This window comes from Quyinboa ferrireducens (genome assembly GCF_042436675.1).
GTDB lineage: Bacteria > Bacteroidota > Bacteroidia > Bacteroidales > UBA5342 > JBHJHP01.
On record NZ_JBHMVA010000013.1, the window covers coordinates 115,343 to 158,695 of the forward strand.

30 protein-coding genes and 1 tRNA gene are annotated in these 43,353 nt (G+C 37.7%); 18 read left to right on the forward strand and 13 right to left on the reverse strand.

Annotated features, from left to right (window positions below; all coding sequences use genetic code 11):
* Window positions 1-28: 28 nt before the first annotated feature.
* Entirely contained in the window at window positions 29-478 is a 450-nt protein-coding gene (locus ACE01N_RS16495; RefSeq protein ID WP_380591439.1) for a hypothetical protein, read from the forward strand.
* Between the two features lie 139 nt (window positions 479-617).
* Window positions 618-1,124, forward strand: a complete 507-nt coding sequence (locus ACE01N_RS16500) for a DUF4494 domain-containing protein (RefSeq protein WP_380591442.1) — start codon at window positions 618-620, stop codon at window positions 1,122-1,124.
* 6 nt (window positions 1,125-1,130) lie between these two features.
* Here ACE01N_RS16500 and ACE01N_RS16505 read toward each other — a convergent pair whose 3' ends face one another.
* From ACE01N_RS16505 to prmA, 7 genes are read right to left on the reverse strand one after another with little or no spacing between them, the layout of a single operon-like run.
* Window positions 1,131-2,117, reverse strand: a complete 987-nt coding sequence (locus ACE01N_RS16505) for a hypothetical protein (protein ID WP_380591445.1) — start codon at window positions 2,115-2,117, stop codon at window positions 1,131-1,133.
* Window positions 2,118-2,177: 60 nt separating this feature from the next.
* Complete coding sequence (locus ACE01N_RS16510; protein WP_380591447.1) at window positions 2,178-3,044, reverse strand: nucleoside phosphorylase; 867 nt, start codon at window positions 3,042-3,044, stop codon at window positions 2,178-2,180.
* Window positions 3,045-3,046: 2 nt separating this feature from the next.
* Window positions 3,047-3,610 carry a nicotinate (nicotinamide) nucleotide adenylyltransferase gene (gene nadD, locus ACE01N_RS16515; protein ID WP_380591449.1) on the reverse strand — a complete coding sequence of 188 codons (564 nt, stop codon included), beginning with the start codon at window positions 3,608-3,610 and terminating at the stop codon, window positions 3,047-3,049.
* A gap of 11 nt (window positions 3,611-3,621) precedes the next feature.
* Window positions 3,622-4,188 (reverse strand): guanylate kinase, encoded by a 567-nt coding sequence (gene gmk, locus ACE01N_RS16520; protein ID WP_380591451.1) that lies wholly within the window; start codon window positions 4,186-4,188, stop codon window positions 3,622-3,624.
* 1 nt (window position 4,189) lies between these two features.
* Complete coding sequence (locus ACE01N_RS16525; RefSeq protein ID WP_380591452.1) at window positions 4,190-5,065, reverse strand: YicC/YloC family endoribonuclease; 876 nt, start codon at window positions 5,063-5,065, stop codon at window positions 4,190-4,192.
* 53 nt (window positions 5,066-5,118) lie between these two features.
* A complete protein-coding gene (locus ACE01N_RS16530; protein ID WP_380591454.1) occupies window positions 5,119-5,505 on the reverse strand; it encodes a (deoxy)nucleoside triphosphate pyrophosphohydrolase in 387 nt (128 codons plus the stop codon).
* A gap of 5 nt (window positions 5,506-5,510) precedes the next feature.
* On the reverse strand, window positions 5,511-6,350 hold the full coding sequence (gene prmA / locus ACE01N_RS16535) for a 50S ribosomal protein L11 methyltransferase (protein WP_380591456.1): 840 nt from the start codon (window positions 6,348-6,350) through the stop codon (window positions 5,511-5,513).
* A 59-nt stretch (window positions 6,351-6,409) separates the two neighbouring features.
* Here prmA and ACE01N_RS16540 point away from each other — a divergent pair, with 59 nt between their 5' ends.
* The 3 genes from ACE01N_RS16540 to mgrA are packed head-to-tail and all read left to right on the forward strand — an operon-like array spanning window position 6,410 to window position 11,231.
* The gene (locus tag ACE01N_RS16540; protein ID WP_380591458.1) at window positions 6,410-9,400 is read left to right on the forward strand and encodes a serine hydrolase domain-containing protein; all 2,991 of its coding nucleotides are present in this window, start codon (window positions 6,410-6,412) and stop codon (window positions 9,398-9,400) included.
* Window positions 9,397-10,203 carry a peptidoglycan editing factor PgeF gene (gene pgeF / locus ACE01N_RS16545; RefSeq protein ID WP_380591460.1) on the forward strand — a complete coding sequence of 269 codons (807 nt, stop codon included), beginning with the start codon at window positions 9,397-9,399 and terminating at the stop codon, window positions 10,201-10,203. The genes ACE01N_RS16540 and pgeF overlap by 4 nt, the downstream gene beginning before the upstream one ends.
* A gap of 11 nt (window positions 10,204-10,214) precedes the next feature.
* Window positions 10,215-11,231, forward strand: a complete 1,017-nt coding sequence (mgrA, locus tag ACE01N_RS16550; protein WP_380591461.1) for an L-glyceraldehyde 3-phosphate reductase — start codon at window positions 10,215-10,217, stop codon at window positions 11,229-11,231.
* Between the two features lie 124 nt (window positions 11,232-11,355).
* Here mgrA and ACE01N_RS16555 read toward each other — a convergent pair whose 3' ends face one another.
* The 5 genes from ACE01N_RS16555 to ACE01N_RS16575 form a co-directional block, all read right to left on the reverse strand.
* Window positions 11,356-14,010, reverse strand: coding sequence for a cytochrome ubiquinol oxidase subunit I (locus tag ACE01N_RS16555; protein WP_380591463.1), 2,655 nt, complete (start codon window positions 14,008-14,010; stop codon window positions 11,356-11,358).
* The gene (locus ACE01N_RS16560; RefSeq protein ID WP_380591465.1) at window positions 14,007-15,059 is read right to left on the reverse strand and encodes a hypothetical protein; all 1,053 of its coding nucleotides are present in this window, start codon (window positions 15,057-15,059) and stop codon (window positions 14,007-14,009) included. Before ACE01N_RS16560 ends, ACE01N_RS16555 begins: the two co-directional genes overlap by 4 nt.
* Before the next feature lie 108 nt (window positions 15,060-15,167).
* Entirely contained in the window at window positions 15,168-16,253 is a 1,086-nt protein-coding gene (locus tag ACE01N_RS16565) for a glycoside hydrolase family 53 protein (protein ID WP_380591467.1), read from the reverse strand.
* Window positions 16,254-16,414: 161 nt separating this feature from the next.
* Window positions 16,415-17,104 (reverse strand): PKD domain-containing protein, encoded by a 690-nt coding sequence (locus ACE01N_RS16570; protein WP_380591469.1) that lies wholly within the window; start codon window positions 17,102-17,104, stop codon window positions 16,415-16,417.
* Window positions 17,105-17,528: 424 nt separating this feature from the next.
* Window positions 17,529-17,613 (reverse strand) — tRNA-Ser (locus ACE01N_RS16575).
* A 410-nt stretch (window positions 17,614-18,023) separates the two neighbouring features.
* Between ACE01N_RS16575 and ACE01N_RS16580 the strand changes: the two genes are divergently transcribed.
* The gene (locus tag ACE01N_RS16580) at window positions 18,024-18,344 is read left to right on the forward strand and encodes an RNA recognition motif domain-containing protein (protein ID WP_375728595.1); all 321 of its coding nucleotides are present in this window, start codon (window positions 18,024-18,026) and stop codon (window positions 18,342-18,344) included.
* Window positions 18,345-18,499: 155 nt separating this feature from the next.
* Window positions 18,500-19,099: an acyl carrier protein phosphodiesterase gene (locus tag ACE01N_RS16585; protein ID WP_380591471.1), complete on the forward strand. Its 600-nt coding sequence runs from the start codon at window positions 18,500-18,502 to the stop codon at window positions 19,097-19,099.
* Here the strand turns inward: ACE01N_RS16585 and ACE01N_RS16590 are convergent.
* A complete protein-coding gene (locus ACE01N_RS16590) occupies window positions 19,096-20,589 on the reverse strand; it encodes a sensor histidine kinase (RefSeq protein ID WP_380591473.1) in 1,494 nt (497 codons plus the stop codon). The two genes, ACE01N_RS16585 and ACE01N_RS16590, sit on opposite strands and share 4 nt — an antisense overlap.
* A gap of 318 nt (window positions 20,590-20,907) precedes the next feature.
* On the opposite strand from ACE01N_RS16590, the gene ACE01N_RS16595 reads away from it, so the two are divergent.
* The 11 genes from ACE01N_RS16595 to ACE01N_RS16645 all read left to right on the forward strand — a co-directional run.
* Window positions 20,908-21,618 carry a succinate dehydrogenase cytochrome b subunit gene (locus ACE01N_RS16595; RefSeq protein ID WP_375728592.1) on the forward strand — a complete coding sequence of 237 codons (711 nt, stop codon included), beginning with the start codon at window positions 20,908-20,910 and terminating at the stop codon, window positions 21,616-21,618.
* A 21-nt stretch (window positions 21,619-21,639) separates the two neighbouring features.
* Complete coding sequence (locus ACE01N_RS16600) at window positions 21,640-23,583, forward strand: fumarate reductase/succinate dehydrogenase flavoprotein subunit (RefSeq protein ID WP_380591476.1); 1,944 nt, start codon at window positions 21,640-21,642, stop codon at window positions 23,581-23,583.
* A 16-nt stretch (window positions 23,584-23,599) separates the two neighbouring features.
* On the forward strand, window positions 23,600-24,355 hold the full coding sequence (locus ACE01N_RS16605; protein ID WP_375728590.1) for a succinate dehydrogenase/fumarate reductase iron-sulfur subunit: 756 nt from the start codon (window positions 23,600-23,602) through the stop codon (window positions 24,353-24,355).
* 567 nt (window positions 24,356-24,922) lie between these two features.
* The gene (locus ACE01N_RS16610; protein WP_380591478.1) at window positions 24,923-27,541 is read left to right on the forward strand and encodes a hypothetical protein; all 2,619 of its coding nucleotides are present in this window, start codon (window positions 24,923-24,925) and stop codon (window positions 27,539-27,541) included.
* 1 nt (window position 27,542) lies between these two features.
* Complete coding sequence (locus ACE01N_RS16615; RefSeq protein WP_380591480.1) at window positions 27,543-30,809, forward strand: SusC/RagA family TonB-linked outer membrane protein; 3,267 nt, start codon at window positions 27,543-27,545, stop codon at window positions 30,807-30,809.
* Between the two features lie 12 nt (window positions 30,810-30,821).
* A complete protein-coding gene (locus ACE01N_RS16620; protein WP_380591483.1) occupies window positions 30,822-32,417 on the forward strand; it encodes a RagB/SusD family nutrient uptake outer membrane protein in 1,596 nt (531 codons plus the stop codon).
* A gap of 41 nt (window positions 32,418-32,458) precedes the next feature.
* Window positions 32,459-34,345: a fasciclin domain-containing protein gene (locus ACE01N_RS16625; RefSeq protein ID WP_380591485.1), complete on the forward strand. Its 1,887-nt coding sequence runs from the start codon at window positions 32,459-32,461 to the stop codon at window positions 34,343-34,345.
* 34 nt (window positions 34,346-34,379) lie between these two features.
* Window positions 34,380-35,879: a fasciclin domain-containing protein gene (locus ACE01N_RS16630; RefSeq protein WP_380591487.1), complete on the forward strand. Its 1,500-nt coding sequence runs from the start codon at window positions 34,380-34,382 to the stop codon at window positions 35,877-35,879.
* Window positions 35,880-35,900: 21 nt separating this feature from the next.
* Complete coding sequence (locus ACE01N_RS16635; protein ID WP_380591489.1) at window positions 35,901-39,113, forward strand: SusC/RagA family TonB-linked outer membrane protein; 3,213 nt, start codon at window positions 35,901-35,903, stop codon at window positions 39,111-39,113.
* A 37-nt stretch (window positions 39,114-39,150) separates the two neighbouring features.
* Window positions 39,151-40,821 carry a RagB/SusD family nutrient uptake outer membrane protein gene (locus ACE01N_RS16640; protein ID WP_380591491.1) on the forward strand — a complete coding sequence of 557 codons (1,671 nt, stop codon included), beginning with the start codon at window positions 39,151-39,153 and terminating at the stop codon, window positions 40,819-40,821.
* A gap of 346 nt (window positions 40,822-41,167) precedes the next feature.
* A partial coding sequence (locus ACE01N_RS16645; protein WP_380591493.1) for a LamG-like jellyroll fold domain-containing protein occupies window positions 41,168-43,353 on the forward strand: 2,186 nt, incomplete at its 3' end.

Sequence of the window (43,353 nt, forward strand, 5' to 3'; positions counted from 1 at the left end):
ATTAGGTTTATATTTAAACAGTAACATTATGAAAAAGAGAAGTTTATTTTTAGGTTTAAGCTTGCTGTTAGCAGTTTTACCTTTTGGAAGTATGAATGCGCAATTTGCAGGTAGTGACAATGATTTTTATCTGGCATCTAATATTGAAATTCAACCGATTGAGGTTAATGACTCCAAGTCTTCATCTGTTGCCAGTGAAGAGAGCGAATCAGCACTCAGGTTAATAGAAGAGCCGGGGAAAATGGTTATGTACTATTCTGAGGATGTTCTTACGCTAAGCTATGTAAATAGCAGTAGGGGTAGGGTATTCTTTTCAGTAAACGATGAAGATGGAAACATGCTTTATTCAAAGTATTTCAAGGATGAACCTATGGTTCATAGTCGTGTGCTGATGAACAAACTGCCTGACGGTGAGTATGTTGCAGTACTGAGAACTGATAAGGATCTGATCAGAAAGTCATTTGTCATTAATCAGTAATGGTATTGGTCCTTACCAATACCTAAATTCTAACCTCTTTATTTACAATTAGAAAATTTATTAATATTCAGATAATTTAATAAAGGTTTTTCCCACTGGGAAAAACCTTTATTTTTGCATGCTTAAATCAGAAATAATTATGAATTGGTTTGAAGTAAAAGTAAAATATCAGAAAATTGATGAGCAGGGAAAGGAAAAGAAAATTTCTGAGCCCTACCTTGTAGATGCAGTTTCATTTACAGAAGCAGAATCGCGGATATATGAAGAGTTAAAGCCTTATCTTGGTGAAGAGTTTAATATTCTGAATATTAAAAGGGCTAACTATTCCGATTTATTTTTTTATGACTCAGGAGATCGTTGGTTTAAGTGTAAAGTTGTTTTTGTAACGCTTGATGAAGAAAAAGGTGTTGAAAAAAAGACATCAAACTATATGTTGGTTCAGGCAACAGATATTGATGAAGCTTTGTCGAATTTGACAGAATCTATGAAAGATTGTACTGTAGACTATAGTGTTCAGTCGGTTCAGGAAACACCTATTATGGATGTGTTCCCTTACTTTAAAGATGATAATGGAACAGAAGACATTGCCGGATTAACACCGGTGAGTGATCTTGAACCAAATAAAGAGTTTGATTCTGAGGTATAGTCAGAATCAAACTTTATCAGCATATTTTGAGTAATTCTTTTTGAAGAAGTAAATCAGCAGTAAAATAACATAACCCAGTAAGGCAACTTTTATTGCTGATTTTATAGTGTCCGTTAAACCGATATCTATTTTTTTTGTCTCGATAGGAAAATCATCGATTATCTTAACGGGATCATTATAAAGAGCTAATTTTGTAATGAACGGTTTTTTCTCCTTTTCCAGGGCTAACTTATAAGGATGGTATAATTGTTGCCTGTTTTCCCCTAAAATAAATCCTTGTCGGTTATTGAATTGCAGTTGCTGTAAATCTCTGGTTCCATTAAAATAACTGAAGCGCTGTAAGCTATCCAAAAGCTTAATCTCATCGTTTAATGAAGCTATCTGATATTCAGCCTGCTTAAGCCTGAACTGATTGATTTTAACAATGCCAGACTTATTATTTAAATACGTAACTATTTTTTCTCCCAGAACTTCAAATAGTGCAGGATCCTGAACACGTGCTTCAATACACATGTAGGTTGAATCTATTATATTTATCGTATCTTTTGTGGAATGTTTATCATTTATGTCCAGTTCGTCAATAATTCCGTCTCCCCAATAATCAATGTAAAAATGAGGCTTTACAGCGTTAATTTTACTGACTTCTGATGAATCAAGATTAAAAGCCCCTTCAAGAATTGGGTATGTAAACTCATTTTTATTACTAAAGTAATTACTGATTTCTGTAATAAACGGTTTTAAATCCCTCGTTGTCATTGCATTTGAACGAATTTTCATGAAAGACTGATAAACATCTTTTGAGGTCACGGAAGAATATATTCCCCATCCCAATCCAATCAATACAAAAATGATCATGAAAATGTAGTTCTTTACTCCAAAAACTATAAACCACCACATGGTATTGTATAGAAAAATAAAGAATTTCGCAATTGATCTTCCAATGGATTGAAGCAGATCGAGCAAATCAATCTCTTTTGTTTTGTCCTCTTTCATATGTGTTGAGATAATAATTTATTAAAGCAAAAATATATTTTAAATCTTAATTCTGAAAACTTAAATCAGTTCCAATACATGTTCTATTAATTGACTGATTACTATTTTGTAGTCTTTGCTGTATTTCTTTGTTACCCTGTTGGCGATTATGGCACACAAAGTAACAGCATTGTGGGCAAGCAATTTTGATAGCCCGGCAATCGCAGAGCTTTCCATTTCGTAATTGGCTATAATAGATCCGTTAAAATTAAACGTTTCAATTATTTTATTTATTTCCCGGTTTGAAGTTTTGAGCCTGAGTTCTCTGCCTTGTGGCCCATAAAATCCAGGCGCAGAAATTGTACAGCCTTTAATAATATTCTCGCCATCCAATCTTTTAATAAGTTCTTCGGATGCATGAACCACATAGGGTGAAGCCAGCTCCGGCAGCCATTTTAATTCCTTTTTCAGATATGATTCAAATTGCAGATCCGAAATTTCATTTCTTCCTTCATAAAAATTCAGCAGCCCATCAAATCCAATGGATCTTTCCGACATGACGATTCTATCAACCGGAATATCTTTATGAAGTCCTCCCGATGTTCCAATACGAACGATATCAAGTGATGTAAGATTTGACTTTATTTCGCGGGTCTCAAAATCAATATTGACAAGGGCATCCAGTTCATTCACCACAATATCGATGTTATCTGTTCCAATTCCTGTAGAAAGAACAGTAATATGTTTCCCTTTATAGTAACCTGTTTTAGATACAAATTCCCTGTTTTCTGCTTCTGATTCTATGCTGTCAAAATGTTTCGTAATCGTTTCTACTCTTCCCGGATCGCCAACTAAAATTACTTTTTCTGCCAATTCTCCCGGTTTAATATGTAAATGAAATGCTGATCCGTCGGGATTAATAATTAATTCTGATTCAGGTATTCTCATGACTAGTACAATTTGTTTTTGGTTATAAATTTAAGGACTTTGCTGTCAATTCTGGTATCCTTAGACGCATTGTTCTGTAAGTTTTCTCGTATCTCTGTACTTGAGTAGTCAAGTAATGGCGCTTTAATTAATTTGATATTGAGGCTTTTATCTGTGTCAGTGGTCTGGTTTCGTGGATATGCCCAAACCTCATACTCAGATAATATTTTTTCATAATTTCCCCATTTTCGGAATTCCGCAAGGTTGTCTCCGCCAATGAGTAAAACAAAATTATTTTCAGGATATTTAGAGCTTAAATACCGTAAGGATTGGTATGTATAAGATGGTTTTGGAAGCTGTTCCTCAAAGTTTGTAGCTCTGAATTCCGTTTTATTCTCAATGGCAAGCTGAACCATTTTAAGTCTTATGTCGGACGATGGTTTCTTTTGTTCTGTTTTCCATGGATTTTCAGGTGAAACCACAAACCAGATTTCCTCCAGATCGCTGTTTTTTAAAATAAATTCTGCGATTTCTACATGTCCTTTATGAATAGGATTAAATGAGCCGAAGAATAAACCGGTTTTCAAAGAATTTTTTTTTATTTTAAAAAATCTGTCAGAAGCTTTTCCGCTTTTACTTTAGCCTGTTTCAGGTCGTCGTTCACAATAATAACGTCGAATTTATCCGCGTATTTTAATTCCTGTTCTGCTTTGGCAATACGTTTTTCAATGGTTTCTGCATCATCTGTAGCTCTTGCTTTTAGTCGGTTTTCAAGTTCTTTTACCGAAGGGGGCTGAACAAAAATTGCTAGTGCCCTGTCGCCATAAAAGGATTTTATATTTAATCCGCCTACTACGTCAACATCGAAAATAACATTGTTGCCGCTTTCCGTAATGCGCTCAACTTCTGATTTTAATGTACCATAACAGGTATCTTTATAAACTTCTTCCCATTCCAGAAAATCGCCCGAATCAATTTTTGTCCTGAACTCTTCCGGGCTTAAAAAATAGTAATCTTTCCCGTGTTTTTCCGTCCCTCTTGGTTTTCTGCTTGTGGCTGAAATTGAAAATTCCAGTTTGAAATTCTGGTTCAATAAGTGTTTGACAATGGTTGTTTTGCCTGAACCCGAGGGAGCAGAAAAAATGATCAGTTTGCCGTTTTGCATTCTATAACACGTTTAATACCTGTTCTTTAATTTGTTCCAGCTCGTCTTTCATTTGAACCACCAGTTTCTGAATATTGTGGTGATTTGCCTTGGATCCTAAGGTATTTATTTCCCGGCCGATTTCCTGAGAAATAAACCCCAGTTTTTTACCCGAAGATTCTTTAAGATTCAGTGTTTCAATAAAATAATTCAGATGATTTTCCAGTCTCACTTTCTCTTCACTGATATCGAGCTTCTCAATATAATAAATCATTTCCTGTTCAAACCGGTTTGGGTCAAACTCCATGGAGGATCTCAGATCATTCAGGTTGTCTGTTATTCGTGCACGTACTCTTTCAATTCTTTCTTTTTCATATTGGGGTACTTCTTTGTGCAATGACCTGATGTTTTCAATTTTTTCAATCAGATGTTCTTCCAGTGATTTTCCTTCCTGAATTCTGAACGCAATCATCTGTTTCAGTGCTTCCTGAAGAGCGGTTAAAATGGTATTCCATTCTTCGTCATCAATTTCTTCAATTTCCGTTTTCAAGGCATCCGGAAGACGTAGTATGGTTGAAAACAGATCCTCAGGAACCGGTACGTTGCAGGTTTTTGAGATTTCCTGTATCTGGTTTTTGTAGTTTTCAAAAATATTGGGATTAATGACAGTAGATGTATCATTTCCCAGATTTTCAACATACAAAAACATATCAACCTTACCTCTCTGAAGTGTTTTTGAGATGGTGGATCTGATCTCAACATCCTTATCCTTATATATCCCCGGAATTCGGGTGTTAATATCCATCTGCTTGCTGTTAAGCGATTTTATCTCAATGGTTATGTTTTTGTCTTTTAATTCACAAACGGCTTTTCCGTAACCGGTCATCGATTGAATCATATATCTCTTTTTTCGTGATGTGCAAATGTACTAAAATAATGTTTGCGGGGCGATTAACCTAATAAATCAGGGTTTTTCAACAAGTATTCATAAAGCAGAACGTCCGGTGAAGTAAAATCGTAATTTCTAAATTCTTCAGAATGACAAAAACGGTAATCAGCATGCTCCCTTAATAAAATCTTTCCGTCATAACCGCTGCATATAAAAGGAATCAGCTCTATGGTTGAGCCGTAAGCAAAATGCCGGATTTGTTTCCTTGGTTCGATGCTTATGTTTAGTTCTTCCTGAATTTCCCGTATAATGCACTCCTCTTCAGTTTCTTCCGGTTTTATTTTTCCCCCTGGAAATTCCCACTTGCCAGGATTGTTCATTTGTGGTCCTCGTTTACAAATTAGGACTCTATTATCATTTACAATAATGGCGCACGTTACCCTGATCATACATTTCAGGCTTTATAGAAGACCGCCATAGTCCAGTCCGATTTAGTGTGATGATGATGGTAAACCAGATTATTTTTTTCGGCTTCTTCCTTGATAATATCAAGATCAGAAAGGTAAAATCCGCTAAACAGTATCTTTCCTCCGGACTTTAATACACGCGAATAGTATTTCATATCTTCCAATAGGATGTTGCGATTGATATTTGCAATAATCACATCAAACTGCCTGTTCCCAAGTTTTTCTGCTCCACCAAGTAATACTTTAATTCCATCAACATTGTTAATGGCAATATTTTCTTTAGTGTTATTATAAGCCCACTCGTCAATATCAATGGCTGTAAGATCCGAACTGCCTCGCATAGCTGCAAGAATAGCCAGGATTCCGGTTCCGCAACCCATGTCCAGCACAACTTTGTTTTGCAGATCAGTTTCCAGGAGTTCCTCAATCATCAGGTATGTTGTGGCATGGTGTCCGGTTCCGAACGACATTTTCGGATCAACCAGAATTTCATATTCCGCTTTTCTCTGAACAGGATGAAAGCTGCTTCTAATTAAACACTTATCGCCAATTCTGATAGGTTGAAAAAAGTTTTTCTCCCATTCCTCGTTCCAGTTCTTTTCTTCCAGCTTTGAAACTTCGAAACTTAATTTTTCTTCAACGGGCAAGTCACTTATGACGTCCGCTATCTCATTTTTTGTTGCTTTATTATCAGAAATAAAAGCTCTGAGTTGTGTGTCTTCCTCAATAAAACCTTCAAAACCGTAATCAGATAATAACGCGATCAAAATTTCTGTTAATGTATTGTTAGTAACAGGTATGTTAATTTTTACATCAAAATTTCCCATGCTGCAAAGTATATCTTAATTTCGTTGCAAAATTAGACAATACAATTGTTTTCTGGCAGATGTTGAGACAAATTCGTGAATTAATCATACTATTTTTAATCCTTTTTTCGGTCCAAAATTTTAATGCGCAGCAAAATTTTCCACTTCATCCGGTTGAAAATTCTGATCGGATAGACTCGCTTATTTCAACTCTTAGCCTTGAGCAAAAAATAGGGCAATTGTTTTTTATTGATGTGCAGAGTACTTCGTCGGAAAAGGAAAGGCAGCAACTTATTAAACAGGTTGAAAAGTATCATCCTGGAGGAATACTGTTCATGCAGGGCGCACCATCGGCACAGTTAAATTTGATGAAGGATCTGAACGGTATTTCCAAAATTCCACTGTTTTATTCTATAGACGGAGAATGGGGAGTCTCTATGCGGCTGGATTCTGTAACATGGTTCCCAAAACACATGATGCTGGGAGCCATACGTGATAACCGTATTGTGAAGGAAGTCGGTTACGCCATTGGGCAGCAGTGCCGTGAAGTTGGGATCAATATAAATTTTGCTCCTGTTCTTGATGTGAACAGTAATTCAGCAAACCCGGTGATCAACATACGCTCTTTTGGAGAAAATCCAAGCCGTGTGGCAGATAAAGGATATGCTTATTTTTCAGGAATGCAAAATGCCGGTGTGATGGCTGTAGGAAAGCACTTCCCTGGACATGGTGATACAAATCTCGATTCGCATCATGATCTTCCTGTAATTAATAAATCGTTACAGCAATTATCCCAAAATGAATTAATTCCGTTTAAAAAGGCAATTAATCTGGGAATTGAAGGGATTATGGCCGGCCATCTTTTGGTCCCTGCAATGGATTCAACAGGATTACCTGTTTCGCTTTCTAAAGAGGCGCTGGATTATTTGAGACACGAACTTCATTTCGGAGGACTGATTTTTTCTGATGCATTGAATATGCGTGCGGTAGATGACAGATTTGATCAACATTATTTAAAGGCTTTTATGGCAGGGAATGATGTACTTTTATTTCCTGCTGACATAGAAAAAGCGGTAAATGAAATAAAGGCTGGCGTTTCAGATAGTATTATAACAGAACAGGAAATTAATACACGGGTCAAACGAATTCTCATTGCTAAAAATAAATATCTTATTGATTCGGTACCTGATAGGTATGATGAAGAACAGGATTATCTGCGATTTAGAAATACATTGGATAAGGCGGTAAGGCATGCCGTTACATTAGTAAAGAATGAGAACCGGATGCTGCCGTTTTCTACAGATAACCACAGGCAGGCTCTGTTGGTTACAATTGGTGGGACATTTGATCAATTTGGTGATATGTTGAACCATTACAGGCAGTTTGATCAGGTTAATCTTGATATCAACAGCCCTGAGCAAATCAATAAGGTTTTATTGAAAGCTTCAGGCTACGATGACATAGTGGTGGCATATACAGGAAATATTTTTTCAGTAGCAACAAATTACGGATTTAATAATAAAGTTCAGGATGTACTGCTGAAACTGCCATCGCAAAAAAATATTTCATTGGTATTGTTTTCAAATCCCTATCTTTTAAAAGGTCTTAAGGAATCCTTGCTCAAACGGTTTGGGTCAATTCTGGTAGCATATGAGGATAAACCTGAAATAGAAAAGGTGACAGCGCAGATTATTATGGGTGGTTTGCCGGCAATGGGAATGCTTCCTGTATCAGCGGGGCCGAAATTTCCTGAAGGAATGGGTTTGTATACTACAAAAATACGTTTGAATTATGGTTTTCCTGAAAATGAAAAACTTAATAATGACACCCTTGATCTGATTGATTCGCTGGTTTATAGTGCCATTCAAGACAAAGCGATGCCTGGTTGTCAGGTACTGATTGCAAAAAACGGAGAGATTGTTTTTGATAAATCGTATGGATATCAAACATATAAAGAAAAGGATACTGTTGTTTGGAATGATTTGTATGATTTGGCATCAGTAACAAAAATAGCTGCCACTTTACCGGTGGTGATGCATTTAAATGAAACCGGAAAGCTGAACCTTGACATGAAACTCAGGGAATTTGATCATTTATGTACGGATACCTTCAAAAGCGATATTTCTATACGCGAATTGTTGTTGCACCAGTCCGGACTGAAGCCTTACATCCCTTTTCATTATATGATTGTTAATACCGATAATTTAAAGGATGGACTTTTTAGCCGGCGAAAGACATCGGTTTTTAATATACAGGTAGGAGAAGGTGTTTATGTGAACCGTTATGCGAAATTTAAGGATGGATTTGTGAGTAAAAGAAAGGATGCAGATCATTCTATAGAAGTGGTTCCGGGGATGTATATGTTCGATGCCATTAAGGATTCAATCTATACATGGATCGACACAAGTGATGTAGATTCTACACGTAGTTACCGTTATAGTGATCTGAATTTCTATTACCTTGAAAAGGTTGTGGATTTTGTAACGCACTCCACACTCGATGTTATTGCTGATTCCATGTATTATAGTTCTTTAGGAATGAATAACACGATGTTCAGACCGATACAGCAGGTTGATCCGAAAAGAATTGTCCCAACCGAAGATGATCATTTTTTTCGTAAACGTTTATTAAGAGGTTATGTCCACGATCAGGCTGCGGCAATGGTAGGCGGTGTGGCCGGTCATGCAGGTCTTTTCTCCAATGCCACTGATATGGCCAAATATGGCCAAATGCTTTTGAATGATGGCTGGTATGGAAATACGCACTATTTTAAATCTTCAACCATAGATTATTATACACAAACCGGTAACCAGCTTAACCGGCGTGGATTAGGATTCGATAAGCCAGAGCCGGATACCTCAAAAGTTAGTCCGGCGTGTTTGTCGGCATCGTTAAAAAGTTTTGGTCATTCGGGATTCACAGGAACTTATGTGTGGATCGATCCTCAATATCAGATTGTATATGTGTTTTTGTCGAACAGGGTAAATCCTGATGCATACAATAATAAGCTGGTAGATGAAAACGTACGGACCAATATTCAGCAGAAAATCTATAATGCCATGTTGCCATGATCCAAAAGAATCTGCAACATATCATGGTATATCAGCATGAGATCTTTAATGATTTTCCTGAGTTGATTCAGATTACTACAACCAGGATGGGAGGTTACAGCTCGCCTCCGTTTGATGCATTAAACCTTGGCGAAAATACGGCTGATGATCCGGAGCTGATAGAAAGGAATACTGCATTGGTAAAGTCAGATGTTTCCTTTTTAGCGAGATTGGAACAATATATTTTACCGGTTCAGGTGCATGGGAATAATATTGTAACGATAAATGAAGATTTTCTGAATAAGGATCAGGAGCAAAAGGAATTACTTCTATCATCCTGTGATGCATTGATTACATCCTTACCAGCTGTTTTCATTGGTATAAGAACCGCGGACTGTGTGCCGGTTACGGTTTACAACAAACATTCCGGAATTATAGGTGTAATTCATGCGGGGTGGCGTGGTATTGCCAAAGGCATAATTGGGAAAACCTTAAAAATGATGGGCGTTGAACATTCGCCTGAAAATCTCTTTTGTGGTATTGGCCCTTGTATTGAAAGAGATAATTATGAAGTAGGGCAGGAGGTGATTGATGAAATTGAGAAGGTCTTGCCAGGAGAATCAGTCTGGTTCATACAAAACGGAAGCTTTTATTTTGATTTAAAGAAAGCGGCACGTATTCAAATAGAACAGGTAGGTGTTTCGGGATCAAATATAGAGAGTTGTACATTTTGCACATGGAAGAACAATACTGAATTTTATTCGTATAGAAAGGAAAATGGAAATACAGGCAGGTTTTTGACCGGTATGATGATAAAATCTTAAAATCGATAACAATGGATTATACTCCTGACAAAACAAGGTATGAGAATATGGTTTATAACCGAAGTGGCAAAAGTGGTGTGTTGCTGCCGGCTGTTTCGCTCGGGTTATGGCATAATTTCGGTGGGGTGAATGACTATAGTAATGCAAAAGATATTATCCGTACAGCTTTTGACAGAGGGATAACGCATTTTGATCTGGCTAATAATTACGGTCCTCCATACGGTTCGGCGGAAGAAACATTTGGAAGAATTTTAAAAGAAGATTTTCATCATCATCGGGATGAATTGTTTATTTCATCTAAAGCCGGTTTTGATATGTGGGACGGGCCTTACGGAAACTGGGGCTCGAGAAAATACCTTATGGCAAGTCTGGATCAGAGCCTGAAACGTATGGGGCTGGATTATGTGGATGTATTTTACCATCATCGGCCCGATCCGGAAACTCCACTGGAAGAAACTATGCAGGCTTTAACAGATATTGTTCGTTCAGGCAAAGCATTGTATGCTGCCATATCCAATTATCCGGCAGAACAAGCCGCAAAGGCCTTTGAAATTTTAAAGGAGAATAAAACACCCTGTCTGTTGCATCAGGCTAAATACAATATGTTTGTGCGATGGGTAGAGGAAGATCTACTGGATACGGTTGAAGCGCACGGTGTTGGGTGTATCGTCTTTTCTCCTCTGGCTGAAGGTTTGTTAACCAATAAATATATTACTGGTATTCCGGAAGGATCGCGGGCATCAAAAAATTACGGCCATTTGCAGAAGGAATGGATTACGGAAGAACGGATTAAAAAAGTAATTAAATTAAATGAGCTGGCTACCAGCCGGGATCAGTCGCTTGCGCAGATGGCTTTAGCCTGGTTACTGAAAGATCACAGAGTCACCTCTGTTTTAATCGGAGCAAGTTCTGTTGGACAGTTGGAGGATAATCTAGCGGCACTTAATAACCTCAGTTTTTCTGCGGATGAACAGGAACTGATAGAATCAGTTTTGGATAATAAAAACGAATATTCAAAGAATTTATAAAATCGTCCACCTTTGAAACAGGGGTGCGGAGCGAGGGATTTGAAACAAATAAAAAGAAGATTTAATAAACAACAAACGAGGGCTTCTCTTTAAGAGAAACCCTCGCTCATATTTGTCAGAATTATTACTTAACAATAGCTACATTATCTTTTCTGTTCACCATATTCCGGTGATGGCCATTTACATCCATAGTCTTTATATGACAAACTGCACAATTATTATAGGTGCCTATTGTCCCCGCCATATCCTGATACTGCAAGGGCTGCATATTGTCCCGTTGTTTTTCATAAATATTTTGCGCCCCATACACTGCATGGGTTGAGCCGTGGCAGGAAATACACATCACGCCATTATTGTCCGTGCGGTTGCGATACAGATCGTTAAAGCTGGCAGCCCACTTGTTGAAGGCGGTTCCGGTATAACCATCCTGGTTAATATTGAAGTTAGTATGGCAACCTTTACAATCCGGTTCGTTTAACCAGGGCGTACGAGGGTTAATGCTGGCTTTGTCAGCAGCAAAATATGGCTCCAGGTTTTTAGCAAGAACTTCTGCCTGCTTAATGTTTTTCTGTGCTGCCAAAAGACTTAAGGCGTGATCCTCAATCCTTCCGTGGCAATTGGTGCAATTTATGCCCGTTTCGGTATGCCTTCCCCGGTAACAGTTTGTGTTTCCTGTTGTCGCTGACGGGTGGCACATATTACACGACGTGTTGTCCATATTGGCTAAATAATTGGCATGGAAACCGTGTACGGCAGACGAAAAATTTAGAATGCCATCCTGTCCTTTTGCGCCCACTGCCGGGTCGGCGTGGCAGGATTGACACAGTTTTGGATGACCGTTTTCTGCGTCAGCCAGTAAGGTTGTTCCATTATGTCTGTCGTGAGCAGCAAGAATATTTCGTGATGTTTCATTTGATACACCTGATATTCCGTTCCATGCAAAATCGCCACCATGGCAGTTTTTACATCCCATTTCTGTGGACGTCGGCGTAACCGCTTTTGTTGTCACCAGTAATTCACCGGTATTTTTGTCGATTGCCCGTATGGTGAACATCGGGTAAGGGCTGTAGATATTATCCTCGCGGTATGGAACCACCGGGATGAAATCTGCTGCAAAGTGGTTGCCATGAACATCCATGGTATCTTTAACGGTCTTTCCGGCTAAGCCTTTGCCTAAAGGAATATCCACTCCGAAAATTTCTTTCGAGTATTCCCAGAATGAAGGATGCGTTTTCTCGGGATGCGCATGCATAGGTTCTGCCTCGTACAGCAGTTCAACACCTTCTGTAACAACCTGTGGTACAGCACCACGTTTAAAAAGTTGTGCATTCAGTGTGTTAGCGGGAGGAAGGAATGAAAAATATTTTTCATCATCAGAGATACAGTGCATGCCGAGGTCATTCCATACCAACAATACATATTCATCCTTTTTGGGGTCAAAGGGAGGTACTTCTGTTGTGAGTGGAGTGGGTATGTACGGTTTAGAAACTGAAGTTGTTTTGCCCTGGATATCCTCATAAATATAAGCAGCTAATGCATCTTTTTCCTTTTCGGTTCCTACAAACGGAGGCATGTATGTGTTCACTTTTCCCATTCCTGTTAATTGTGCAACAAGCCCGCGTTCCGTTAAGCGATTTGTCCTGGATTTAATACCATTATAATTATCAATGGTATGACAGGACATGCACTGAATACGGAAAATTTCGGCACCGGCCTGAAGCTTATTGTCATTGGTAACTTCTTTTATTTTGGACCATTTAGCAGAAGCTAAAAAACCGGTTTCATTTATTTCAGGAATATCTTCGGGATGAATGCCATTGGAATACATATAGTCATATAATACGTATGGTTTTCGCGCTATTTCGCGCATGTATTCAAACCCGGACATCCAGCCCAGACTAATTATTACCAATGCAAATGCCAGGAGCTTTTGAAGAAAACTATTCATCTTTACGATAGTCAGTAAGCCAAGTCCGAACAAAGCTATGGAAGCATAAATGAGAAGGCTGATGAAGACGCGGCTTTCAGGATTAACATGAAACAGATTTCTGAATGATTCTTCACTGATTACGGTTGAATAATAAAATCCGGTTAATGCCAGAATTACCAATGGAATGTACATCCATTTGGCACTATACCGGAATACACGGGTTCTTAACTCCTTGTCTTTTAAAAATGATCCGGTTACCAATGCAAAGACACCGGCAAATGTTACCGCTATAGCTGTTCTGAATAACAAACCTGGTAAAAAGCTGGGATTGAAGAATCCAAGCCAGAAACTTCCGGTTTCAATCCATCTTCCGGGTGTTAGCATGAATCCGAGGATGCCATTGATGATAAATAAACTTAACCATGCAAAAATGAAATAAAGCCATCCGATGATCATATGGTTTTTAGGATGCATTTTATCGAACCGGTAGTGATAAATAAGCAGCGCCACAATTTCCCCAATAAAAAATACCCATTCTATAGCCCAGCCAAACACAAAATTATGGATCAGGGCCGATGTAGCACCCGGATTTACCAATGAGATGATGAACCAGATGCCGACTCCGGAAACACCTCCAAACACCATGGTCAGCAGCATGAAAAAAGACGTATGTTTTTTAACGTATTGCAACATACCGGAATCATTTGATTTTATGGCTTTGCGTTCAGTCATTACCAGGAATAAACCGCCGCCAACGGCAAGATGGGCTACAACTACATGTAATATTGCAATGATTGCGATGAGCAGACCACCGCCAATATTTGGGAGATACCAAATTGGATAATTCATGATTTTTTGATTTTAGGTTCAACAGCAAGCTTGTACATATAGAATAACAGGAACAAGCCCAGAATAAAAACAAGCAAAAATGCAATAAGCGGAGTGCTTTGGTGTACATTTTCAAGTTGTGATGGTTTGAAAATTCCGTCGAGGTAAGTATAGCGGGCAATCTCACGGACAACTGCCATTAGTATCACCTGGAACAATCCCTGAATTAAAGCAGGAATCAGTTTCCCGCGCATGGCGAAAATGATGATAAGTAATGCTGATATTAATACCAAAATCATGAGTATGGTGGCAACAATGTTCTGTCCCATGAATGCCATGGTAACATTTTTTGGCAATGCCAGCCAAAACCAGATGCCAAAAATGAACTGTATCATGGTGGCAAATCCGAATATTCTCAGATTCTTTTTTATGCCTTCTTGTTTTTCTTCCTGCTCTGCTTTTTTAAAGAATCGTATCCAGACAGCTTTTCCTAAACCGGCAATGGCTACTGCAGCTGTTATAAAATGCAGGTAACGCGGCCAGAACGATGGATCACGAAGGTTCAGCAGGGTTCCTCCCGAATTGTCGTTGTAGGCACTCCATTTGTCCGGTTGAATAGAAAAGGTGGAGTTGTTGACAAACATGAACCCGATATACAGAATGAGTAATGTGGACAAGATGAGCATTGCTTTTCCAAAGGTAGAATTGGTGTCCATTCTTCTTGAAAAGATATAGGCACCGTAATAAGCCAGAATTAAAATCGGAATAATCATGATCCAGTAAACCGACATCATGACCGAACTGGAATAAAAGAAGTTTCCGAACAGCACCTGCACAAACAGTAGTGGAGGTACCCCTAAGTTGATTGTAAGTGCAATCAATGTAGGAATGTGTTGGGATTCCTTGTCAATACTCTTCCCTCGTACCAAATCGCCAATGGCCAGAAGACTTCCTCCTAAAACCAGGTTCATCAGTAACAAATGAAGTACAAATGTAAACGTTAACAAAATCTGAAACCAAACCCAATGTACGGGTAAGGTATCCGGGGTGGGGATAACATCATTTAACATAGTGAGAGATCTAATTGATTGGATTAAAATTAGTGAAATAAAACTTCTGAACCAAACAAATTTATCTCATTTTGAGACTGATAGATGTGAATCCTGTATGATAAGTACTTATTTGAAAGCTGTAATGCCTTTTAATGCATTGCCATCTTTGTCGAAAAGGCTTCTTCCAATGAACCAGACCTTAGAGTCAGGAATGTACAGGCCATCCGGTTTCCAGTAAAAAATTCCCTTAACCTTTGGATATAGTTGCGCAATACTATCCAGCGTGACAAGAAAATCATACTGCCCTAGTTCTGTCGGTGGGAAGGGTTGAACATCCATCACCCATTCCTGTGGTTCCGGGTAATGCCCGTTGGCATAGTATGCTGTTTCAACAATTACTATATCGTGTTCGTCATTATTCGATAACCACGTGAGGTTTTCCTCAAGGTCTTGAAAAGTGCCGTGCCACCATGGGTAATAACTTAGTCCGATGAGGTCAAATTCAATTCCGTGCGCTTCAAGGTTGTCAAAAAAGTATTTTGTTTCGGCCTGATCGCCTCCGCGATCGATATGGATCATTATCGGAATTTTCGTATCTCCGCTGGCATCTTTTATTCCTTTTATTCCCGCCGCTAACAAGGTGCAAAAACTGTCCCAGTCTTCTGCAGAATCCTGATAGATTTTCCCATCCGGCCAGATCATACCGTAGGTTATTTCGTTTCCGGGTTGAACCATATCCGGCAACACTCCGGCTTCCTTCATAGCCAGAATAACTTTTTTGCTGTACGTATAAACGCTGTCCGTCAGGACATCAAATGGCAGTCCTTCCCAGGCTTTTGGTTTGTATTGTTTTTGCGGATCTGCCCATGTGTCGGAGTAGTGAAAATCCAGTAATAATCTCATTCCTGATGCTTTAATCTTTTTTGAAAGTGCAATGGTGTAGTTCAGTGAATTGCAAACAGGTCCTTCCATATTTGGTGTATGAAATAACCTGACACGACCATAGTTGTAACCGTTTTGTTTAAAAAGTGCAAGGGCATCTACCGGCTTACCCTTATATTTATACACACCGCCAAGATCTTCCATTTTCTTCAGGATGGAGAAATCCCCTCCGTACATGAACGCATCAGCTTGTTGTTTTGGTTCAGATGTACAAGATGCAAAAGCGATTATTATTAACAATATATTGATTAAAGATTTTGAAGTTTTCATTGCATGTAAATTATAAGAAGGTTTTTCATAAAGTACTGTTTATCTTCAGAGATTAATTCAAGACATAAATTCCTAATTCAATATTCGTCAATTTAAATTTAGCATTTCGCTTTGTTTTATAATAAACAGAGTTTAAAAAGCACATGAAAAAAGAATATAATTTATTCCCATACTACATGTACGGTAAAACTATACTCGTTCAATACCATGTCAAAAGAATCAGGATATCCATTATTTCTGTGATATTCCATAGATCCTATTAATCCTCCTACAAATTCATAACTGGCAGCATCAATATCGTATATATTCACAAAGAACCCTTTATCGAATTTGGTAAACGTGTACTCAATGTCAAAAGAGTAAGTTTTGCCGCTGATGGCATCATCATGAAAATTACTGCTTTGTGCAAACTCTGAATCTCCTTCTGTACCTGCAATGACAAAAATATCAGGATTTGATCCGGGATCATTATCCCAGGTTTTTCCATCTGCATTTGTTGCCGGAAAGTTATTGACATCTATGCTTGTTACCTTCATTTTTGTTGCCTTGCCGGGAATGTTGATTGTTTTGGTGTTTTTTGTTTCACCACCGGCACCTGAAACAGTTAGCGTAACAGTGTGGATGCCTTCCGTTAATGTTTTTGTGACGGTTTTCCCCGATATAGTTTGATTATAGCCAAAATCCCAGGAATAGGTCTCAGCGTCAGTATAATCAGCTATAAAGGTGACTTCAACTGGTGAAAAGTTTTGAGACAGCGTATATGTGAAATCTCCGGCAGGTTCCTGCTTCTTTTCGCAACTCAACAGTGAAAGGAAAGCTAATAACGGAAGCAGTATTTTAGTTTTTTTCATAACAAGGGGTTTAAGATCTTAAACAGGGAGTGAATATAATAAAATTATGAATATAGTCAATCAGGATTATCCCCTTTGGTTGGTGATCTCCAATCGGAGAAGCTCGAAAGACAAATGAAGAATCGTTATAAAAGCGGATGTATCCGTATACTGTCGTCATAGCTTTAGCATAGGCGCTTGAAGCCTGCTTTATGGTTGCCTGGTGAAAGAAAGAAATGAGAAATAAAAAAGGCCACCTTCGTATTGATAAAATGGTTATGGGATTACCTTCCTTCAGTCGGTGATCCCCTGGAGTGGGAGATATTCAAAACAAAAGCCTTTAAGGCATAGCCTTAAATCCATTTTCATTTTAACCTTCCCTCAAACAAGTTTGATGAAGTCTAAAATAAAAAAGCCCAGGCATTTTGCCAGGGCTTTTGTTTTGCGGAGAGAGAGGGATTCGAACCCCCGGTACCTCGCGGTACAACGGTTTTCAAGACCGCCGCATTCGACCACTCTGCCATCTCTCCAAAAAATTGATAAGAATAGGTTTCAGTATCGTTCCTGATTTTTACAGGAACACCAACTTAGCTATTTCTTAATCACAATAATTATACTATCCCGCTTAAATAGCGGTGCAAAAATAGAAGAAAAATCAGTATGCGCAAAACTAAAATTCTAAATTTTTTTCTGTGATTCTTATTTATAAATAAGTAATCGATTTGTTATGCGGACGTAAAAGTTTTTTAATATTGATTATCAGTAGATTAATAATGTTATTTTAATAATATACTTTTTTGTTTTTTGTTAAAAAAATGCCGTATCTTCGTGTCAGTTATTTAATAGAAGTTCTTAGTCCGATTTCCTCTTTTATACAGAATGAAAACCCGTACTATCCTGTCTATTAGTTTTTTCAATTATTTTATTTTTTATTTTTTTTATGATGAATATTTTTATTGCAAAGTTAAATCCTCAAACAACAGGAGAGGATTTAAATGAAGTTTTTAGCGAGTATGGTGAAGTAATCTCTGCTAAAGTTGTTATGGACCGCGAAACCGGAAATTCTAAATGTTATGGTTTTGTAGAAATGGCTAATGATGATGAAGCAACAACAGCTATTGACCAGTTAAATGAAGCTACTCTAAACGGAAACGAAATTGTAGTTAAAAAGGCTAAGCCAAGAGAAGAGAGAAATGATCGGAGAGGTGGTGGTCAGAGAAGAGACCAGAAAAGGTCTTTCAGACCATACAACAGAAACTAAAACATTTAAGCGGGCGCTGCCCGCTTTTTTTATGCCTGTTAAAAAAGAAATCTTTTCAGCATATCTGTTGCTTTATTCATATTTCCGAATTTTCGGGAAAAACAACACGCTTTAGGCTAATCTGAAAGTCTGAATTGGTTTACTTATATTTACACATGAATTTTTTAGCGCATCTTTTTCTGTCTTATCCTAATCCGGAAGAAATGACCGGTAATTTTATGGGAGATTTTGTGAAAGGGAGGAATTATTTGAATTACCCCATGGAGATCAGGAATGGTATTCTGATTCACAGGGCAATTGATCATTACACCGATCAGCACGGAGAAGCAAAGAAACTTATTACCGCACTAAGGCCAATATATAAAAGATATGCCGGTGTAGTATCTGATATTGTGTTTGATCATATTCTGGCAAGGGACTTTAATAACTGGTCAGAACTGGGTTTAAACAACTTTTCGGAATACACGTATAATATTCTTTCAGATAACAGGGATGTTTTGCCTGAAAGAGTATCTTTTATTTTAGACAGAATACGAGAATCCCGCCGGTTGCAAATGTATGCGTCACTGGATGGAATAAGGAATTCTTTAGATATTATGTCGAACCGGACTTCGCTTCCGGATCATACAGATGAATTGATCCGGTTCATAAGAGAGAATGACACATTTATTACAGAAACTTTTAATGCTTTTTTCCCTGAACTGAAACGCTGGGTAGAGATAAAGAGGAAGGAACTGGATGGCAAAGACAGTTAAGAAGCAGATGGGAAGGTAAGTGTAAAGGTGCTGCCTTTGCCTTTTTTGCTGGAAACTTTTATGCTTCCTTTGTTTTTGGTGACAAACTCTTTGCAGATAATCATTCCAAGGCCGGTTCCGGACTCATTTTCTGTTCCGGGCGTGCTGAAACCCTTGTTTAAACTAAACAGCAGAGCAGTCTTTTCTTCATCCATCCCCACACCATTATCTTTTACACTAATATTGATCTTGTTGCCTGAAGTATTTGAATTCAATTCAACTTTCCCTCCCGGAAATGTATATTTAATGGCGTTTGAGATAAGGTTTCTAAGAGATGTCTTTAACATATCCTCATCGGCAAAAATGTACATATCTGATTTGCAGCTGGATATAAATTGGATTTTTTTCTTTTCGTAAACCGGTCTGAAAATATCTTCCATAAGTTTAATAAGATCACAGACTTTTATTTTCACAGGATTATAAACAATTTTGTTCATTTGCGACCTGGTCCAGATCAGAAGGTTTTCTATAAACTGATACGTTTGTTCCCCAGATCTTTTAATTGTTTTTATGTAGTTTCTTCTGGTTTCATCGTTCAGTTCAAAATATTCATCATATAATAGTTCCGAAAAACCAAGAATTGCTGTAAACGGCGTTCGGATGTCATGTGCAATAATTGAAAAAAAGCGATTTTTTTCTTCATTTATGGTCGACAGCTCCTTGTTTTTTTTCAGCAGTTTTGTTTCGTATTTTATAATATCATCAATGTTCTCAATGATCCCGAACATCTTAAACGGTTCACCTTCAGAGTCCCTCTCAAGGTCGGCAACAAACTTAACCCATCCCTTTCCGGCAGGCTGAGATGTGATATGAAGCGTTTGATTTAGTTTCCGGTCACTTTTAAAACATTTATCCAGTTCTGACTTTAACTCATCAATTCCATCGGTGTCGAATAGTTTCATAAAAGAGTCAAACTTTCCGTCAAAACTATGCTTCCCAATGTGGAGTATTTCTGTTACATGATCGGAAATATATATATCACCTGTTTTTATATTCCATTCCCAGATGCCAAAATTTGCAGCTTGTTCAGCAAGTCTTAAACGTTTCGCATTCTGGTTGGTATGTGCCTGATCCCAGCGCGTTTGGTTTATCTTTTCCAGACATATAATGCCGGATGTTTTGTTGTTATGATACGCAATCGTTCCTGATGCCTCAAGAAATACCTTTGTGGTGTTTCTGTGCTGAAGACATATTTGGTAGCTGTTGAAAATAAGTTTTTTTACGTGCCTTATCAGCCTGTAGGTCTTTTGTATCTCTGTTCTGTGAGCTGGATGTATAAATTCCAGAAAAGGTCTGTTGATGATTTCAGAAGAACTATAGCCTAGGTATTCAGCAATTTGTTCTGTAACGAAAAGTACCTTCCCATTTTCCTCCATTAAAATTTCTAATCCGTTTTCCTCAAAAAAGGATTTTGAAATAGTATTGTTGTTATGGTCGGTAATTTCGGGCATAAATTAAAGTTTTAGCTTATCAAATTTAAAAAAATTAATCGACATTAGTTTGATATTCAGTTTGGCACGTATCAGTTAAAACGAAAAACCTTCATCATATATTTGTTATGTAACATTTTTCGTAAATCTATTTGTTAAAAAGCTGGCAAAAAACAATCTATCTGTTATTTTTGTAGGCATTTGACAAAAAACTGGAATTTCTTTTTATATCCGTTTTAAATAAGGAAAAATTTCATTAATATATTGCCAGTAATTATGTTTCATGTAATTTTGCGATCTGTTCATTAAAAACGATAATAATTCTAAAAATTGATATGTATGGCTAATGTTTTTAGTTCTTCAATCGGAAGAAAATTTCTGATGAGTATATCAGGTCTTTTTCTTATTTTGTTTCTGATTGTGCATTTAACAGCGAACTCGTTTCTGATTCTGGACTGGGCGTTCGGAACAGAAATAGGGCAGATGTTTAATGCGGCTTCACATTTTATGGCTACAAATCCGTTAATCAAGGTTGTTGAGCCTGTTTTAGCGCTTGGGTTTGCTGTTCATATAATCTATTCTCTGATTATTTCATTCCAAAACATGAGAGCTCGTGGAAACCAGAAGTACCAGTCGGGTAATAATACAGAGGGAGTAGAGTGGGCATCAAAAAATATGCTGGTGTTGGGCATCGCAATATTTGCTTTCCTGCTGGTTCACTTGTATGACTTTTACCTGAAAATGAAAGGCTATTTACCGTGGCATGCGGCAGAAGTGGAGTTTCCTTTCTTCGGACTAACAGCAACCGGTGAAAATGCATATTCGTTGGTAAACGCTACATTTAGCCAGCTTTGGGTTGTTATTGTATACGTTATTGGATCAATTGCTCTGGCCTTTCATATGGCACACGGATTTTGGTCTGCTTTCCAGACTATCGGTTGGAATAATACTTTATGGCTGAAAAGATTACGCGTGATCAGTCTTGTGGTAGCATGGATCATAGGTGGTGGGTTTAGTGTAATTGCAGTTGTTCAATACTTATTCTTTTAGTAATCAGAAAAATTAGTTGCTATGGCAAAAAAGATAGATTCAAAAATTCCACAGGGGCCATTGGCTCAGAAATGGAGTAATTATAAAGCACATCAAAAGCTGGTTAATCCTGCCAATAAAAGAAAGCTTGATGTTATTGTGGTTGGCACAGGTCTGGCTGGCTCTTCTGCAGCGGCTTCACTTGGTGAGATGGGGTTTCAGGTTAAAAACTTTTGCATTCAGGATTCACCAAGACGTGCTCACTCAATTGCTGCACAGGGAGGTATTAATGCTGCCAAAAACTATCCAAACGATGGAGACTCTGTTTACCGGTTGTTTTATGATACGGTAAAAGGTGGTGACTACAGGGCCAGGGAGGCTAATGTTTACAGACTTGCTGAAGTAAGTAACAGCATTATTGACCAGTGTGTAGCGCAGGGTGTTCCTTTTGCACGTGAATATGGAGGTTATCTGGATAACCGATCATTTGGTGGAGCTCAGGTAAGCCGTACATTCTACGCAAAAGGGCAGACAGGACAACAGCTTTTGCTTGGGGCCTATTCTGCATTAATGCGTCAGGTAAATGCAGGAACCGTAACAATGCACACCCGTTCAGAAATGGTGGAGCTTGTAATTATTGATGGTAAAGCAAGAGGTATTATAACCCGGAATCTTGCGACAGGAAAGCTGGAACGTCATTTTGCTCATGCAGTGGTAATAGCAACAGGAGGATACGGTAATACTTTTTTCCTCTCAACCAATGCGATGGGATCCAATGGTTCTGCAGCCTGGATATGTTATAAAAAGGGTGCATATTTTGCAAACCCTTGTTTTGCGCAAATCCATCCAACCTGTATTCCTGTTCACGGACATTTTCAAAGTAAACTGACCCTGATGTCTGAATCGTTGCGTAACGACGGACGAATTTGGGTTCCAAAGAAAAAGGAAGATGCAGAAGCTGTACGTGCCGGAAAACTGAAGCCGGTTGATATAAATGAGGAAGATCGGGATTATTATCTGGAAAGAAGATATCCTGCATTTGGTAATCTGGTTCCCAGGGATGTAGCTTCAAGGGCCGCAAAAGAACGTTGCGATGCCGGTTATGGTGTTGGTTCAACCGGATTGGCAGTTTATCTCGATTTTAAATCTGCCATTGAGCGATTAGGTGAGGATACAATTAAAGCAAGATATGGCAATCTTTTCCAGATGTATGAAAAGATTGTGGATGATAATCCATATGAAACGCCGATGATGATATATCCTGCCATTCACTATACTATGGGTGGTATCTGGGTTGACTATGAATTAATGACATCTATTCCGGGACTTTTCTCAATTGGTGAGGCAAACTTCTCAGATCACGGTGCTAACCGTCTTGGTGCTTCAGCATTGATGCAGGGTCTGGCTGACGGATATTTCGTTTTACCATTCACCATTCAGAATTATCTGGCCGATGAAATTCACGTTCCAAGAATGTCTACGGATCTACCTGAATTTGAAGAGGCCGAGAAATCCATCAACGAGCGTATTGAAAAACTGATGAATATTAAAGGTAAAAAATCAGTTGATACCATACATAAGGAACTTGGTTTGGTAATGTGGGATTTTGTTGGAATGGCCAGAAATAAGAATGGCCTTGAGGAAGCCATTAAAGATATTCAGGAAATTAAAAAGGAATTTTGGACAAACGTCAGAATCCCTGGTGATGTTGAGGACTTCAATACTGAACTTGAGAAGGCTAATCGTTTAGCTGATTTCATAGAAATTGGGGAGCTTATGGCTCGCGATGCTTTGAACAGAGAGGAGTCTTGTGGAGGTCATTTCAGAGAGGAATACCAGACTGAAGAAGGTGAAGCCTTAAGACAGGATGATAAATATAAATATGTTTCTTGTTGGAATTATAAAGGAGATGATAAAGAACCGGAATTGCTGAAAGAAGATCTGGTTTATGAGGAAGTGGAAGTAAAAACAAGAAACTACAAATAATTTAAGTTGATACGTAATGGAGAAGACAATTAACTTAACACTGAAAGTATGGCGTCAGAAAAATGCCAAAACCAAGGGTAAATTTGAAACATTTCAGTTAACCGGAATTTCAACGGACAGCTCATTCCTTGAAATGATGGATATATTGAATGAACAAATCATAAACGATGGTGGAGAACCCGTTGCATTTGATCATGACTGTCGTGAGGGAATATGTGGGATGTGCTCGCTCTATATCAACGGCCGTCCACATGGACCTGATGATGATGTAACAACCTGTCAGTTGCACATGCGTAAATTTAAAGATGGTGAAACAATTACGGTTGAACCCTGGCGTTCAGCAGGATTTCCTGTAATTAAAGATCTTGTTGTTGACAGATCAGCATTTGATAAGATTATAGCAGCCGGTGGTTATGTATCTGTAAGTACTGGTGGTGTGCCTGATGCGAATGCTATTCCCATTTCAAAAATTGATGCAGATGAGGCTATGGATTCCGCTTCATGTATTGGATGTGGTGCGTGTGTAGCAGCTTGTAAAAACGGTTCAGCTATGTTGTTCCTGTCCGCTAAAGTCAGCCAGTTTGCCTTACTGCCACAGGGTAAGGTTGAGGCTAAAAGAAGAGCTAAGGCTATGGTGGCTAAAATGGATGAACTTGGATTTGGAAATTGTACAAATACCGGTGCTTGTGAGGTGGAATGTCCAAAAAATATTTCAATTTCAAACATTGCCCGTTTAAACAGGGAATTCCTTAAAGCAAAGTTCAGAGATTAAGAAATACATATATTTTTTAAGAAGGTCGATCATTTTTTGATCGACCTTCTTTGTTTTAAAATAGTCTGTATTTTAACTTTCAAACAGCATGTATTAAAAGGAATTTGAATTTTAACATAATTCGTGTTTTATTCAGACAATTTTATTTAAAACTGGAACGTTATTGGAGTGAAAATTAATAATACTTTTTCTGCAAAGAGTGTATATTTTTTTAAAAATAGATTGATAACAGGAGGGATAGAATGAGGAGAAAAGTTAAAAAATATTTCAAAAACCCAAATTGCAAGCCTGAAAACGGCGATTTCCTATATGTTTATTAACATTTTTAACAAATTATAATACTTTGTATCTTGTGTTGCATAAGAACTAATTTAGTTCTATATTTGTCCGTTGCCAATTTTAGTGTTTTATTTACACTCATTGAATTTGACAAAATAAATTGCAACTTTTTAACACAACACTAATTGAAAAATATGAAAAAACCCAAATTTACTCTTCTGTCGCATGTGTTTTATGCGGTTTTTCCGAGATTTTAAATTGGGGCTTAAATTAAAATTTTATTATACGATGAAAAGAAATTTTAAGAATCATCTTTTTCGGTACCTGATATTAATATCTGTATTAGTATCCGGATCTTTGGGTTTCATGTCGTGCAAGGATCCATACATATATGATAATAAGGAACCGGATTGGCTTGGAGCAAGTATCTATGATTATTTAAAAGAGAATGGTAATTACACGAATTATGTGAGAATTATCGAGGATGTGGGGTATACAGAGGTTTTGAGAAAAACCGGGAGTAAAACGTTGTTCGTTGCTGATGATGATGCTTTTGCTCGTTTCTATCAGAATAACGAGTGGGGCGTTGCCAGCTATGCCGATTTAAGCCATACGCAAAAAAAGCTTATTCTTAATTTCAGCATGATTAATAATGCCTACCTTATTGAAACGTTATCAAATTATTATAATGGAGAACTTAATAAGGGGCAGGCAATCAGAAGAGAGACTGCTTTAACTGCCGTAGATACCGTTTACTTTGATAAAGGAGATGAACTGCCGGATACTAAGCAATGGGAGCCTTATAAAGCGCGTGGAATACACCTGTTTAAAGACAATACTGCATCTCCTCTGGTTCATTTCCTTGAAAAGCAGCTAAGTTATGCAGCTATTACAAATGAAGATTTTTATTTGATTACCGGTAAGGAACGTCAGACCAATGATGCATATATTTTTGATAAAAAAGTTATTGAGCGTGATATTACCTGTAAGAATGGATATATAAATGTACTTGAGGATGTGCTCATTCCTCCTGTAAATATGGCTGAATATCTGATGAAGGACTCCCGGACTTCGGAGTTCTCATCTTTGCTGGAAAGGTTTTCAGCGCCTTATTTCGACGGTGAGAACACAGATCGTTTTAATAATATTGATTATAACGAACAGAACAACATTCATATCGATTCCATTTATGCAAAGGAATACTTCTCTGTAAACGGAGGAAGAGTTAGATATCCAAATGGGAGGCTTATTAACACGGATCTGTTGCTGCCTTACAATCCGGGATGGAACAGCTATACGGATATGATTAACGGAACATCATTGCAGGCCGACATGGGAGCAATCTTTGCACCGACTAATGATGCAATGGATCACTACTTTAATGTAGGCGCAGGTAAAATCCTAAGGGATCGTTTTGGGAGCTGGACTAATGTTCCGGATGATATAACTGTATTATTTCTTCAAAGACATCTTAGGACTTCCTTACTGGCTTCAACACCAAGCCGTTTTGATAAGATGACGGATACTGAAAACTCGATTATATATGCCGGAAAAGATGATATTGTAGATACATATGTGGGCGTTAACGGTGTAGTTTATATAATGAATAATGTTTATCCGCCAGATGATTATATTTCGGTTTATGCACCGGTTTTATTCAGCGAGAAAACAAAAGTTTTCAACTGGGCAATCCGCCAGAACGACTTTAGGTTATATCTCAATTCTTTGATCAGCCGGTACAGTTTTTTTGTACCTACAGATGAATATCTTAAAAATTACATTGACCCTGTTGCTTTTGCAAAAGATAAAAAAGGAGCACTGCAGTTCCGGTATGACGAAGAGGAACAAACTGTTTTAGCCACAGTATATGCGTATGATGCTACTACCAATACTGTAGGTGACTCCATTGCATCAATTGAGGATCCGGATTTCATCTCTAACAGACTGTTAGACATGTTAAATACTAACATCGTAGTAAACGGTGTTGAAGATGCTGATGGATATTACCTGACAAAAGGGGGTAATGTGATAAAAGTTGAAGGAGCCGGCTCCGGAATGAATATGATTGTTCAGGGAGGTGGTGATATTGAAAGGAATGATGAAGTACATATTGTAGACAATTTTGAAGTGGAAAATGGTTATACCTATTTTATAGACAAACCAATTCAAACACCTACCAATTCAGTGTACAAAACACTAAGTGAAAAGCCTGAGTTCAGCGCTTTTTTTGAATTGCTTTCTGGTTTTCCTGAATCTTCAAACTCTGTCTTTTTTGTAAAAAGAACCAATTATTTCGGTATCGACTTCACTGTAAAATTCTTGAATACTTTTAATTATACCATTTATGTGCCAACAAATGATGCTATTGCTAAAGCAATTCAGGATAGCATTATACAGCCATGGGATGATTACGTCGTAGCTCCCGGGGATACAATAAAGGGAATAAATTCTATTGATGGAACAGTAGATAGAAATGAGGCAATGGTTAAACTGGAACGTTTTCTAAGATATCACTTCCAGGATAATTCCGTGTTCATTGGTGGAAAATCTGTGGATGAAGTTTATCAGTCATCTACCATTAAACAGAATGGTGGATACTCCCTGTACAATACCTATAAAAATAAATATTATAAAATTGGTGTTGTGGGTGACGGATCATATTTGAATTTAACAACAGAAAGTGAAGCTGCCAGAGGAACAGTTAGTGCATCGGTTATAACGCAACCGGGTTTATATAACTTACTGGCAAGAGATTATATTTTTAATGCAGATCCGCAGACATTAAAAGAGGTTGATGGTACCGGTGCTTCAGGAGCAGCCTTTTCAACATCACAGATTTATACTTCTGCAACTGCTGTAATTCATCAAATTGATAACGTATTGAGATTTGAAACAAATGAAAATTAATATGAAATCTAAATTAGAAATATTAGTATTAGCTTTATTCCTTCTGTTGCCGTTTTTTTCATTTGGACAATCAACAGGCGATGTTATAATCCAGGGAACTGTAACATCTAAAGCTGATGGAGAGACCTTAATTGCCGTTGCAGTAACAGAGGTTGACGAAAACAACAGGATCGTCAATTCAGCTATTACAGATTTCAATGGTCATTATGTTATTAAAGTTAAAGATACTTCCAATAAGCTGAACTTCCGTTTCATAGGTTTCAAGGATCAGTCGTTTGAGATTGGTAGCAACAGGGAGATCAACGTTGAAATGGTTGAGGATGTTAAGGTGCTTGGTGAGTTTACTGCAGAAGCCGAAAGAACGCATAGCGAAGGAAACTTTAAAATTCCCGAGCGTGAGATTTCAACTGCTGTTCAAACCATTGACACCAAGAAATTTGAAGGTGTTCAGGTTACAACCATTGATGACGCTTTACAGGGGCGTATTGCCGGTTTAGATATCGTTGCTAATTCAGGTGACCCGGGTGCTGGTTCATCCATGCGTATCAGGGGTACATCTTCCATCAATGCAAACACTGAGCCGTTGATCGTTTTGAATGGTATACCATACGAGGTAAATATTGACCCAAATTTTGACTTTGCAAATGCCAATACTGAACAATATGCAAATATGTTAAGTATTAACCCAGATGATATTCAGGAAATCACTGTACTTAAGGATGCTGCTTCAACAGCCGTATGGGGCTCCAAAGGCGCAAATGGTGTGCTGTTAATCACAACTAAAAAAGGGGTCTCTGGTCCAACACGTATTCAATATACCTTAAGAACAACAGCAGCCCGTCAGCCTAAAGGAATTAAAATGTTAACAGGTGATGACTACACCATGTTGATGAAGCAAGCTTATTTTAACCCTTATCAGAATGAAGCTGCGTCTGACGTAGATGAATTTAATTATGATCCGACATTTTCGGAATATGAAAATTTCAATAACAACACCGACTGGATTGATGAGGTTCGACAAACAGGTTTTACGCAGGATCATTATTTAACTGTGTCAGGTGGTGGTGACAGGGCTCTATATAGGGTATCTGGTGGTTTTTATAAGCAGCGTGGTACAATTATAGGACAGATACTGAACAGGGTTTCATCACGTGCTTACCTGGATTATATGGTGTCAGACAGATTGAGGTTCATTTCTGAATTTTCATTTACCTATTCAGATAACCAGAGAAGTTATGATAACCTGTTAGGTATTGCGTACAGGAAAATGCCTAACGTAAGTGTTTACAAACAGGATATTTTTGGTAATAATACGGATGAATTCTATAATATTAGAAGAGATTCACGGTTAAACCGTGATCAAAGGGATCTTTTTAATCCTGTAGCGTTAGCTCATCTTGCAACTAATAACTTAAAAACGTACAGGATTTTACCAACCTTCCGTTTGAATTATGATATACTGGATCCAGATGTTCAGTATTTGCGCTATAGTGTATATGTTTCGTTTGATATCAACAATAACAAAACAACAAGTTTCCTTCCTGCCGAGGCTACCAATGCATACTGGGATAATTCTAACGTAAACCGTGCAGTGAGCGGGGACTCTGAAAGTATGACGGTGCAGACCGATAATAATATTACATGGCAGCCAAAATTTTCAAATCCGGCACATACCCTTACTTTATATGGTTCGTTTCAGTTAAGGACCGGTAATTCACAAAGTCAGGGAAATTCAATTTATGGGGTTCCATTCTACAGTGATGCATCAGTAGATGCATATCTGGAAGGAATTAATACCAGCCGTTTTGCATGGCGTTCAATGGGTATGTTGGCAAGAATGCATTACGCATACAAAGGACGATATATCATGGGAGCAAGTATCAGAAGGGATGGTAGTACAAAATTCGGTAACGACCGTAAATTCGGTAATTTCCCTGGTATATCTTTTAAATGGATTATTTCAGATGAGCCATTTATGAAATCAACACAGAATTGGTTAAGTATGTTGGCAATCCGTCCAAGCTGGGGCGTTACAGGGAATCCACCTGATGAAGAATATCTGCATTTTAGCCGATATGGAAACTATGGTAGTTATGCAGGGATTCGTGCAACTCGTCCTACATCTTTGCGGCTATCTGATCTGCGATGGGAAAGAACTTCTTCTTTTAACTATGGTGCCGATTTGGGATTCTTTAATGACAAGTATATAATGGATATAAACTTTTATCAGAAAAGAACAGATGACCAGTTATTTAAGGGACTACCCATTCCGTCTACGTCCGGGGCATCAAATTATGCTTATCAGAATGTTGGAACAATGGATAATAACGGCTGGGAGTTGAACTTTAATGCCAACAGGGTGATAAAAAAAGGTGATTTTAGTGTTGATTTTAATTTTAACCTTGCCAATAACGTTAATAAAATTGTTCATTTAATTCCGTCTGTATTGAATACATTTAACGGTGAATATGGATACACAAATGGTTCGTATCTGACACGTATCCAGGAAGGTAACTCTTTTGGATCTATTTATGGGTTTAAATACAAAGGAGTGTATCAATATAGTGATTATGTGCCTGGAATACAGGAAAATGCTCCGGTTGCCAGAGATGAACAGAAAAACGTAATTATGGATGAAAACGGAGACCCGTTGCCTATGGTATTCGCTTATGGAAAATCATCTGAATATGAGTTTCAGGGTGGCGATGCCATTTATGAAGATATTAATCATGACGGTAGTATCGATGAACTGGATATTGTTTACCTTGGGAACTCTAATCCTAAAGTGAATGGTGGATTTGGTTCATTGATCAGGTATAAAAATTTTTACTGCAATATGTTCTTTAACTTCAGATATGGAAATAAGATTGTAAATGCAGCCAGAATGAATGCTGAAAACATGTATGGAAATGATAATCAGAGTATTGCGGTGAACTGGCGCTGGAGAAAGGACGGTGATATAACCAATATGCCGCGGGCACTTTACCAGTATGGGTTTAACTGGCTGGGAAGTGACCGTTATGTTGAAGATGGTTCATTTCTTAGGTTCAAGTATTTAACATTCAATTATTCAGTACCATCCAAAGCATTGAAAAAATACAATTTGAAGCAGTTAAACTTTTATCTGACCTTTAATAATGTTTTAGTATTTACAAAATATTCAGGAGTTGATCCCGAAGTAGGTTACGGTGGATTTAACGTGAGCACAGATAATTCAAGAACTCCACGTTCGAAGGATGTGACACTGGGTATTACAATTTCACTTTAAAAGTTCATTAAAATGTTAAAAAATAAAATTATAACTATTGTATTTGTTGGTCTGGTATTGCTTACCGCATCAGGCTGCAGGGACTGGCTTGATGTAAGACCTGAAAGTGAAACAATATTAGAAGAGTACTGGAAAACCGAGTCTCAGGCTCAGGCAGTTATGATGTCGTGTTACAGGTATTTTACAGAACAACCAAATTTTGAAAGAATCATAACTTGGGGAGAGCTGAGATCTGACAATTTAACCAAGGGTATTGGAATAAACGAACCTGCCAGCAAGATTATAGATGTGGACATAACTTCAGCTAATCCATTCTGCAGTTGGGGAAGCATGTATACGATTATCAATTACTGCAATACGTTTATGCACTTCGCACCTCAGGTATTAGACAATGATCAAAATTTCACAGAAGAAAAGCTCAAAACAATGGAGGCGGAAGTTCTGACTCTTCGCTCTCTGGCTTATTTTTATTTGGTGAGGGCATTCAGAGATATACCATGGATTAGCCAGCCGAGTATTGATGATACACAAAATTATGACGTATATCAAACGACTGAGAGAGCGGTTCTTGATAGTATAATTTCGGATCTGTTATATGCTGAAAGGTATGCCCCTGTGAGTTTTGATACAGAAGAAATGACAAAAGTGAGAATTACCAGAAATGCGGTAAAAGCTCTCTTAGCTGACGTTTATCTTTGGGATGAACAGTATGAGCTGGCTGTACAGAAGTGCGATGAAATATTAAGGGATCCTACACTTGAATTTGTAGATGCCGAAGACTTCCTTTATGATGTGTTTTACGTTGGGACATCAACGGAATCGATATTTGAATTCAGTTTTGATGAGGATGAAATTCCAAATAATGGTGTGAAATATGCTTATGGTTTTCTGGGTAATGGAGGTGAAGGTCAGCTATCTATGCCGTTGTTTCTGACTGATGTAAATGGAGAACATAACATTTTTCATTACAAAGTATCCAGTTCCCTTATAGAAAGTGATGAAGATGAAGATATAAGATATAAAGATTTTATTAATCAGACTATGGCGGCTAATGCTGGTTATAACTTCATATTTAAATATGCAGGTTTACAGCGTACCGAAAATGAGGACGGTACTAGCACTTATATATACTCATCAAAATCACCCAACTGGATTGTATACCGTTTAGCTGATATAACTCTGATGAAAGCTGAAGCGCTTGTTCAACTTAACAGAGGTAAGGCCGATCTGCAGGGGGCTATGGATATGGTTAACAGAACTTACCTCAGAGCAAATCCGGAACTGAGCGGCGATTCGTTGCAGCTGGCTGATTATAATTCTCAGGATGAAATGGAAAAACTGGTCCTCAGGGAACGTCAACGTGAACTGATGTTCGAGGGTAAAAGATGGTACGATTTAATGCGTTTGGCCAGACGGGATGGGAATCCTGTACGCCTTTTGAATTATGTAGTTTATAAGTTTACAGGTGACCAGGCATTACAATACAGTAAAATGTCTGTAATGGATGCACTTTATTTCCCAATTTCACAGAGCGAAATCAATGCGAATCCTAATTTAAAGCAAAATCCGTTTTACGAATTAACGGGTAGTAGCTCAACAACCGAATAAGTTATAATAATACTATGGGAGTAAATCTAAAAAGTTAGATCATGAAGAGATTAAGAATGAATTTTATCGAAAGTCTGATGATACTTGCTGTTTTTTTTACAGCGGTTTTATCATCATGCAACAGCGATAAAATTACACAGGATAGTTATTATACATTTACAGGGGATATGCTTGGTGAATATCTGGCTAAGTATCCTGAAGAATATTCAGAATTTACTAAATTACTGGATACCACAAAAGTTATGGGGTTATTGGATGCTTATGGGGAATATACATGTTTTGCCCCAACCAATGAAGCAATGTTTAATTTTTATCATTCAATGGGAAGGAATTCTATTGAAGAATTTCCGTATGATTCTATTGTAAAAATTGTTTACGATCATATTATAAATGGATATGTGGTTACAACAGATGATTTTGTAGAGGGGCGTTTAAGTCAGAAGTCAATGAGCGACAGATATTTCTCTGTTTCTTACGGTAGCTTTTCTACCGGAGACTTAACGATCAGGGTTAATACTTCTTCTCCGATATTAGAACCAAACATAGAAGTTCATAACGGTGTAATTCATAAAATTGGAGAAGTACTCAGACCTTCAGAGAAATTATTAATTGAAGCTATTGCTGATGATCCCAAGTTTAGGATGTTTTATAATGCGTTAATTGATACCAAACTTTACGAGAAAATGATGTTGTTTGAGGACGAAAGTTATAATCCGAGTCTCGGAGAGTACAAGTTTCAGCAGAATAATGGTAATGACGAAATTTTTCCACCGCACAGAAAGTACGGATACACAGCTTTAATGGAGTCCGATTCAACATTTATTGCTAATGGCTTGACCAGTCGTGATGCGATAAAAGCTTATGCAAAAGAAGTATATGATAAAGTATATCCTGAAGATGCAGGTATAACAGATATTACAAATCCGAAAAACAGTTTCAACAGGTTTATCGCATATCACCTTATTAATAAAAACCTTTCAAAAAAGAAATTTGTCGAAGATTATTTCAATACTGGTCATCAGATTAAGAGTTATGATATGTACGAATACATTGAAATGATGGCTCCTCATACTTTACTTGAAGCTAGAACCAATGTGAGCACAAATGAGTACACTTTGCTGAACACATTGAATGATGACCCATCGACTGCTGTCAGAATAGTTGAAACAAATTACGATAATGATGCGCTTAATGGAGTTTATCATGAAATTGACAAAATTCTGACATATAATTTTGATGTGGCATCCATGCTTTCGAGTAAACGACTGAGAATGGACGTTGCTTCGTTTTTCCCTGAGATTGCAAATAACAACATGCGTGCACCAGGAAAAATCATACCGTATATTATACCTTATGACTATTTTGACCGTCTTGAATTCTCAGAAGGTACAATTCTGAGTTATCTGAATGCAGATGGACGTTACGAAGATTATCAGGGTGATGAATTATTCTCACGGGAATGTTTGTATGATTTTACGATAACTACACCTTCGGTTCCTGCAGGAACATATGAAGTGAGATTTAGCTGGCAGCCTACGGCATGGAGAGGAGCAGCGCAGTTGTATTTTGACGGTGTTCCGTGTGGTATTCCATTGGACCTGAGTTTGGATGCAGATGATCCGGCCATTGGTCATGAGGTTCCCGGAACGGTACCAAGCGATCCTTACGGGTATGAGAACGATAAATTAATGCGCAACAGAGGATACATGAAAGGAGCCGCCAGTTACAGTGCTGTTGATCATGTGTGGTATCCTGCAGCAAATGCAAGGGCCAGTGTAAAAAGTGCGAGAAAGATTTTAGGTATCTATACGTTTACAGAACCTTCTGAGCATACATTCCATGTTAAAGCGGCACGTGCTGGGCAGTTTATGATGGATTTTCTGGAATTTGTGCCTGTGGAAGTGCTGGAATACGAAGGAATTGATTAACCGGTAATTTGTTAAGATGATAAAAGTTTTAAATATGAAAAAGTTTAATTGTAGATGGTTTTATCTGTTAATGTTTCTACCGTTGCTGTTTTCATGTAACGAGTCGGATACATGGATTAATCATTATGAACAAACAGCACAGGAAAGAACAGATCTGAGATTAGCAGATTTTATTGAAAGTCAGGAAGATCTGAGTAGGTTTTCACAGATGTTGCAGATAACCGGTTATGATACGTTATTGAATGCATCTCAATCCTTTACAGTTTGGGCACCTCAAAATTCAGCTCTGGAAGGTATTGATATGGACAACATGGATAAAGTGAAAGAGATAGTTAGGAACCATATTGCCCACTTTGTTATCGGTTCTTCCGGTTTGCAATCAAAACGCATTTTCATGATTGATGCGAAGTTTATAAACTTCACTAGTACTAACGGTAGTTTAACATTTGGCAATAAAAATGTTGTACGTTCTGATATCCTCGCAAATAATGGAATTCTTCATGTAATTGACGGCTATGTGCCTTATATCAATAATATATGGGAACACATTATTTCTGCTGATGGGATTGATTCGTTGAGTAACTTTATGGAATCTCTAGTTACTTTTACAGATGACGGCCCACCGGTTTTTGATTCAACATTTGCCAATAGTAATGGAATACTGAATGTTATTGGTGAGTTTGTTAATGAGGATAGTTTATACACTGTATTGTTACCCGACAATCAAGCATGGATTTCAGCAGAAAATTATATGAAGGGATTTTACAAGGTATTACCGGATGAAGGCGGATCATCACAACAAACTAAATACATCAGAAATAATATCATTCAGAATATGGTTTTCAGAGATAAAATCCTGGTTCCTTCTGAGTTTGATTCGATAATTACAACTACGGGTAATGTATTTCATGATCCCACCACAATTTTTGAAGGTGCTTCGTTTACAGAACTGAGTAACGGTTGGGCATATATTACTGATTCTTTAAAGTACAAACCATCTGAAGCTTTTCTTAAAGAAATAAGGGTTGAAGCTGAAAATCCGGATACCCGTACCTTATATCAATCTACTGTTTCACAAAGATCCAGTGCAGGCACAGGCTTTAATTTATCTGGTGATAAATATATCCTTGTTAATCCTTCAACAGCAAGGAATATCACTGGTGTGATTTTTAAAATACCAAATACCTTGTCTGCAAAATATAAAATGTATTGTGTATTTGCTCCATTGGCTGTAACTGGAAGTACAGATACAACTGTAGCAACACTACAATTTGCACTTTACTATAATGATGTAAAAACGCCGGATCCAGTAGTATATAGAAACTATGTAACCTCTCCTCATGAAGTTGATACAATGTATATTGCTGATTTTGAATTTCCGTATTCAAATATAATTGATGAGGAAGAAGGAGAAACTGTGGAAAATAATACTACTGTTTCGCTTTGGGTAGTTAATATGAATACCAAGGAAACGACAAAGCTAACACGAAGAATGTGTATCGACTGTATAATCCTAGAGCCTGTTGTTGAATAGGTGTTAAACATTTGAATGAGAATGAAAAACTTAAAGCATATATTCAGAATGAGAAGTAAATCCAGATTAACTAAATATTTCTCTGCACTCATTTTTGTGTCGGCTTGTTTTGCAACTGAAATTGCTACGGCCCAGAAGTCAGGTGATAATAAGGAAGCATCTTTTGTAGTAAAGGGGGTTGTTAGGGATGCTCATTCCAAAGAACCTTTGACAGCAGTCCAGATTCAATCAATGAACTACCCAGCTTCGGCAACTTCAGATGCAAAAGGTGAGTTTACCATAAATTTGCCAGACGGAGGAGATGTGTTGAGGGTTACAGCATTTGATTATGATATCAGAGAATTCCCTTTACGAGGTAAAGATGAAGTCATAATTGATTTGTATCCGGAGGCATTTACTGATCAGTATAAAACCATTGAGACACAAACCGGCATGGTTAAAAACTCATACATGGTAAATTCTGCTCAAAGTATTGATAATGTGTCGGATAACTTTGCTTTGACTGCAGATGACCTTATCCAGACAAAGTTGGGTGGAAATGTGCGGTCAATTAGTAGGTCCGGCACAGCAGCAATGGGATCTTCAATATTTATACGGGGATTAAATTCAGTAATGACTAATGCGCAGCCACTTTTTGTAATAGACGGAGTGATCTGGAACAACATGAATGATGTTAATTCTATTCATCAGGGGTTTTTCTCAAATCCATTGGCAAATATTAATGTAGTTGATATAGAAAGTATTACAGTTATTAAAGATGGTGCATCAATCTATGGCAGTAAAGCAGCAAATGGTGTTATTCTCATAAATACTAAACGAGGAAAAGGAGTTGTGACAAAAATTAATGCAAATGTAACGCAGGGTGTCACTTCAGAACCAGGTTCAATTCCGATGATGAACGGAGATGACCACAGGATATACATCAGCGAGATTTTAGGTACCAATCCTAACTTTAGTCCTAAAAACGTTGGAAATCTTGAATTTCTTGATGATGACCCAAGCACAACGTATTATAAACCGTATCACAACTCTACTAACTGGAATGATCAGATATATCAGGTGGGCAGAACACAAAATTACAGTATTGATGTTAATGGTGGTGATGACAGGGCATTGTATTACTTCTCATTGGGATATACTACTAATAAGGGTATTATTAAAACAACGAATCTGGAACGCTTGAGTACAAGATTTAATGCCGATTTTAAAATGTCAGAGTTATTTGCATTGGGCTTGAATGTTGGTTATTCAAATATTGACAGAAGATTGGTAGATGATGGTATTAATTTTATGACTTCACCAACGTATCTTGCAAAGATAAAATCACCGTTTTTAAGTCCTTTTGTTTATACTACCAAAGGGCAAATAACAAAAGATTATGATGATGCTGATATCTTTAATGTAGGTAATCCTGCTGCAATTATTGACAGAGCCCTGAATACTTCAAAACATTACAGGTTCAATATCGGGGCAATACCAACATTTAACTTTACGAAAAATCTGTCATTAAGTTCTCAGTTTGACTACAGTCTTGATAAAACGAAAGAATCGCATTTCACACCTATGTTGGGGATGGGAACATTTATCTACAATGCCAGTTTAACCAATACCGGTGTTATTGAAAATCGAGTAGCAAACCAGCAGATGAGAAATATAGCGGTTTATGATGATACCCGGTTGAAGTATGTATTTACAAAGGAGGATCATTCAATCAATGCTGTCTTGGGATGGAGATACCTTGATAATTATTTTGAATCTGATGAGGTTCTCGGTTATAATACCGGAACAGATGATACCAGAAATTTTACAGGGAATCTTGATTTTCAGTCTGTAACGGGCATTAATAATCATTTAAGATCAATTTCGAATTATTTGAATATTGCATACAATAATCAGAATAAGTATTTTTTGAATTTATCTGCTGCTCTTGATGGTTCTTCACGTTTTGGTGCAGAAACGGAAGGGGGTATTCAGTTATTTGGTCACAGTTGGGGGTTTTTCCCATCACTTTCTGGTGCCTGGCTTATTTCCTCTGAGAGTTTTATGAAGAATGTAAACGCCATTAATTTTATGAAATTAAGAGTGGGGTATGGTTTTACCGGAAATGATGATATACAAGATTATGTCAATCTTGCATATTTCATGTCGGAACGATTCATCCAAAGAACTTCAGGGGTTTATCTTGCTAACCTGGCAAATAATCAGATTCAGTGGGAAACAACGGCTCGCCTGAATGGTGGTCTGGATATGAGTATTTTTAACGAAAGAGTTTCATTGTCACTCGATGCATATTCAAGCCGAACCAGTAACTTGCTTATGTATCAAATTTCACCTGAGGTCGCAGGTTTTGCCCGGTATCTTAAAAATTCAGGAGAACTTACCAATATTGGTTATGAGGTGAATGCGAGTATTAAAATGTTAAATCTGAAGACTTTCAGATGGGAATTGGGTTTAAGCATGGGCCATTATAAAAATGAAATTACAGCGCTACCTGATGGTAATTTTGAAACTCCCGTATATGATGCTATTATTCAAACTAAAGTTGGACAGGCAGCCGGCGTCTTCTACGGGTATACGACAGATGGTGTTTTTACCACACAGGCTGAGGCTGATGCTTCAGGGTTGAAAATCAAGGAAGAAAATGGAACACTGACCTATTTTGGGGCTGGAGACATGAGATTCATTGATAAAAGTGGTGATGGTATCATCAGTAAGGAAGATATGCAGGTTATCGGTGATCCAAATCCGGATTTCTATGGTTCATTTACCAGTAAATTTGCGGTTAAGAATGTTATGTTTGAAGCATTATTTACTTATTCATATGGCAATGATGTGTATAATTATTTGCGTCATAAGCTTGAGTCGGGTAATGATTATTATAATCAAACTACGGTTATGTTGACCAGGTGGACAACTGAGGGACAGATTACTGATCAGCCACGGGCTACATTTAATGATCCTATGGGGAATGCAAGATTTTCGGACAGGTGGATTGAAGATGGTTCGTATCTGAAATTAAAATCACTTAAGTTATCATATAATGTACCTCTTAAGGGTGGTTTTATTGAGGGACTTAATATTTGGGTGTCTGCTGACAATTTATGGACACTTACAAATTATCTGGGACTTGACCCTGAATTTTCTCCTCGAAATTCAGTTTTATCCCAGGGGATTGATGCCGGTTTGATACCGTTGACAAAAAGTTATTTGGTCGGTTTAAGATTGAACCTGTAATAATATAAACATCCGTTAAAGAAATAAATATAAAAATATGAAGCGCATAAATCAACTGATAGTATCATTATTTGCAGTTTCTCTGTTATTGATGAGTTGCGACTCACTGTTAGATGTGGACTCTGATCGTTTTATTACAGATGAGAATTACAGGGTAAATTCACCTTCAGATTCATTGTATTCTATGATAGGAGTATTAACTCAGTTACAAAAACTTTCCGATAGCTATGTCTTGTTGGGGGAACTTCGCGGTGACTTGCTGGATGTTACTGAAAATGCAGATGTTAGCCTGAAGGAGTTGAATAATTTTAATATTACTTCCGATAATCCATATGTTAATGTAGCAGACTATTACAGCATCATCAATAATTGCAACTACATTATAAGGTATATTGATACTACGTATGAAAGTGAAGGCGAGAGAATTCTTGTCAGTCAGTTTGTTCAGGCCAAAACAATCAGAGCATGGACCTATCTGCAGCTGGTTCTGAATTTCGGATCGGCGTTATATTATGAGGACCCTATATTATCCATTGATGAAGCCAAGGCTGATTATCCTGAATACGATTTGTATCAGTTGGCTGATGTCTTAATTAAGGACCTCTCGCCATGGAAAAATGTTTCAAAACCCAGACTTGGCTCCGTAATGGATTACAACCTTGGATATTCATTTTTCCCTGTACGTATGGTATTGGGGGATTTGTATCTTTGGACCGGCGACTATCTGAATGCAGCAACTGAATATCATGATCTGTTGTATAATAACAGGTATACAGTAACTGATAATTATCAGTCTTTCTGGGTTGTGGAAAACGATGTGTTGAATGAAAATCGGATTTATGTGAACTGGCAGTTGCTTTTTGCATCCAGCTCAACGGCAGAACGAATTACGGATATTGCAACATCTTCCCGTTATGGAAACGCTTCAGAGCTATATGTAATGTCATATAGTATTTCAGATCAAATGATTGTGCCTTCACAGGTTGCCTTAAATCACTGGAACAAGGATCTGTTTTTCAAGGATGATTTTAATATTGATCATGACCTGAGAGGCCGGCTTGGATCGATTTCAACTGTACAGGTTTATGATAATAGTAGTAATGTGACTTCCTACGATCGTATACTTAAGTACCGTCCTATATTGGGAGAAGCAGATGAAGATGTGTATGAAACCAGAATATATCGTAATTCATTAGTGTATCTGCGTTATGCCGAAGCTGTAAATCAGCTGAATAAACCAAATATGGCATTTGCAGTTCTTAAGTATGGATTAAACAACAGTACAATGAACAACCCGGATATGATTCCTGCCAGTGAAATAGGTGATGCCATGCCTGCATATATGGATTTTAGGGATTTAAGGTTTACTAATAATATTGGAACTGTAATAAGAGGTCAGGGCGTTAGGAAATATGTGAATCAGGTTTGGGTAGATGCCCGTGATCCGCTAACCGACTCAACATTTGTTATTCCTGTACTGCCAACGCTGGATGATTCTGTAACCTATGTTGATGACCTTCTTATAAAAGAACTGGCTTTGGAAACGGCTTTTGAGGGTAACCGTTTTCAGGATCTGATGCGTTTTGCGTTACGTAGAAGTGATCCGTCTTTTCTTGCGGATCGGGTTGCTGAAAAACATACAACAAATAAGGAAGCCATACGAACTTTACTTGGGAATACCGACAACTGGTACTTACCGAAAAAATAGGTAAAGGAGGGGAATCAAAGGTTCCCCTCTTTTATTTATGTGAGCAGAAAGGAAATCAGCCACTTTAAGTTTTATTTAGTACATTTTATTCTGTTTCTATTTTGTCTATATACAGAGTATGTATGTTGTATAACAATAATAATTAGTGTAAAATTGACAATTAAAATTTGGTGAAATCTTTGAATTGATTTACCTTTAAAAATTATAATTTAAGTGAAAAACTTTTAATGCATGAGTAATTGAAAACTTCAGGCTGATTGTCATTACTTATGTATTTACGGAGCTTATTAAACATTTAAGTGAATTTAGTTAGTACCTAATGTTAATTGATTTAAACAATTTTGTTATGAAAAGAAATCTTTATGCAACAAGACGTTGGCTGAACAGAATGTTGGTTCTGTCAGTGAGTTTTTTTATGGGGACGGTGCTGTTTGCACAGGATATTACAGATGGTCTCCAGTATCAATTTAAATTTGATAATGACGAAGGCGGCGTTACTTCAGATGCCATAAAAAATGCCGGTGGTATTTTACAGAACAGTGCAACACTTGGTGTTGTGGATGGTTTAAATGCACTGGAATTAGTTGGTGGAGCCCATGATGTTGGTCCATATTTGGAATTTGAGTCCGGAATTATTGAAAATTTCCAGACATATCCGAATTTTACGGTTTCAATGTGGGTTAAGATTAATACGCTTGTTACCTGGTCAAGGTTATTTGATTTTGGAACCGGAACAACAGTAAATATGTTCCTTACACCTCGTAACTCAGTTACTGGGACTGCCCGTTTTGCAATAACTGTAGGCGGTGGAGGTGCGGCAGAGGAAGTTATCAATGCCAGTCAACCTTTAACTGAGGGAGTTTGGACGCATATCGCAGTAACTGTTGATGGTGCTGTTGGAACAATTTATATAGATGGTTATCAGTCTGGTGATCAAAATACGAGCATGACTCTGAATCCTACCAATATGGGAGTAGCTTTGACACAATGTTATATTGGAAGATCTCAATATACCGCTGATGGTAATCTTGATGCATCTGTTTCTGATTTCAGAATTTATGATCGTGCGTTAACTGCTTCAGAGGTTGAGCAAATTGGAAGTGACCCAATATTGGCAAGCCTTGCTCAAACCTTTGAATTAACTGATATTCCTGAGAATGCAGGTATCGATGTAAATGCCTTGGATCAGGATATTACTCTGCCTACTTCATTTGATAACGAAGTTACTGCCGAGTGGACAATTGGCGATACCACATACATTGATTCAACCGGACATTTAAAGGATGTTTCTCCTGAACTATTTCCAGTGCCTGTTAGCCTGAGTGTAACATTTTTCCATACTGTGGGAACAATTACCCGCTCAAAAACAAAGGATTTTGCCGTTTACATTCAACCAACTGGAGAACCTGGGCCAGAACTTGTAGCACAATGGGATTTTGCAAGAGAAAATATGGAAGAAGATGGCGTAAGTATTGATGATATTTCAGGAAATGGATTGGTAGGTACCCTACAGAATGATGCCTGGATTCGTACAATCGGAGAAACTACTCAGTATGATGTACTTGACATGGGTAAAGGTACAGGATATTTTGATATGAGTGCGGAAGTAGGAGATTATGTTTATCATTTGGGAGAGTACACTATCAGTTTATTTTTCCGGGTTCATGAAGATTATACCGATATAGGTAGTTACGGTAACTTCTTCTGGTCATTCTGTAACACTGAAGATATTTATGCTGGTGGTGGTGCCATGTATTTCATTGGAAGAGACATGGAGGCAGATATTATGCGAACGGATTATAATACTCAACAAAGTACGGGTTCACAAGGAAATGCACCTAAGGGAGCATGGCATCATTTAGCATATGTTCAGGAAGGAACAACAGGTACAGTATATCTGGATGGTGAAATTTTGTCACAACAGCCAATCACTTATTATCCGGTTAGTACTATTAATAAAGACAGTGTCAATGGTGTTGCTCTGACAGGTACTCCATTTAACTGGTTAGGACGTTCTCCATATCCAAGTGATGCTTATCTGCAAAATACAGCGATGTATGATTTCAGGTTATATTCTATTCCGTTGTCTCAGGATGAAATCAGACTCAGCAATCCATTTGGAATTGGTCTTGATGTTTTGACTACTGTTGATGACTTAAACGCAGCCTGGCATGAAAACAACAATGCTGGTTTCCCTGAGGAACTAACTACTGAAAAAGAAGCTATGTCTGTGGCTGACTTAAGTGCAGTGACCTCAAATCTTACATTGCCTACTCAGGGAAGTATAGATAATACAATTACTATTGAGTGGAGTAGTGCTCCCGGGCTAATTGCACCTGACGGTACAGTTACAAGACCTGATTACCTGGATACTGATGTGCGTTTAACAGCTACTTTATCTAAAGACGGATACAGGACTGATACCACATTTAATGCCACGATACTGGCAAATGAAGCTACCAAGTATACTTCTGATCTTTTACTCCATTTCAATTTTGATGATGCCAATATAAGTGGTAACACTGTAACAGA

What these genes read in the sequence shown, in the direction of transcription:
- ACE01N_RS16495 (WP_380591439.1), top strand. Translation starts at nt 29, where the DNA reads ATGAAAAAGAGAAGTTTATTTTTAGGTTTAAGCTTGCTGTTAGCAGTT.
- ACE01N_RS16500 (WP_380591442.1), top strand. Translation starts at nt 618, where the DNA reads ATGAATTGGTTTGAAGTAAAAGTAAAATATCAGAAAATTGATGAGCAG.
- ACE01N_RS16505 (WP_380591445.1), bottom strand. Translation starts at nt 2,117, where the DNA reads ATGAAAGAGGACAAAACAAAAGAGATTGATTTGCTCGATCTGCTTCAA.
- ACE01N_RS16510 (WP_380591447.1), bottom strand. Translation starts at nt 3,044, where the DNA reads ATGAGAATACCTGAATCAGAATTAATTATTAATCCCGACGGATCAGCA.
- gmk (WP_380591451.1), bottom strand. Translation starts at nt 4,188, where the DNA reads ATGCAAAACGGCAAACTGATCATTTTTTCTGCTCCCTCGGGTTCAGGC.
- ACE01N_RS16525 (WP_380591452.1), bottom strand. Translation starts at nt 5,065, where the DNA reads ATGATTCAATCGATGACCGGTTACGGAAAAGCCGTTTGTGAATTAAAA.
- ACE01N_RS16530 (WP_380591454.1), bottom strand. Translation starts at nt 5,505, where the DNA reads ATGATCAGGGTAACGTGCGCCATTATTGTAAATGATAATAGAGTCCTA.
- prmA (WP_380591456.1), bottom strand. Translation starts at nt 6,350, where the DNA reads ATGGGAAATTTTGATGTAAAAATTAACATACCTGTTACTAACAATACA.
- ACE01N_RS16540 (WP_380591458.1), top strand. Translation starts at nt 6,410, where the DNA reads ATGTTGAGACAAATTCGTGAATTAATCATACTATTTTTAATCCTTTTT.
- pgeF (WP_380591460.1), top strand. Translation starts at nt 9,397, where the DNA reads ATGATCCAAAAGAATCTGCAACATATCATGGTATATCAGCATGAGATC.
- mgrA (WP_380591461.1), top strand. Translation starts at nt 10,215, where the DNA reads ATGGATTATACTCCTGACAAAACAAGGTATGAGAATATGGTTTATAAC.
- ACE01N_RS16555 (WP_380591463.1), bottom strand. Translation starts at nt 14,010, where the DNA reads ATGAATTATCCAATTTGGTATCTCCCAAATATTGGCGGTGGTCTGCTC.
- ACE01N_RS16560 (WP_380591465.1), bottom strand. Translation starts at nt 15,059, where the DNA reads ATGTTAAATGATGTTATCCCCACCCCGGATACCTTACCCGTACATTGG.
- ACE01N_RS16565 (WP_380591467.1), bottom strand. Translation starts at nt 16,253, where the DNA reads ATGAAAACTTCAAAATCTTTAATCAATATATTGTTAATAATAATCGCT.
- ACE01N_RS16570 (WP_380591469.1), bottom strand. Translation starts at nt 17,104, where the DNA reads ATGAAAAAAACTAAAATACTGCTTCCGTTATTAGCTTTCCTTTCACTG.
- ACE01N_RS16580 (WP_375728595.1), top strand. Translation starts at nt 18,024, where the DNA reads ATGATGAATATTTTTATTGCAAAGTTAAATCCTCAAACAACAGGAGAG.
- ACE01N_RS16585 (WP_380591471.1), top strand. Translation starts at nt 18,500, where the DNA reads ATGAATTTTTTAGCGCATCTTTTTCTGTCTTATCCTAATCCGGAAGAA.
- ACE01N_RS16590 (WP_380591473.1), bottom strand. Translation starts at nt 20,589, where the DNA reads ATGCCCGAAATTACCGACCATAACAACAATACTATTTCAAAATCCTTT.
- ACE01N_RS16595 (WP_375728592.1), top strand. Translation starts at nt 20,908, where the DNA reads ATGGCTAATGTTTTTAGTTCTTCAATCGGAAGAAAATTTCTGATGAGT.
- ACE01N_RS16600 (WP_380591476.1), top strand. Translation starts at nt 21,640, where the DNA reads ATGGCAAAAAAGATAGATTCAAAAATTCCACAGGGGCCATTGGCTCAG.
- ACE01N_RS16605 (WP_375728590.1), top strand. Translation starts at nt 23,600, where the DNA reads ATGGAGAAGACAATTAACTTAACACTGAAAGTATGGCGTCAGAAAAAT.
- ACE01N_RS16610 (WP_380591478.1), top strand. Translation starts at nt 24,923, where the DNA reads ATGAAAAGAAATTTTAAGAATCATCTTTTTCGGTACCTGATATTAATA.
- ACE01N_RS16615 (WP_380591480.1), top strand. Translation starts at nt 27,543, where the DNA reads ATGAAATCTAAATTAGAAATATTAGTATTAGCTTTATTCCTTCTGTTG.
- ACE01N_RS16620 (WP_380591483.1), top strand. Translation starts at nt 30,822, where the DNA reads ATGTTAAAAAATAAAATTATAACTATTGTATTTGTTGGTCTGGTATTG.
- ACE01N_RS16625 (WP_380591485.1), top strand. Translation starts at nt 32,459, where the DNA reads ATGAAGAGATTAAGAATGAATTTTATCGAAAGTCTGATGATACTTGCT.
- ACE01N_RS16630 (WP_380591487.1), top strand. Translation starts at nt 34,380, where the DNA reads ATGAAAAAGTTTAATTGTAGATGGTTTTATCTGTTAATGTTTCTACCG.
- ACE01N_RS16635 (WP_380591489.1), top strand. Translation starts at nt 35,901, where the DNA reads ATGAAAAACTTAAAGCATATATTCAGAATGAGAAGTAAATCCAGATTA.
- ACE01N_RS16640 (WP_380591491.1), top strand. Translation starts at nt 39,151, where the DNA reads ATGAAGCGCATAAATCAACTGATAGTATCATTATTTGCAGTTTCTCTG.